At 37.2% G+C, this 53,411-nt stretch carries 52 protein-coding genes and 1 pseudogene; 32 read left to right on the top strand and 21 right to left on the bottom strand.

Annotation, left to right across the window (positions count from 1 at the left end):
- Positions 1 to 125: 125 nt before the first annotated feature.
- Together rpe and trpS are read left to right on the top strand one after the other, a co-directional pair.
- Complete coding sequence (gene rpe, locus H4J50_RS07055) at positions 126 to 797, top strand: ribulose-phosphate 3-epimerase (RefSeq protein ID WP_108454756.1); 672 nt, start codon at positions 126 to 128, stop codon at positions 795 to 797.
- Positions 798 to 837: 40 nt separating this feature from the next.
- Entirely contained in the window at positions 838 to 1,842 is a 1,005-nt protein-coding gene (gene trpS, locus H4J50_RS07050) for a tryptophan--tRNA ligase (RefSeq protein ID WP_108454757.1), read from the top strand.
- Between the two features lie 96 nt (positions 1,843 to 1,938).
- On the opposite strand, the gene H4J50_RS07045 is transcribed toward trpS, so the two are convergent.
- Both H4J50_RS07045 and H4J50_RS07040 read right to left on the bottom strand, forming a co-directional pair.
- Positions 1,939 to 2,907 (bottom strand): FHA domain-containing protein, encoded by a 969-nt coding sequence (locus H4J50_RS07045; protein WP_108454758.1) that lies wholly within the window; start codon positions 2,905 to 2,907, stop codon positions 1,939 to 1,941.
- Positions 2,898 to 4,151, bottom strand: coding sequence for a serine protease (locus H4J50_RS07040; RefSeq protein ID WP_182255329.1), 1,254 nt, complete (start codon positions 4,149 to 4,151; stop codon positions 2,898 to 2,900). Before H4J50_RS07040 ends, H4J50_RS07045 begins: the two co-directional genes overlap by 10 nt.
- 429 nt (positions 4,152 to 4,580) lie before the next feature.
- On the opposite strand from H4J50_RS07040, the gene H4J50_RS07035 reads away from it, so the two are divergent.
- Complete coding sequence (locus H4J50_RS07035; RefSeq protein ID WP_182255327.1) at positions 4,581 to 6,659, top strand: EAL domain-containing protein; 2,079 nt, start codon at positions 4,581 to 4,583, stop codon at positions 6,657 to 6,659.
- A gap of 336 nt (positions 6,660 to 6,995) precedes the next feature.
- A complete protein-coding gene (locus tag H4J50_RS07030; RefSeq protein ID WP_108454761.1) occupies positions 6,996 to 7,388 on the top strand; it encodes an MmcQ/YjbR family DNA-binding protein in 393 nt (130 codons plus the stop codon).
- A gap of 121 nt (positions 7,389 to 7,509) precedes the next feature.
- Here the strand turns inward: H4J50_RS07030 and H4J50_RS07025 are convergent, their stop codons facing one another.
- Entirely contained in the window at positions 7,510 to 8,313 is an 804-nt protein-coding gene (locus H4J50_RS07025; protein WP_108454762.1) for a hypothetical protein, read from the bottom strand.
- Positions 8,314 to 8,360: 47 nt separating this feature from the next.
- A complete protein-coding gene (locus H4J50_RS07020; protein WP_182255325.1) occupies positions 8,361 to 9,242 on the bottom strand; it encodes a PHB depolymerase family esterase in 882 nt (293 codons plus the stop codon).
- 128 nt (positions 9,243 to 9,370) lie between these two features.
- Here H4J50_RS07020 and H4J50_RS07015 point away from each other — a divergent pair, with 128 nt between their 5' ends.
- From H4J50_RS07015 to H4J50_RS07005, 3 genes are all read left to right on the top strand, one after another.
- A complete protein-coding gene (locus H4J50_RS07015) occupies positions 9,371 to 11,461 on the top strand; it encodes a transcriptional regulator (protein WP_182255323.1) in 2,091 nt (696 codons plus the stop codon).
- Between the two features lie 145 nt (positions 11,462 to 11,606).
- Positions 11,607 to 12,224: an HAD family hydrolase gene (locus H4J50_RS07010; protein ID WP_182255321.1), complete on the top strand. Its 618-nt coding sequence runs from the start codon at positions 11,607 to 11,609 to the stop codon at positions 12,222 to 12,224.
- A 180-nt stretch (positions 12,225 to 12,404) separates the two neighbouring features.
- Positions 12,405 to 12,914, top strand: a complete 510-nt coding sequence (locus tag H4J50_RS07005) for a CIA30 family protein (protein WP_108457700.1) — start codon at positions 12,405 to 12,407, stop codon at positions 12,912 to 12,914.
- 86 nt (positions 12,915 to 13,000) lie between these two features.
- Here H4J50_RS07005 and H4J50_RS07000 read toward each other — a convergent pair whose 3' ends face one another.
- The 4 genes from H4J50_RS07000 to H4J50_RS06985 form a co-directional block, all read right to left on the bottom strand.
- Positions 13,001 to 13,747 carry an SDR family NAD(P)-dependent oxidoreductase gene (locus H4J50_RS07000; RefSeq protein WP_182255319.1) on the bottom strand — a complete coding sequence of 249 codons (747 nt, stop codon included), beginning with the start codon at positions 13,745 to 13,747 and terminating at the stop codon, positions 13,001 to 13,003.
- A complete protein-coding gene (locus H4J50_RS06995) occupies positions 13,710 to 14,135 on the bottom strand; it encodes a thiol-disulfide oxidoreductase DCC family protein (RefSeq protein WP_108454767.1) in 426 nt (141 codons plus the stop codon). Before H4J50_RS06995 ends, H4J50_RS07000 begins: the two co-directional genes overlap by 38 nt.
- 42 nt (positions 14,136 to 14,177) lie before the next feature.
- The gene (locus H4J50_RS06990) at positions 14,178 to 14,825 is read right to left on the bottom strand and encodes a flavin reductase family protein (RefSeq protein WP_108454768.1); all 648 of its coding nucleotides are present in this window, start codon (positions 14,823 to 14,825) and stop codon (positions 14,178 to 14,180) included.
- Between the two features lie 122 nt (positions 14,826 to 14,947).
- Positions 14,948 to 15,496 carry a hypothetical protein gene (locus tag H4J50_RS06985; RefSeq protein ID WP_182255318.1) on the bottom strand — a complete coding sequence of 183 codons (549 nt, stop codon included), beginning with the start codon at positions 15,494 to 15,496 and terminating at the stop codon, positions 14,948 to 14,950.
- Positions 15,497 to 16,059: 563 nt separating this feature from the next.
- Between H4J50_RS06985 and H4J50_RS06980 the strand changes: the two genes are divergently transcribed.
- Both H4J50_RS06980 and H4J50_RS06975 read left to right on the top strand, forming a co-directional pair.
- On the top strand, positions 16,060 to 17,061 hold the full coding sequence (locus H4J50_RS06980; protein WP_108454770.1) for an ABC transporter substrate-binding protein: 1,002 nt from the start codon (positions 16,060 to 16,062) through the stop codon (positions 17,059 to 17,061).
- Between the two features lie 13 nt (positions 17,062 to 17,074).
- Positions 17,075 to 18,373, top strand: a complete 1,299-nt coding sequence (locus H4J50_RS06975) for a GGDEF domain-containing protein (protein ID WP_108454771.1) — start codon at positions 17,075 to 17,077, stop codon at positions 18,371 to 18,373.
- Between the two features lie 69 nt (positions 18,374 to 18,442).
- On the opposite strand, the gene H4J50_RS06970 is transcribed toward H4J50_RS06975, so the two are convergent.
- The 5 genes from H4J50_RS06970 to H4J50_RS06950 all read right to left on the bottom strand — a co-directional run bounded on the left by H4J50_RS06970 (position 18,443) and on the right by H4J50_RS06950 (position 24,360).
- A complete protein-coding gene (locus H4J50_RS06970; protein WP_182255317.1) occupies positions 18,443 to 20,188 on the bottom strand; it encodes a sugar phosphorylase in 1,746 nt (581 codons plus the stop codon).
- A gap of 15 nt (positions 20,189 to 20,203) precedes the next feature.
- Entirely contained in the window at positions 20,204 to 21,430 is a 1,227-nt protein-coding gene (locus H4J50_RS06965) for a glycosyl transferase (protein ID WP_108454773.1), read from the bottom strand.
- A gap of 50 nt (positions 21,431 to 21,480) precedes the next feature.
- Positions 21,481 to 22,317 carry a mannosyl-3-phosphoglycerate phosphatase gene (locus H4J50_RS06960; RefSeq protein WP_182255316.1) on the bottom strand — a complete coding sequence of 279 codons (837 nt, stop codon included), beginning with the start codon at positions 22,315 to 22,317 and terminating at the stop codon, positions 21,481 to 21,483.
- A complete protein-coding gene (locus H4J50_RS06955; protein WP_108454774.1) occupies positions 22,314 to 23,195 on the bottom strand; it encodes a kinase in 882 nt (293 codons plus the stop codon). The genes H4J50_RS06960 and H4J50_RS06955 overlap by 4 nt, the downstream gene beginning before the upstream one ends.
- Before the next feature lie 286 nt (positions 23,196 to 23,481).
- Complete coding sequence (locus tag H4J50_RS06950) at positions 23,482 to 24,360, bottom strand: LysR family transcriptional regulator (RefSeq protein WP_182255315.1); 879 nt, start codon at positions 24,358 to 24,360, stop codon at positions 23,482 to 23,484.
- 94 nt (positions 24,361 to 24,454) lie between these two features.
- Here H4J50_RS06950 and H4J50_RS06945 point away from each other — a divergent pair, with 94 nt between their 5' ends.
- The 4 genes from H4J50_RS06945 to H4J50_RS06930 all read left to right on the top strand — a co-directional run bounded on the left by H4J50_RS06945 (position 24,455) and on the right by H4J50_RS06930 (position 26,016).
- Positions 24,455 to 24,958, top strand: coding sequence for a lactoylglutathione lyase family protein (locus H4J50_RS06945; RefSeq protein WP_108454776.1), 504 nt, complete (start codon positions 24,455 to 24,457; stop codon positions 24,956 to 24,958).
- Positions 24,959 to 25,265: 307 nt separating this feature from the next.
- Complete coding sequence (locus H4J50_RS06940) at positions 25,266 to 25,538, top strand: DUF6482 family protein (RefSeq protein WP_108454777.1); 273 nt, start codon at positions 25,266 to 25,268, stop codon at positions 25,536 to 25,538.
- Positions 25,538 to 25,804 (top strand): DUF3081 family protein, encoded by a 267-nt coding sequence (locus H4J50_RS06935; protein ID WP_239059068.1) that lies wholly within the window; start codon positions 25,538 to 25,540, stop codon positions 25,802 to 25,804. Before H4J50_RS06940 ends, H4J50_RS06935 begins: the two co-directional genes overlap by 1 nt.
- Positions 25,801 to 26,016 carry a TIGR02450 family Trp-rich protein gene (locus tag H4J50_RS06930; RefSeq protein WP_108454778.1) on the top strand — a complete coding sequence of 72 codons (216 nt, stop codon included), beginning with the start codon at positions 25,801 to 25,803 and terminating at the stop codon, positions 26,014 to 26,016. The genes H4J50_RS06935 and H4J50_RS06930 overlap by 4 nt, the downstream gene beginning before the upstream one ends.
- Before the next feature lie 153 nt (positions 26,017 to 26,169).
- Here H4J50_RS06930 and H4J50_RS06925 read toward each other — a convergent pair whose 3' ends face one another.
- The gene (locus H4J50_RS06925) at positions 26,170 to 26,586 is read right to left on the bottom strand and encodes a DUF3429 domain-containing protein (protein WP_108454779.1); all 417 of its coding nucleotides are present in this window, start codon (positions 26,584 to 26,586) and stop codon (positions 26,170 to 26,172) included.
- 147 nt (positions 26,587 to 26,733) lie between these two features.
- Between H4J50_RS06925 and H4J50_RS06920 the strand changes: the two genes are divergently transcribed.
- The 13 genes from H4J50_RS06920 (at position 26,734) to H4J50_RS06860 (ending at position 37,686) form a co-directional block, all read left to right on the top strand.
- Positions 26,734 to 27,249, top strand: coding sequence for a DUF2878 domain-containing protein (locus tag H4J50_RS06920; protein WP_182255314.1), 516 nt, complete (start codon positions 26,734 to 26,736; stop codon positions 27,247 to 27,249).
- A complete protein-coding gene (locus H4J50_RS06915) occupies positions 27,239 to 27,862 on the top strand; it encodes a chalcone isomerase family protein (RefSeq protein WP_182255313.1) in 624 nt (207 codons plus the stop codon). Before H4J50_RS06920 ends, H4J50_RS06915 begins: the two co-directional genes overlap by 11 nt.
- Positions 27,859 to 28,419, top strand: a complete 561-nt coding sequence (locus tag H4J50_RS06910; protein ID WP_182255312.1) for a DUF3833 domain-containing protein — start codon at positions 27,859 to 27,861, stop codon at positions 28,417 to 28,419. The genes H4J50_RS06915 and H4J50_RS06910 overlap by 4 nt, the downstream gene beginning before the upstream one ends.
- 248 nt (positions 28,420 to 28,667) lie before the next feature.
- Positions 28,668 to 29,243: an LON peptidase substrate-binding domain-containing protein gene (locus H4J50_RS06905; protein ID WP_182255310.1), complete on the top strand. Its 576-nt coding sequence runs from the start codon at positions 28,668 to 28,670 to the stop codon at positions 29,241 to 29,243.
- A 69-nt stretch (positions 29,244 to 29,312) separates the two neighbouring features.
- Entirely contained in the window at positions 29,313 to 29,939 is a 627-nt protein-coding gene (locus H4J50_RS06900; RefSeq protein WP_108454784.1) for a sigma-70 family RNA polymerase sigma factor, read from the top strand.
- On the top strand, positions 29,932 to 30,621 hold the full coding sequence (locus tag H4J50_RS06895) for a ChrR family anti-sigma-E factor (RefSeq protein ID WP_182255309.1): 690 nt from the start codon (positions 29,932 to 29,934) through the stop codon (positions 30,619 to 30,621). Before H4J50_RS06900 ends, H4J50_RS06895 begins: the two co-directional genes overlap by 8 nt.
- Positions 30,622 to 30,632: 11 nt before the next feature.
- Positions 30,633 to 31,592, top strand: coding sequence for a DUF523 and DUF1722 domain-containing protein (locus H4J50_RS06890; protein ID WP_108454786.1), 960 nt, complete (start codon positions 30,633 to 30,635; stop codon positions 31,590 to 31,592).
- A gap of 20 nt (positions 31,593 to 31,612) precedes the next feature.
- Positions 31,613 to 33,016 (top strand): deoxyribodipyrimidine photo-lyase, encoded by a 1,404-nt coding sequence (gene phrB, locus H4J50_RS06885; RefSeq protein WP_182255308.1) that lies wholly within the window; start codon positions 31,613 to 31,615, stop codon positions 33,014 to 33,016.
- 85 nt (positions 33,017 to 33,101) lie between these two features.
- Positions 33,102 to 33,578: a nuclear transport factor 2 family protein gene (locus H4J50_RS06880; protein ID WP_239059069.1), complete on the top strand. Its 477-nt coding sequence runs from the start codon at positions 33,102 to 33,104 to the stop codon at positions 33,576 to 33,578.
- Positions 33,578 to 34,336 carry an SDR family NAD(P)-dependent oxidoreductase gene (locus H4J50_RS06875; RefSeq protein WP_182255307.1) on the top strand — a complete coding sequence of 253 codons (759 nt, stop codon included), beginning with the start codon at positions 33,578 to 33,580 and terminating at the stop codon, positions 34,334 to 34,336. Before H4J50_RS06880 ends, H4J50_RS06875 begins: the two co-directional genes overlap by 1 nt.
- Positions 34,336 to 35,619 (top strand): NAD(P)/FAD-dependent oxidoreductase, encoded by a 1,284-nt coding sequence (locus H4J50_RS06870; protein ID WP_182255306.1) that lies wholly within the window; start codon positions 34,336 to 34,338, stop codon positions 35,617 to 35,619. Before H4J50_RS06875 ends, H4J50_RS06870 begins: the two co-directional genes overlap by 1 nt.
- Complete coding sequence (locus tag H4J50_RS06865) at positions 35,612 to 36,457, top strand: DUF1365 domain-containing protein (RefSeq protein ID WP_182255305.1); 846 nt, start codon at positions 35,612 to 35,614, stop codon at positions 36,455 to 36,457. The genes H4J50_RS06870 and H4J50_RS06865 overlap by 8 nt, the downstream gene beginning before the upstream one ends.
- Before the next feature lie 2 nt (positions 36,458 to 36,459).
- Positions 36,460 to 37,686 carry a cyclopropane-fatty-acyl-phospholipid synthase family protein gene (locus H4J50_RS06860; protein WP_182255304.1) on the top strand — a complete coding sequence of 409 codons (1,227 nt, stop codon included), beginning with the start codon at positions 36,460 to 36,462 and terminating at the stop codon, positions 37,684 to 37,686.
- A 97-nt stretch (positions 37,687 to 37,783) separates the two neighbouring features.
- Here H4J50_RS06860 and H4J50_RS06855 read toward each other — a convergent pair whose 3' ends face one another.
- The 6 genes and pseudogenes from H4J50_RS06855 to H4J50_RS06830 all read right to left on the bottom strand — a co-directional run bounded on the left by H4J50_RS06855 (position 37,784) and on the right by H4J50_RS06830 (position 45,356).
- On the bottom strand, positions 37,784 to 39,916 hold the full coding sequence (locus H4J50_RS06855) for a bifunctional diguanylate cyclase/phosphodiesterase (RefSeq protein WP_182255302.1): 2,133 nt from the start codon (positions 39,914 to 39,916) through the stop codon (positions 37,784 to 37,786).
- Positions 39,917 to 39,922: 6 nt separating this feature from the next.
- Positions 39,923 to 40,423, bottom strand: a pseudogene (locus tag H4J50_RS06850) (Rab family GTPase); the annotation flags it as partial.
- Positions 40,424 to 40,548: 125 nt separating this feature from the next.
- Complete coding sequence (locus H4J50_RS06845) at positions 40,549 to 42,306, bottom strand: OmpA family protein (protein ID WP_182255300.1); 1,758 nt, start codon at positions 42,304 to 42,306, stop codon at positions 40,549 to 40,551.
- Positions 42,306 to 42,842, bottom strand: coding sequence for a hypothetical protein (locus H4J50_RS06840; protein WP_108454795.1), 537 nt, complete (start codon positions 42,840 to 42,842; stop codon positions 42,306 to 42,308). Before H4J50_RS06840 ends, H4J50_RS06845 begins: the two co-directional genes overlap by 1 nt.
- 998 nt (positions 42,843 to 43,840) lie before the next feature.
- On the bottom strand, positions 43,841 to 44,806 hold the full coding sequence (locus H4J50_RS06835) for a siroheme synthase (RefSeq protein WP_182255298.1): 966 nt from the start codon (positions 44,804 to 44,806) through the stop codon (positions 43,841 to 43,843).
- 67 nt (positions 44,807 to 44,873) lie between these two features.
- Positions 44,874 to 45,356 carry a putative 4-hydroxy-4-methyl-2-oxoglutarate aldolase gene (locus H4J50_RS06830; RefSeq protein WP_182255296.1) on the bottom strand — a complete coding sequence of 161 codons (483 nt, stop codon included), beginning with the start codon at positions 45,354 to 45,356 and terminating at the stop codon, positions 44,874 to 44,876.
- 187 nt (positions 45,357 to 45,543) lie between these two features.
- On the opposite strand from H4J50_RS06830, the gene prmA reads away from it, so the two are divergent.
- The 6 genes from prmA (at position 45,544) to purD (ending at position 52,129) form a co-directional block, all read left to right on the top strand.
- Positions 45,544 to 46,425, top strand: coding sequence for a 50S ribosomal protein L11 methyltransferase (prmA, locus tag H4J50_RS06825; RefSeq protein WP_108454801.1), 882 nt, complete (start codon positions 45,544 to 45,546; stop codon positions 46,423 to 46,425).
- 197 nt (positions 46,426 to 46,622) lie between these two features.
- A complete protein-coding gene (gene dusB, locus H4J50_RS06820) occupies positions 46,623 to 47,600 on the top strand; it encodes a tRNA dihydrouridine synthase DusB (RefSeq protein ID WP_108454802.1) in 978 nt (325 codons plus the stop codon).
- Between the two features lie 5 nt (positions 47,601 to 47,605).
- Positions 47,606 to 47,893 carry a DNA-binding transcriptional regulator Fis gene (gene fis / locus H4J50_RS06815; RefSeq protein ID WP_044832893.1) on the top strand — a complete coding sequence of 96 codons (288 nt, stop codon included), beginning with the start codon at positions 47,606 to 47,608 and terminating at the stop codon, positions 47,891 to 47,893.
- Between the two features lie 220 nt (positions 47,894 to 48,113).
- Complete coding sequence (gene purH / locus H4J50_RS06810; RefSeq protein WP_182255294.1) at positions 48,114 to 49,709, top strand: bifunctional phosphoribosylaminoimidazolecarboxamide formyltransferase/IMP cyclohydrolase; 1,596 nt, start codon at positions 48,114 to 48,116, stop codon at positions 49,707 to 49,709.
- 240 nt (positions 49,710 to 49,949) lie between these two features.
- Complete coding sequence (locus H4J50_RS06805) at positions 49,950 to 50,777, top strand: class I SAM-dependent methyltransferase (protein WP_108454804.1); 828 nt, start codon at positions 49,950 to 49,952, stop codon at positions 50,775 to 50,777.
- 65 nt (positions 50,778 to 50,842) lie between these two features.
- On the top strand, positions 50,843 to 52,129 hold the full coding sequence (gene purD / locus H4J50_RS06800) for a phosphoribosylamine--glycine ligase (protein ID WP_182255292.1): 1,287 nt from the start codon (positions 50,843 to 50,845) through the stop codon (positions 52,127 to 52,129).
- 83 nt (positions 52,130 to 52,212) lie between these two features.
- Here purD and H4J50_RS06795 read toward each other — a convergent pair whose 3' ends face one another.
- On the bottom strand, positions 52,213 to 52,956 hold the full coding sequence (locus H4J50_RS06795) for a hypothetical protein (protein ID WP_182255290.1): 744 nt from the start codon (positions 52,954 to 52,956) through the stop codon (positions 52,213 to 52,215).
- Positions 52,957 to 53,411: the final 455 nt, after the last annotated feature.

Here is a 53,411-nt window from a genome sequence, read left to right as displayed (position 1 = left end):
GTGTTGAAATCTACATATGAACTTGATTACGATATAAGATGTTATATACATTTTTGTGACTGATCTAAGTCGCAAAATTTGCACAATTAAGTTAAAGTATCGCAAATTTTGTCAAGGTAATTACTATGTCTGATTTTCTTATTGCTCCATCAATTTTATCTGCTGACTTTGCTCGCTTGGGCGAAGATGTTACAAAGGTGCTTAATGCTGGCGCTGATGTTATTCATTTTGATGTGATGGATAATCACTTTGTACCAAACTTAACGTTTGGCTCAATGATCTGTAAATCATTACGAGACTACGGTATTACCGCACCTATTGATGTGCATTTAATGGTGAAACCTGTTGATAGCCTGATCCCTGATTTTGCTAAAGCCGGTGCTGATATTATTACCTTCCACCCTGAAGCTAGCGATCATATTGATAGAACCTTGCAGCTCATTAAAGATCATGGCTGTAAAGCGGGCTTAGTATTAAACCCTGCAACACCTTTACATGTTTTAGATTTCGTTATGGATAAACTCGATGTTATTTTGTTAATGTCAGTTAACCCAGGCTTTGGTGGTCAATCGTTTATTCCTACTACTTTAGATAAACTTCGCTTAGTGCGTGAAAAAATCGATGCCAGTGGTTTCGATATTCGTTTACAAGTAGACGGTGGCGTTAAAGCCGATAATATTGCAGATATAGCTAAAGCTGGCGCTGATATGTTTGTGGCTGGTTCGGCTATATTTTCAAAGCCAGATTACAAAGTTGCTATTGATGAAATGCGCGCAGCATTAGCCACCGTTAAATAATTAACAGATTAAATAATTTAGAAAACTTCAAGGATAAAAAATGAGTAAACCTATTGTACTAAGCGGCTGTCAGCCATCAGGCGAGTTAACCATTGGCAATTATCTTGGTGCATTAAAGCAATGGGTAAGCATGCAAGATAGTCACGAATGTTATTACATGCTGGTTGATCAGCATGCCATAACTGTTCGCCCTGAGCCTGAAGCGTTGCGCAAAGCAACTTTAGATGGTTTAGCATTATATTTAGCTTGTGGCGTTGACCCAGAAAAAAGCACTATTTTTATTCAATCACATGTGCCTGAGCATGCGCAATTGAGCTGGGTATTAAATTGCTACACTCAAATGGGTGAGCTTAATCGCATGACGCAATATAAAGATAAGTCGTCTAAATCTGAAGCGAATATGAACTCAGGTTTATTTACTTATCCGGTTTTAATGGCCGCTGATATTTTATTATACGGCGCCAATAAAGTGCCCGTTGGCGATGATCAAAAACAGCATTTAGAATTAGCACGTGACATTGCTACGCGTTTTAATAACTTGCATGGTGAAACTTTTAAAGTGCCTGAACCTTTTATTCCTGAGTTTGGCGCTCGTGTCATGAGCTTATTAGAGCCGACTAAAAAAATGTCAAAATCTGATACGAATCCAGGTAACTTTATTGGCTTACTAGAAGATACTAAGAAAATAACCAAAAAAATTAAACGTGCTGTGACTGATTCAGACGAGCAAGCGAATATCTATTTTGATATTGCAGAAAAGCCTGGCGTATCAAACTTGTTATCGCTTTTATCATGTACAACAGGTAAAACAGTTGCTGAATTGGTGCCTGAATATGAAGATAAAATGTATGGTCATTTAAAAGGTGATGTTGCTGAAGCTGTTGTTGCTTTACTTGCGCCGATTCAAGAACGTTATCATCAATTTCGTAATGACCAAGCCTACTTAGATGAAGTGATGCGAAAAGGTGCAGATAAAGCGTCAGCGCGTGCGAGTAAATTGCTAGCTGAGGTTTATCAAGCTATTGGTTTTATCGCCAAACCTTAATTACACCTTATTGCACTTTTGTAATATCTAAAAAGCCGTCGTAACCACGACGGCTTTTTTATGCTTAAACCTCAGTAATACTAAGCTTTTATCTAATTAATCTTTACTGTCTTTTTCTACACTTTTTGTCGCTTTATCAAAGAGCTTACTTGCGTCATTAACAAAGGTTTCAACATTAGTACTTGGCGCAAATATAAAGGCTGGCGACATAATGGTGGTGTCAAATTGCGGGCGCGGATTAAAGTCAGGTTGTTTACTCATTTGAATGACAAAGCTGCCGCCAAAGAGCAAGAGTATTAAACATGAGGCGACAACATTTCTACGACGTAAAGTCATGTGAAAGCCGACATAACAGTTAAGCCAAAATAAGCCAAAAGCCAACAGCAATGGAATAATAGATAACAACCAGAGCATTGAAAAATTACTGGAAGTATTAAAGTGCACAATGTTTTCAAAAATATCACTGAGCCACATTAAATTAAAAAAGATAAAGCTAATGCCCATTTGGGTCCAAAAACGCGCATCATGTTTGGTTAAGTGTGACACTAATGCAATGCCAGCAGGCCATAAGGCAAAGCCTAAGGTTAAGCCAATGGTAGGCACGAGTATTTGTGTTAAAGAAACTTCGTTGGCATTGTTTAAATTAATAATCCAACCACCAATTAAAGCAAATAAAGTCATACTAAGTGCAAGTACAACAGGATGACGCGCTAAGTTTATTAAACTCTCGAATGGACTAATGGCAATACTTTCAGATACGGGATGACTAGGGAAAACAAGGCGCACTTGGCTTTTACCAATGGAGATAATATCGCCAGAACTGACTTTATGTTGGATAACATTTTCTTTACTGCCTTCAAGAAAACTGCCATTAATTGACCCCTGATCATCAACCAACCAATGCTCACCGTTAAAATGCAACTGCAAGTGTTCAGGACAAACATGAGGGTCACTAATGATAATGTCGTTATCGTAGCCCCGACCAATAGTAATGTTGTTTGGAGCAAATTTTTGGCGACTTAAGAGTTTGTGACCATGACTGATTTCTTCAATAATTATTTCCATGAAACCGACTCCATAAATTTAGCTAAAAAGGCAAGTGAGGTTTCTTGTGCAACGCCAGAAATGGTGAAATGGCTGAGTAATGCGTATTGCTCATGGTCGACAGAAATAGCGATATAAAGCACATCGTACAGCGCCGGGAAATCTTTATAAGCACGAGTACAAAATACGGCTTTATTATTAATATTGCTGCTTGGTGGCATAACAAGGTCATGGTGACATTGATATTCAGTTACATCATCCTTACCTGCTAGATTACCTGGTGCTACTTGGTTTAGCTGACGCTCAAAAATATGATAAAACTTAGTACTGCCAATTTTATCTGATTCCATATAGCGGTATTCCATTTCCAAAGAGCCAGTAAAAAAGTCAGAAGAAATATAGGTATTTTCATCTAAATCGCAATTTGCAACGGCCGCCATTATTTGAGCATCGACTTTATCTGAGTTGGACTCACCCCAGCAACGTACAAAAGGCACATCAATAGTAGGTATTAAGCCTCGACCTAATTGCTTTAATTGCCAATCACTTTTCAAAATTGTAGTAATTAACTTTTCTTGATTCTGCATAAGCTGAGCTGCCATTTGTTGCTCAATGCTTTTTGGAGGGTTTTGCTGATATTGCTGATAAAGCGCAAGTAACTTGTCGTGTGGAACTAAAAATCCGATTTGATTACCCGAGGTGGCAACATTAATGCCGACGACTTCAGTATTCTTATTAACAACGGGGCCACCACTCATGCCTGAGTTAACTGAACCCGTAAAATGAATGCGGTCGTTAAAAGACTCATTTTTTAAACCATTATATGTACCCGGTACGACTATCATGCCTAAGTCATGCGGGTTACCTAACGAAAATAGCTCCTCACCTTTTGTCGGCGCTTGCTTCGCGATATGAAAATATGGCATTTCAGTGCTAACTTCACGTTGAACAATGGCAAGGTCATTAATGACATCTACGCTTTTTAAGGTAAGCGCTGATTTGTTACCTTTATTATCTAAATACTCTATGGTGTATTTATGAGGGTGTCGGGCAAAACCTGAAATAACGTGATAATTAGTCGCAATAAGACCATCGCTACTAATTTGAAAACCCGAACCAATAGAAGACTTTTCACCACTGGCTTTGTCGATTAAGCGTATTTGATAAAGTGAAGGGGCTAATTGTTTAAAAATTTCTTCGGCCTGCTCAACAGCAAAACTTAACGTGCTAAAGCACATAAGTAGCAGAGCAAAAATAGCTTTCATTGAATATCCTTTTTTATTATTACTTTAGGAACTGTTTGACCTTTAGGCAAAGCAGAACTTATCTGGTTACCATTGTGCCAGTGTAATAAATTTTGTCATCTTTTATCCGATTAAATACCGTTTTTCTCTGTTACATAGCATGGTTGATGGAATGGTAATGTGAGCATTTGATTATTAATAGCCGATAAAACTGTCGTTTTTAATTAAAGCAGCTTGAGCAGCACAGAGCACATTAGAGGCTTTGTATAATCAGTAGCTTAGTAACCTCATTTCCCCGAAGGGCTAATATAAGCGGAAACATATGTATAACTAGCGAATAGCCATCATTTACTCTGATGCATATTACTCAGCTTTATTTTGTTTACATAAGCGAAATTACCTATTTAAGTCTATTATTAATATATTGAAGTTACTGGGCCTCTCCACGTTATGAATTCGAAAAAAGCTGTTAGCGCGTTAAGCCACAAATATATTATTAACGACCCATTGCATCAGATATTTGATGCAGTCAGTGCTATTTCTGTACAGGGATATGATGAAAATCGACGGGTAATTTATTGGAACGAGGGCAGCGAGTTACTTTATGGCTTCACCAAAGAAGAGGCTACGGGGCAACAAATAGAAGACCTTATCATTCCCAAACCCATGTGTGAGTTTGTTATTGCTGCGCACACTAACTGGATAAAAAATGGTGTAGAAATACCCGCAGCAGAACTTACTTTACTTGATAAACAGGGTAATGATGTATGTGTTTACTCAAGTCATGTGCTCTTTACTAACCAATACAACAATAAACAAATGTACTGTATTGATATTGATTTAACCGATGTAATACATGCACAAGCACAAGCTACTTTTAAAGATCAGATGCTTGAGACTATATTTAAAGCGATACCCGATTTATTTTTCTTGATGGAAAGTGATGGAACGATTGTAGATTATCACGCCAGTAACATAAGTGACCTTTATGTATCGCCTGAAAAATTTATTGGCAAAAATATGACTGATGTACTACCCGAAGACGTTGCCCGCAAGTTTCATAACCATATAGCCAAAGCATTAAAACAAACCGAAATGATAAGTTTTGAATATGATTTAATCCTGCCGCGTGGTTTATCCTTTTTTGAAGCTAGAATTAATTATTTGTCAAAATACCAGCAGCTCGTTGTTATTATTCGTGATATTACTGAGCAACATAAAAATGCAGAGTTGATCCGTCATCAAGCTTATTTTGATTGTTTAACGCTATTACCAAATCGATTTTTGGCACTAGATCGCTTAACGCAAATATTAATTGAAGCAGATAGGAACACTGAGCAGGCGGCGGTACTTTTTCTTGATTTAGATGACTTTAAAAAAGTGAACGATTCTTTAGGACATGAAATCGGCGACAAGTTGTTGATCGAGTCCGCGAAGCGACTGCAAAATGTTTTACGAAAAGAAGATACGGTCGGTCGTTTAGGTGGTGATGAGTTTATTATTCTTTTACGGGGCCTAACCGAACATTACAATGCGCTTGCCGTTGCTGAGGTTTTACTGAAAACCTTTAGAGAGCCATTCAATATTGATGGCAGGGAGCTAATATTAACATTGAGTATCGGAATTGCCCTTTATCCTGAAAATGGCCTTGGCGCCTCAGACTTATTACGTAATGCTGATACAGCAATGTACCAAGCTAAAGCTTTAGGGCGTAATACTCATTCCTTTTTTACCAAAGAAATGAACACGGTTATGCAGCGTCGTTTTGCGATTGAAGAGCAAATGCACGGAGCATTAGAGCGTCAAGAGTTTGAATTATACTATCAAGCCCAATTTGATCTTAGTAATGACAAAATGGTCGGTGCGGAAGCTTTATTGCGCTGGCATAATCCTGTATTAGGTAACGTTACACCTGATGAATTTATACCTATTGCTGAGCACACAGGACTGATAGTACCCATTGGGCAGTTTGTCATTAGGCAAGCCTTAACGTTTTTAAGTGTTTGGCAAGGTAAAGGGAATAAAAAATACACCATGGCCGTTAATTTATCTCCTCGCCAGTTCAGAGATGAAGGGCTATTGAGTTTGATTCAAAATACGGTGAATGAAGCTGGTATTGATTTTGAGGATTTTGAGTTAGAAATTACTGAAGGCGTATTGATGGGAGGACAGTCTTATATTAAAGATGCTTTACATGAAATCAATAAGTTAGGTATAAAACTATCAATGGATGACTTTGGCACAGGTTATTCATCGTTAAGTTATTTAAGGCAGTATCATTTTGATATATTAAAAATTGATCGTAGTTTTATTCATGGTATAACGTTAAATAAATCGGATTGTGATTTAGTTAAAGCAACTATCGCCATGTCACATAGTTTAGGGCTTTTGGTTGTAGCTGAAGGAGTAGAAACCAAAGAGCAACATACTTTGTTGAGAGAGTTAGGTTGTGATTTTGTACAAGGCTTTTATTTAAGTAAGCCGGTGCCTGCAAAGCAAATAATGAATTTGTCTTCTTATTTTAACTAGGTCCTTTAGTGTTTTTTTGTTACTTTTTTACAACTGTTTTATGAAGGCAACGAGATGTTTTTAAGCTGTTCGTTTCCTTAAGTTTGCGGTTTTATTTGTTGTCGTATCGCGTTTGTTGGAGTATGATTTAATGATAATAGTTATCATTTAAAACGCAGGCTTATATCTTTATTTTTGAGTGATATAAGTATGATTTCGGCCATTCTTTTAGGCTGTTTTTAGTCATTGTCCTTGTGGATTTACTTAATGAATGGCAATTTTTTTGCCATTGTAGTCAATTAGTTTTTTTATCGGAATAGAGTGTTAATCACTCATTTAAGGTGCAGTAACAATATTATGGATAACATACAAGCTAGGCGTTATTTACTAGATAAAGCTGAAACAATCGAATATTTTCCTTTTGGTGAGGATGTCAGTGTATTTAAAGTAAAGCATAAAATGTTTGCAACCTTAGCCCTAGGCAAAGGTAATGAAAAAGGCACTCAAGGGAAAATGGCGGGGCATTATTGTATTAACTTAAAATGTGAACCCGATGAGGCTGTTATGTTACGTGATGTATTCAGCGCGGTTATACCTGGCTATCATATGAATAAAGTACAATGGAATACGGTGATTTTGGATGGTTCAATTCCTCAGGGAGAAATTGAACGCATGATGGATAACTCATATAGGTTAGTGGTGAGTAAAATGCCTAAAAAAGAACAAACCTCACTACTAATACACCTATAGCACAGTATTTATCAATAGGTTGCTCTTGGGGCAGGTAGGTCAACATACTGATTAGTTGATTCAAAAAACAGCGGCTCCTTTAATGGAACCGCTGTTATAAATAGAAGCTTCCACCGAAAATTTATTTTTCAAATATGCAAGGCGGATGAGTTTTAATAGTTTCAGAAGCCATTTGCCTTAAAATTTGCTGAGTTGCTTCATCTACATCGATGTTACTATCAAAGGGCAACAAATCTGCTGCCTCACCAGTAATAACTTCATAAAAAATGAAAGCGCTGAGTAATTGCCCAGTTAAAGATGCGTGATTACCGTCATCTGTATGTAAGACGATTTGTGGATACGTCATGATGACTCTATCCCAAGCTAAGCCAACAGGTGCAACACACGCCTTTTGTAATTCAGCAATACCAGTATGTATAAGATGCACTCTACTCCCTTCTTGAGTTTTCCCTTTTTGTGGGTGCTCAGGGAAAAGTATCGGGGTTGTGTTATGACTCTTAGCTTTATCTATCCAAGCTAGTGCTGCATTAATTGGGTAGGTTTTCGCACCTGATTGAGAATATTTTTGGCCTTGTAAGATAACATGCGTCCAAAGCTCACTTTCAAGTAACTCAATTCTTCTTTGTTTACTGGAACTATCATCTAAAAATCCACCTCCAGCATTTTTTATGGTAATTGTGGCAAAAGGGTTGCCTGCACTAATAAGTCTTTTAAGTAAGCCACTTAACCCTATAACATGGCTATTACCAAAGAGTAACACTTGATAGTTATTAGCATAACGATTATCAGGGATCGCGATATTATTAATCGGTATGCTGGTGTTACCTGAAGTATTATCTGTTTGTGGTATTTCTGCGTTATTGCCACCGTCAGAGCAAGCCGATATAAAAACTACTATAAGTAAAAAACTGAAAATTTTCTGCATAATGTATCCTTTATTAGATTTGATAATCTTTTGCCACACGACCTACTTTAATTAAAAATAGGCTGGTAGATTTGTTTCAATACTTCTGCGCTATAACTGGCTTCATGCGGTACATTATTTAATGCTGAAAAGCTGACTTCTTTGACACAACCTTCCCAGGTTTGAGTCTCAGTGCCATTACTGGTACTACTTACTTTCGGGTGTTTCACTGTGTTGAAGGTTTCACTACAGCCATTAATAAGCAACCAGTGTGCGAGTGTTTCGGCAACCGATTTTATCTCACCCACCTCTCTACCCTTGATAGGGACTTCTCTATCTTGTGGACTATGAAAGTGATGCACAGTCACCGGTGTAGATGTTGAACAGGCGCTAAAGTCACCCCTATATTGTCCTGCAAGAGATACAATTGCGGTTATATGTCCTGGTATTTGACAGGCAAGTTTATAAGCCATAAATCCACCTGCAGAGTAGCCAAAAATATAAACTTTATCGGTGGTAATGTTGTTGTCAGTTCTGATCTTAGTCAGAAGGTTAACAATAAAATCTACATCGGCTTGCTTAGCATTCGCGGAGTCATTAACACTTTCCCAGCCCCATTTTTCATTTATACCCTGAGGCGAAACGGATATTAATTTTTCACTATCACTGATTGATTTAGCATTAAATATTTTACTGACTTTTTTAGGAGATCCAGGAGCGCCATGTAAAAACACTGCGATCCCTTCAATAGTATTGCTAGGTTTATAAACAATGGCCTCTCTATTCTCTAATGTTATACAGCTTGTTCCCGACTCAAGCGATTGTCCTGCACATGTCGTTATTATCGGTGTGGGAGATGGTTGCTCTGTTTTTTTACTGCCGCTTCCTCCACAGCCTAAAAGTAAACTACACGAGATTATAGTAAGGTTAATCATGGCTTTTTTATTCATTATATTGCTCTTGTTATGCTTTACTCATTTAAAACTGGAGTGTGTCAGTTTCTTGATTTCATTCAATAAAGAGGTAACAATGGTTTTATAATGAAATGATAATGATTAATTAAATGATGGAATACTAAATGCGTTTTTTATTTGGCGATATAGTCGTTGACGTTGAACAGATAGCGTTAATTAAAGACGATAAATGTATTGAGTTTGAGCCTCGAATTTTTGAATTACTGGTCTATTTTTGTCAGCACCCTCAAGAGGCTATTTCCAGAGAAGAGTTAATTGCACAAGTTTGGCGGGGAAGAATTGTTAGTGATGCAGCGATTAATCGAGCCGTTGGAGAATTACGTAAATTAATCGAAGATAACCCGTCCTCACCACAATGGATAAAAACGGTAAGTAAAGTAGGATATAGATTAACGGCAGCACCTGTTATAGAAAACATTCCAAGTGAAAATAACAAGTCAGAATCGGTCTTAGCTGAATTAGATCTCCAGCACACTAGCCCCGTTAAAAATGATGAGGTTGTAACGCCAACACTTTATCGTCATAAATTTCAGCTATTAGGCGGTAAACGAGGATGGATTTTTGCGGCATTAGCGTTAAGTTTATTTTTTATTTATAAATTATATGGGTCTACAAGTTCAGCCGACAACTTGCGGGTTGTTGGGTGGCAACCTGTTACATCAACATTAGGGAACGCTTTTAACGCGAGTTATGATGCAAAAACAGGTTCACTGGTTTACCTACACCGGACTGGCACTGATGCGAGTGCACAACTTTTCATTAAACAGGCTGACGCACCTGCTCAAGCGATTACAGATGATAATTATTACTACACCGATGTTTTATTTGCCGGCGATGGTTTTATTTATGCATCGAGATTAAACAACTTACAACAAAGGCAGTGTGAAATAGTTAAAGTTAATTTAGCTGCCATGGCGTTTGAACCGATAATTGATTGTGGCGAAAGGGTGGTTACACAACTCGTTTTTGATGAGAAAAAGAGACGATTAATTTATCGATCTAGATCAAGTATATCTGAGCCATATGCTATTTATTCTTATCAACTTGATACCGGAAGAAAGCAACAACTTACTCATCCGATACAAACAGGTAATACGGTAGGGGATTATATGTTTGCAATATCGCCTAACTTTAAAACCTTAGCTGTTATTGAGTACAACGGTGATGAAACCGATAAAGTTAAACTTATTTCGCTAAATGATAATTCTATTATATTGACTGCCGATTTTGTTGATGAAGTTTACGGCATGGTTTGGCATTCAGCAGATATAATTTTAGTGGCAAACAGTACTGGATTATTCAGTTTTGATGTTAATCATCATACGCTAACGGTTATTGAACATGGCGACCAGTTCAGCCGGCTTGCAAAAGGCGACACTAATCAAACGGTGATAACTGAACGTAGTCAATCGACGGTTAATATTTTTAGTTACGCTAATCAGGGCAATAAGTTAATACCATTAACAAAAAGTAGTGGTATTAATCTCAATCCGATACTTGGAAATAAATCTAACGTACTGGCATTTACATCTAACCGTACGGGTAAAGAACAAATATATATTCAAGCTGAACAAGGTGGCATTAGTATTGCCGCGTTTGATGAAAAAATCACTTATATTGCCGCTATGGCCTTCTCATCTGAAGATAATCAACTCGTTGCGAGCATTAATAATGCTTTATATCGCTATTCTTTGAAAAATAAAAAATGGCAGAAAATCGCAGTAGGATTTACAAAAGTGCATCACGTTGCTTATGTTGAAAAGCGCATCATGTTTAGTGCTGAAGTTGATGGACAATGGAACATCTGGCAGATGTCACCAGATAATACCGTTACTCAGGTAACGACTAACGGTGGCTATAGTGTTCAAGGAAGCAATAATCAAATTTATTACACTAAGTTTAATCACGAAGGCTTATATCAATTAGATTTAATGACCGGTGTTGAGTCGACCATAATTGAAAGTTTTCCTATTTCTGGTTGGCGACATTGGCAATTGCGCGATAATACGATTTATTACTTAATGGGTAAATCATATAAGTCATTAAATTTAACAACGCTTGAACAGAAAATTATTTACAACTTTAAAGGCAGAACGCCTAATAGTTGTAATACGGCTTTTTCACACGACTTTTTTGCTTGTGAAAAAATTGAGTCAGACACAAGCAATGTCTGGAAGTTTCAGTTGTCGAATTAATCGAGTTTAGTTGCAGGGCAAAGGATAGTTTCACGCTTTAGATGATCTTTATTTACGCATAGCGCGTACTGTTAGTTAGATTAAGTATTGATTTCAATAAATACTCAAACGGCTACTTGAACATTCTTATAAGGAGATAAATGGCGTGTTACCACATAAATTGTTAGGCGTAATATTTGACTTAGATAATACCTTGGTTTCTTCAAACTTAAACTTCGACGATATTCGCACAGCGTTAAGGTGCCCGAAAAATATCGACGTACTCGATTTTGTAGATACCTTACCAAAAAAGCAGCAAATATTAGCCAATAATTTATTAGTTGAATTTGAACTTAATGACGCGCTAAATACAAAAAAGTTACTCGGTACTGGTGAACTTATTGAGCTATTGTCTCGGTTAGGTATTCCTTGTGCTATTGTCACGCGTAATTGTCGAGAAGCCGCATTAATAAAAATTCAGCGTAACAATATTGACATTGAATTGCTTTTTACAAGAGCGGACCACAAAGCCAAACCCGCACCAGACGCCTTATTACACCTAGCTAAACTATGGGCACTGCCCGTTGAAAACTTATTATATGTTGGCGATTACTTATATGACCTACAAGCGGCTGAAAATGCTCAGACTATGTCATGCTTAGTCACACATGGTGAAGTGGTTGAATATGCCAGTATGGCGACAATTGTGGTGAATGAGCTTACCGAGTTAAGCCATAGTATTGAGTTAACCTTTGCCCGTGAAACTACTTGTGACTCAGCCTAAAACTCATCACGCGGCGAAAATTAATCCCGCTTTAATATCTAAGTAAGCAAGATGCGCTTTATTGCTTTAATTATATTTTTTACTTTGTGTACCTTTTTTGGTTTAGTAAAAATTTATAGCAATAAGCCATTTACGCTGAATAGCTCGGAACTGATAGCGAGCAAAAAAGAGCATATACTTATGATTGACTTTACTAAGCAAAATTTATCACAGCTAGGCCTTTTGGAACCACAAGACATTGAAAGCTGGCGTATTACAAATGATGGCGTTATGGGAGGTCAATCTCAAGGGAGCTTTTCATTGCAAGCAAGTCATGCTCTTTTTGCAGGTCATATTTCGCTAGAAAATAATGGCGGGTTTAGTTCAGTCTTTCGTTCGATTAAATCGTTAAACAAAGGCTTTGAAAAGGTGTCTATTAATATTAAAGGTGATGGGCTGACTTATCAATTAAGAATGAGCGTAAAGCTTGATGGTTATCGTTTAGCGTATAAACACAATTTTACTACAGTTGCTGGCCAACAAAAGCAGTTAACGTTTTTGTTAGCAGACTTTCAAGCCTCATTTCGGGGGCGCAACATTCCTAATGCACCAGTACTGTTATCAGAAAACATTATAGAAGTGGGATTTTTAGTGAGTAGTAAAGTTGCTGGTGCTTTTTCATTAGCCATTTCAAGTGTAAACTTTAAATAGCGAGTGCTGTTTGGTAAAGCTTCGTAATGGTTGTGATAATTAAGTCGCTAACCTAGCTACTTAATTATCAAATAGTAAGCCTTTGACTACCAGTTAATCGTTTCACCTTGCCAATCAAGATAACTTGGGCTCTGGTCTATTGGGGTGTTTTCAACAATATCTAATAGCTGCTTAGCGACAAACTCTGCACTAAAAAGCTTATTTTCCGGAACATTTTTTTGAAACGGTTTCGATAATGGCGTATCAGTAGTACCTGGATGAAAAGCAATAAGTTTTATATTTTTAGCTCTGCGAGCTAGCTCTATCGCTGCGGTTTTTATCATCATGTTTAAAGCCGCTTTTGATGCGCGATAACTATACCAACCACCTAAGCGGTTGTCGCTTATACTACCTACTCTAGCGCTAAATAGCACGAATGTGCAGGGTGACTTCCCTGTCAATAATGGAGTTAACTTTTGTATCCATAACATCGGCGTTAAAGTGTTTGATGTCATTACTTGAATGAAAGATTGAGCATCAAAGTCTTCTAAGCGTTTTTCCGGTTTAATGGTGTCGTTGTGGAGTATACCGTTACAAACAAATACGCGGGTTATTGGTGCTTGGTTATGTTGTGCTAATTGCGTTATAGCGTGATCAATTGACTGTGGTTGATAATCTTTAACCCTAATTTTAGTCACCTGTGGTGAATTGGTTACACTCGTTTGCATATCAGCATGTTTGAAATTACGGCTTATCAGCAGTAAACCTGTATTTTTATCAGTTTGTACTTGCTTAGCGATAGCCATACCAATATCGCTACTTGCGCCGATGATCAGTGTTTGTTGGGTTGTCATAGCATGTTCCTGATGTGCAGTGAGTGGTTTTAATGTTAAATATTTTTGCGAGCAGCGCTGAAATTGGATGACGATATTTCGCTAAACCCAAATATATCCAGTGGCTGATGGTTTTAATTATTGGCCAATTTAATGGCGCTACCCAAAAGCCTTTACCCACTAAAGTCCAAGCTCTATGGGTTACTTCAAGTCCCAGTAGCAACTGTGACTTATAATGCCCATGCAATATTTTCATGGCATCATCAAAGCAAACACTCGGGTAGCGTGCAGAAAAATCATCTTGATGTATATCGACCAAGCTAATTCTGTTGTCTGTATCATGCTTTTTAAGGTGTGCCATTTCTGTCGCGCACATTGGGCAATTACCATCATAAAAAATTGTTAACATCAACATGCCTCACAGAGGTTTAAGTGTATTTGAGTTTGCCTTTTATTCACCGTTAAGAGGAATGCTTTTGGGCAATACCCCAGGTTTAGCGTAACTCAAACGTGAAAGTCTTTTACTGGTGTGGTAACTGTCAAGGCCTGAAACCATAACGGTATTCAATGACTCAATATCAATGTAACCATCATCTTTAATCGCTGATTTTTGGCATAAAATATCGGTAATTTCACCAATAACTAATACCGTATTATTAAGCGTGATAGGGACTATTGATTTTAATGCCAGGGCATACTTTAGCTGACTCTCTTTAACAAAAGGTGCATCTATACCTGCGATTAACTCTGCGGTTAGGCCGGTTTGTTTAAATTCGCATTCTTCATCATCATAACGGGCTGATGTTTGATGGGCTGCTTGCCAAAAGCTCTCACTCACTTGATTGATGGTATATTGTTGAGTCAGTTTAATATTTTTTAACGTATGTCGATCAACACTGTCTGGACGTGAAATAAAACCCACTAAAGCAGGTGAAGCACCTAAATGAAATACAGAGCTAAACATCGCTAAGTTGTGTGTGCTGCTCTGGCTACTCGTCCCAATAAGGTTGGCACTTTTAAAACCAGACAAGCTATTAATAATTTGCGCTCTATAACGAGGAGCCATTGAAGTCATTTCGTCTTTATTTATATATTTCATTTGAGTTATGTTTGGTAAGCCATATCTATTATTCAATACGACAAGCATCGGGTTTACGATCACCTTATTTTAAATGAACCTGCAATAATGAAGATTGCTAGGTTAGCTAATCGTTTTGCTATTTAGTTGAAAAAAGCCTTTTTTATTTGTGCAATAACAAAGTGCATAAAGAAGTAAATCACAACCGAGGCTAAGGCTATTACAGCAGCAAAAACAGATGACAATACCGCGCCAAAAGTAATGCTCATACTAAGAATAAAGCCTAATACGTATTGCGCTTGATAAACTTTAAAAAATAGCGCAAAAACGAGTATCGCTGGAAATAAAACCGCAGAAATATCGCTATACCCTTTAATAAACATTAATGACAATATTACGCCATAACCAAAGGCTATAAAAAAACTGAATACCACCTGTTTACAAATTAATGAGTTTTGCTCAGCAGGTGCTTTTAGTATTCTATTTTCAATTCGGATCATAGCTAACCAAGTAAAAAATGGTAACAAAATTCCGCCCCAGCCATTTGATATTTCTGGCATGTCAGCACGCTGAAGAAAATAATGACTTGGCACGCCCAAGTGAAAATATTGCCAAATTAGCATTGTCCAAATAGTGAATGTTATAAAGCCAACCAAGTACCATTTAATTACACGGAGTTGTTTCTCGTTCATGCATAGATCTTATTTCATTGATGTTATTGTTAAATAATAGCAATGATTACGGTAAAGTTTTTCTCTGTCAGCACAACGTTGAATTTAACAATGTTGAGCTGAAGTAAATAAGTCAACGATTACATTTATCATGGCGTGGTGAGACTACTTTCTTAATTAAGCGGATTAATAAAAGCAGATTGATAAATGTGGATTAATAACGTGAGTGCGACCTCATAGCCACAAAATTTAATGTATTCGACTTTAAAGATGTTAATTCACTCTAGTGGTGAGTCTAGAAAATACAGAGATTGCGTAAATCTTGGGGATACTTTTTGCAGTGAAAATTTTAGTTTTTTAATGATTTATTAAAGATATTTTTTTAACGTTAAAGTTTAACAGAAACTTTAACAGAAACTTTAACGTAAATTAAAAAGCAGATTAAAAGATAACTGCTAATATTATTGTTTAATGACTGCCGTAATTCAATTAATTAAGATTTGATGCTGAATTAATAGGATATATCATTAAACGTGCATATAATATCTACTGATAATGCATGGGTAAAAAAGGAGATTTAAGCTTTGCATGAAAAAAAACCACTAGCACCTGCTGTTTTAGTGCTTGCCATTACTGGTATTGTAATTTGCTACTTTATTGTAGAAGGTTTTACAAACCAAGAAAAATACCCCATCACTATTGCTGTTTCTAAAACGCCGCTTTCTACGCCTTTTTATGTTGCCAATGCTATAAATGCGTTTGAAAATACTTGTGTTGATGTGACGTTTGATCAGGTGATGGGAGGACAAGTATCTTTTGAAAAAGTTATGAATGGTGAGGTTGATTTTGGCACAAGTTCAGATTCTGTCATTGCTTTTCAAAGCTTAACGTCGCAGCAATTTGTCACCCACGCTATGTTCGTACAGTCGGATAATGATGTGAAATTAATTACTCATGCTGTTGATGAAATTGAGTCCATGTCAGCGTTAAAAGGGAAGCGAATAGGAGTTACTAGAGGCACATCTAGCGAATATATCTTAAGCACTTTACTGGCAATTGAAGGGCTAACGATGAATGATGTCAAGTTGCATCATTATAAACCTGAAGAATTGCTCTATGGCTTTAATCAGGGGGAAGTTGACGCTATTCTTCCATGGGAACCCTTTGCCTTTGAAGCGATGCAATTATTGAATGAAAAAGTAAAAATTCACGATACTAAAAGTTTAAGCACCTTGAGCTTTAACCTGATCTCTAAAACCGCAGACAGCGAGCTTTTAGAAAAAGCGCAATGTGTTATTGAAGGCTTAAACATTGCCATTGATTATATTGCTTCAAACCCCGAAACAGCTAAAAAAATAGTCATTGCAGAGTTGGATGTAGATCCTGAATTTATTGCTTGGGTTTGGTCAGATTACATTTTTAAGCTTGGCTTAAATCATTCCTTGATGCTAAATATTAACTCTCAAGCTATTTGGGCTATGGAGGCGCAATTAGGAGGGTTTGACCATATTCACAACACAGATCGTATTGTTGATAGTAGGGCACTTACCAAGGTCAGTCCTGGGTCAGTGAACCTTTCAATGTGAAAAGGGATATTCTATGAAGTTAAGCTTACAACAGAACATTTACGCATTTACGCTCAGTAGTTGTGTGTTTTTTCTTGCACTTGCGATCAGTATATTGTGGTCAATTCAGGTGGTCAATGTTGCATTGGAAAGAGAAAGGTATGCTCATAAAGTTGAAAATCATGCCAACATTTTAAAACAATTTATTAGTATTGAAAATATTTACGCGAACGACTTTAATACCGATAATTGGTTGGCATTAGATCGTGATTTTAGTGAGCTACTAAGATCAACCCCTAACTTGACCTCGCAACAGCAAACTATTCAAAATAGTATTGAAAGCCAAAATAAAAATGTTTTACGGTTATTTAACGCGATTACAAAAAATAAATTGTTAAATGCAGGTGAGAACATTAAACAGCATTTAAAAATTAGGTTGATAACACAATTGGAAGCAATAAGAGCCGACTCTATTCAGCTTTTTAATATTGTGCAGGTTGATATAAATAGCGTTATTCGTCAGCAAGTTATTATCATTTTGTCGATATTATTGCTGAGCCTTTTTATTATGGTTTTTGGTGCATTTAAGGTCGTTAGAATCTTTAGAACTTCACTCAAAGAAGTTAAATCAGCTTTTGTAAATACCCGTTGTGGCAATTTTCAAAAAATAGAACTGTCTAATAAATCTGAAGAGTTTGACAGTATTGCTAACGCATTTAATGAAATGAATACGGAGTTAAGTGAAACAACCATTTCTTTAGAGTCGATGACCCAAATTGTAGCTGAGAGAACCGAGGTGTTAGAAAAACTGTCTAATACCGACCCATTAACCGGTGTTGCTAATAGACGTGCTTTATTTGAAAGAGGTAATGCAGAGTTTTCTAGAATTCAAAGGAGTCATAATAAATTTACCATTATATTGTTAGATTGTGATTTATTTAAAGATGTGAATGATCAATTTGGTCATTCATTTGGTGATGAAGTATTAAAACATATATGTAAAATATGCTCTGAAGAAATTAGAAATATTGATTTTTTTGCACGCTATGGCGGTGAAGAATTTATTATACTTTTACCTGAAAGCGAGTTATCTGGCGCCGTTAAAACGGCTGAACGTATTCAAAAGTCTTTAGCAAATAATGCTATTACCTTTGAAGGTAACGAAATATGTGTGACTTTAAGTCTGGGTATTTGTGTCGTTAATGACAATCACGCTAATTTTGAATCGGTAATAAAAGATGCTGATATCGCTATGTATCGAGCCAAGGAAAATGGACGTAATAGGATCGAGGTGATAGACAGTACAACAGCTTGTGATGCTATCACAAGCTAACAGTAACCGATGACTGCATTATTACTACAATGCATACTGCAATGTAGTAATAATGCTATTTTAGCTTTGCTATTTATTAGATATCCATACTGTTTGATAAGGCGATAACATTATTTCTTCCGTTAACACGGTTATTTTATCACCGCTTATTAATTCGACCCAAGCTTCGGTCACAATTAAATTAAGCTCGCTTAAGGGCAAAGCGACAGGCTTATCTGAAATGTTACTGACACAGAACATGCTTTGTTTTCTGTTTTGGCTTTGTCGCCAAAAACCAAATAACTGTAACCCCAAATGAAGTGTAAATTGCGTCGCATTAGGATGAAATGCAGGCTGTTTAATACGAGTACTTAATAACGATTTTAAGGTTGAAAGTACTTTACCATGATGTAAATCAGTATTTGCTAAAGTGCTTTCTAGCTCATCATCATCCCAACGATGACGATTAATCGAGCGGTTATTATGCGTATTGGCAAGTTTGTTGTAATCATTTTTCGTACCCAACATACTGTGGATATAAATCCCAGGCACACCTTCAAGCGCAAACATAATGGCATGTGCACAAATAAAACGTTCAAAATTCCATTCATCTTTACCTTTCACTGTACCTTGTAGTGCATCATAAAGGGCAATATTCATTTCATAAGCTTTTTGTTCGCCCTGGTCTGATGTTCGCCATGAAATTTTACCGCCAAAACTTTCGATGGTTTGAACGAGGTTATCAAGCTCAGAGTCATTTAATAAACCCTCGGCAGGACGTAGACCAATTCCGTCATGTGATGCAATGAAGTTGAAATACATTGTGCCGTCTTGCGAGGGTGGCATACTCATAAGCCATCGTTTTAAATGTGTGCAATTGCCGGTAAGTAAGGTGTTGATAAGTAACGGAGGTAGGGAGAAATTATAAATCCCATGCGCTTCATTAGCATTACCAAAGTAAGTCAGGTTTTGAGTGTTAGGGATATTAGTTTCAGTAATAATAATAGCTTTAGGGTCAGCAGACTCAATGAGTGTACGTAATAATCTTACCACCTCGTGAGTTTGGGGTAAGTTGATACAATCACGCCCAACAATCTTCCATAAAAAAGCAATAGCATCAAATCTGAATATTTTTACTCCGCTATCAAGGTATTGCCGAATAATCGACGTAAAGGCTTTTAATACTTCAGGGTTACGAAAGTCAAAGTCAACTTGATCATGACTGAAGGTACACCAAACAAACTTTTGTCCTTGGCCAGTTACCACTTCTTTTAATAAAGGTGAGGTTCGTGGACGCACCACATTTGATAGGTCATCATCTAACTGCGCGGTAAAGAAAAAGTCATGCCCTTGTCCTTCACCTTTTATAAAGTTATCGAACCATGCACTGCGACTTGAGCAATGATTAATCACCAAATCCGACATTAACTGATAATTTTGACTTATCTCACTGATGTCTTGCCAAGAACCCAAAGACTCATTAACAGAAGAATAGTCAATAACCGAAAAACCATCATCAGAGCTATATGGAAAAAATGGTAAAATATGCACACTATTAATGGTGTCTTTAATATTTTTATCTAAAAAGTTTTTCAGCGTCTGTAATGGTGCTTGACCTGTTTTTATAACGCTATCACCATAAGTGATCAATATAATGTCAGTTTCCGACCAATGATTTGTAAAAGGTGTTGGCGGCTCTATCTCGCTTGTTAATTGCATAATGTCAATCAAGGCATCTGCAATATCATCGATAGGCTGTTTAAGCGTAATATCTTGATAAATAGTTGAGAGCTGTTGAATTAATTTGTTTTTTAACGGTTTAAGCTGCGCTGACATAATCGACACTTTCCTTTATGTTTGACTAAATTCTTTATTATCTAACTCTACGGCTTCTTTTAACTGCGATAAAATATCAGGAATAGCACTCACAACACGGTTCCAAGAAGGTATGAAAGGTGTTTCCATTGGATTTTCTAAAAAAGTGTTTCCGGCGGTTAAAATATTTTCTGCGAACATTTCTACCGCTTTTTCTTCACTGTGAATATCAAGCTCAAGGCCGTTCATCATTGCATCATTTCTATAAGTTTCAACATAATCTAACGCGATACGATAATACGTTGCTTTTAAGGTTCTAAACTTTTCAGCACTAAAGGTTTCGCCTTGCGTGGCAAGTTTACGAATAAAGGCTTTGCTAATATCTATCGACATTTTTGATAAGCCGCCGGCGGTGCTATCTAAAGATAAGTCCTGATGTTTATGGTCGTAGGTGGCTGCTATATCGACTTGGCAAAGGCGATTTGGCGAGTAGTTACGATACATTTCAGATAAAACGCCTATCTCTAATCCCCAATCACTTGGAATGCGTATGTCACTTAAGACATCTCGGCGAAATGAAAACTCGCCAGCAAGTGGATATAAAAAGCTGTCCATGTATTCGAGGTAGTCACAATGACCGACGGTTTTTTTCAATGCTTTTATCAGTGGTGTCACCAGTAGGCGAGACACTCTACCATTGATTTTTCCACCAGCTACTCGAGCATAAAACCCTTTGGAAAACTCATAATTAAATAACGGATTAGCAACCGGATAAAGCAGTCGGTCGAGTAATTCTTTTTCGTAAGTTAAAATATCACAGTCGTGCAGCGCAATTGATTCAGCCTTACCTGACGCTAAAATATATCCCATGCAATACCAAACATTACGTCCTTTACCGAGCTCTTTCGGCGCTAAACCCAGCTTTTGTAGTTTTGCATCTATTGCTTGTAGTCTTGGTCCATCATTCCATAATACTCGATGGTGTTGAGGCAATTGCCCAAAAAACGACAAGGCGTGTTTGTATTGCGCTAAATCTGCACGGTCTAAACCAATAACGATTTCAGACAGGTATTTTACGTCTTTAATTTTACTGATAATGTCTGGTAATGCTTTCCCTTCTAACTCGGAAAATAAAGAGGGAAGAATAAGCCCCAAAGAACGTTTTTTTGAGAATTCTAATAACTCAGCTGCCATGTTTTCTGGGTCGCGTTGAGCTAAATTATGTAATGTGGTTACCGTTCCATTTTGATAAAAGTCAGCCATGATATACCTCTAATTTAATTGCTTGGTGAACTTGGTTTTGCTGCTAGGCGTTAGGTCGCTAATATTTGCTCAGCGAGCAACTGCTGTATCGATTCTGCCCAACCTTCTGGGCCATATAATTGTGTCTGACTAGTTTTATATTCCCGATACAAGGGGGGGAAGTCATGAACCGGGGAGCGTATCTGTACCGCAATATCTGCAGCGTCTAACATGGGGGTGTCATTTTCACCGTCACCTAAAGCAATGGTGTATACCGAACAGTTGCTATAATGTTCTCGGTATTGCTCGGTCAACCAAATGAGTGCTTGGCCTTTGTCACAAAAGTCTCCCACATGAATAAACCTTCCGCCATGAACAACATTGGCACCTAATTCAACTAAATGTACGATAAAGGCTTTTTTGGTTACCTCGTCTCCTAGCCATTGAATAGGTTCTCCATACTGACGCTCTTTTGCCCGTTCAGCTTGTGTTAAGTCTAAGCCCGTTATTTGGCTCAACTCTGCCACTGATAACATTGAAAATCCGCGATAATATTGACTAAATCCACCACAATGTTCATTGAGTAAATCTAACCAATGCTTTCTGGGTAAACAGAATGATTTCACCCAATAATTACCCTCTACTTTAGTGTCTTCGGGTTGTGTGGCGAAGGTGCTTTTTGGAATGTATACAGCAGCACCATTTTCGATAATAAATGGCGTATTAAGTTTAAGTTCAACCTTGATAACTTCAAGTTCAGCCAGTGTTTTACTGGTATTGAGAATTACGGGTATATTTGCTCGCTGCAATTTTTGCAGTGTTGGATCAGCAGCGGTTGATTTATAGCTATAGTGGTCAAGTAGCGTGCCATCTAAATCACTAAATATAATTGGTTTTTTATTAATCATTCGTCGTCCGTAACGGGTACGCTTGTAATGTTTCTAGCGTAATCTAAATAAAAAATAGCGTCGGCTGATTGAGAAATAGTGTTACAAGCCTGCACGCTAAGGCGCTGAAAATATTGAGTGAAATTTAAAATGCCATCAGACTGCATTATTTTTGAATTAGACAAACCTTGATTGTTAGCTTTTAATTTTTCTTCCTGCTCTAAGCGCCACTTATAAACACAGTCAAATGAAGGAGCTTGCAAGGCTAACCAAAAATCCATCTGTGCATATAAAGGTTGATAGTACTGTTGAAGTTGTTGGTTAACATAATTACGCCAAGCGCCATTTTTATCGTGTTTAAGTTCAAGCTCATTAACCGGAGAAATTAATTGCTCGGCTGTTTGTGGTTTTACACCCCAGCACCAACCTTCTAATAATATAATGTCTATCGGTTTTTCAATAACTTGCCATTGTTCTTGAGGGTAGGGTTCATCAGTTGCTTTGTTAAACCTTGGGATAGTAAAACCGGTTTCTTTTGCTTTTAATTTGATGAGTGTGTTTTCGAGCATTGCCATGTCATGTGTGCCAGGAACACCTCGTGTGGCTAGTAAGGGATGAATATCACGGGAAAGTTCTTGACGTTTTTCACCCGTAAAATAAAAATCATCTAATGACATTACAACGATATTTAACTTGTGCGTTTTTGTAAGGTACTCACCAATGTAATCGGTAAGTGTTGATTTACCGCTACCTTGGCAACCATTAATGCCTACAAAGTATGGTCGACTACTTTTTGAAAACTGGCTGAAAATTCGCTCGGCGAGAGGTTGGAAATAGTCTTTCGCTGTCAGTCTAAATTTTTCAGGTAATTTGTGTTGTTTAATAAAAGTAGTAAGCATAATTTTCACTGTGGCTAAATATTAATAACATGATACCTTCAACTCTTATGCCACTATCTCTAGTGGGTGTGTATTTGAATTAATGCCTTGTAATTTAAGGTTTATTTTTAATGTTGTAGTTTTGATGTAAAAAAATTAAAGGTATAAAAATGCACCAATCAAATTAATTGATCCATATTGGTGCAACTGATTTTTGTACTTAATTAAGAATAGTATGGTTTAAGAGGTCACGCGGGAGGTTTTTTATTCTGACTGTAAAATATGGTATTAATACTTATACCAAAACTTATATTAAGCCAATAAAATCAATAATTTTTCTTTTAATAAACTTACTGCGATTATTTTCCAGCGTGTGGCGGTTTTGACATAAATACAGAGTTTCATTCACCGAGTGCTCTAATTTATGCACTTTTAGTGCTTTTTGATTACTAAAAGCATTTACAGCATGTAAAGGTAATACGGTAAAACCAATCCCTCGACTCACTGGCTCTAAAATTAAGCTTATTTGGTTAGAAAAACCGCGATGTTCAAGTTGATTTATATGTTCAAATTGTGAGTGGTTTTTACTCAGTAAAAGTTGTGCATGATGTTGACCGTCGGGATGATTTATAAAGCCAATTTTGGTTAGCTTCCTCCACTCGATGTTGCTGACATTATGTGCAGTCACTAACACTAAAGGCTCCACGGTAACTTCTTGGCTAACAATATTCTCAGCCTTGCACAGTTCCGTAACCAAGCCAATATCAATCTTACGTTCAACTAAATCTTGCGCTATATTTTTATTTGGCGCAAATTTGTAATCTATCGCTAATTTGGGGTGCTGTTGTTGAATATCGAGCATATAAGGGTAAAGCTTTAAACCAATACTACCGGGTGAAGCAATCGTGACAGTGCCAGTATATTGGTCATCATATTTTATTGATTTTTCTAGTTCAGCTGAGCGCTGTAATAAATTTTGACCTTGTTGATTTAATTTAGTGCCCGCGTCTGTGAGTGAGAAAGATTTACCTTCGCGGATCAGTAAAGGTGTACTGAGTTGCTGTTCTAATTTTTTTACTTGTTGGCTTACTCCAGACTGGGTCATAAAAAGCATGTCAGCGGTTTTAGTGAAGTGGCCTACTTCAACTAATGTGCAAAAAGTTTTTAACCAAACAAGATTTATCATAACGAAATGTACTTATAATCATAATTAATGATAATTTCTTATAATTTATAATGTTCACTATACTTTGTCTATCAAATTAAAAGAGGTTATTCACATGAGCAAAGCATATCCAAGAACATTTTCACACATAGGAATTTCAGTGCCGAGTGTAGAAAAGGCGGTTAAGTTTTATACTGAGGTTTTAGGTTGGTATTTAATTATGGAACCAACAGAAGTTGTTGAAGACGACAGTGCCATAGGTGTTATGTGTACCGATGTATTTGGCGCCAATTGGGATAAATTTAAAATTGCCCATATGTCGACAGGTGATCGTATCGGTGTTGAGTTATTTGAGTTTAAAAACCAGCAAAATCCAGATAACAATTTTGAATACTGGAAAACAGGTGTATTTCACTTTTGTGTACAAGATCCAAATCTTGAAGAGTTAGTAGAAAAAATTGTTGCTGCTGGTGGTAAAAAGCGTATGGCCGCGCCGCGTTATTATTACCCAGGTGAAAAGCCTTACCGTATGATATACATGGAAGACCCGTTTGGTAATATTCTTGAAATTTATAGTCACAGCTATGAATTAACTTATTCACAAGGTGCTTACCAGTAACTGTGATGGTTATTGCTAGCCAAACAGCTTATAAATTTAAGCTGTTTGGTTTTGAATGCTTACCTAATCATTATAAGGTAGGCATTCAAAGCTACCCGCTTTAGGGGATACTTGTTTATGAATACACTGTCCTATATAAATTACTTCAGTAGATAAAACCTTCCACTTCATTAAATCTGCATACTTCTTTATTCAAAATAAAATACGCTATTAATGCCGCTAATATTGAACTTAATTGTTAATAGAAACGTATAACATTACTAACTAAAAGAGATAATTAATGCGGACATAAATCAGGAGGTTTAGCGTGCAATCAAGTTCAACATCAACTACTTTTTTACAACCCTTGATTATCGCTGTGGGCGATACTAATCATTACCTCGTCGGTGTTGTCGACTCAAACAATAACTTTTCAGGGCTTAAACAAAAATCAGTACAAGTTGTTGCTACAATAGTTGAAGCTAAAGCCTATTTAAGACGTAATGATATTTTTTCTGCGATGCTTGAATTAAACTGTGCTTACGATGAAATGTGTGGGCTACCTAGCAGTGCCCGCTATAGACAAAGGATATTATGCTAATGATGAAAAATAATAATGTTGCCTTGAGCGATTTATTACAGGTGTTCAATATAGTAACGACTCAAGGAAGTAAAGTTGAGGGTAACTATGAATTTGAAGGCATTAAAGCATGGCATGATTTTGATGGTTACACCTGCTTTTTAGGTTATAAAGATTTGACATTGACCCTATTATTTCACGGTCGTTATACTTTTGACTTTCAAGAACAAGAAACCATGGACGCTTTTTTAACTAAAGTTAACAAATTATTGGTATCAGCAGTATGAACAGAGTTAATCCTAAAGTACTGATAAATAGTAAGTGGACTAAGCTCAGTGTTGAAAACCGAGAAAAGCATTTTGTGATTACGCAGGTCGAGTTTGATGAACACAAGAATGTTGTTGAATGCATAATAACGGCGGTGATTAACCATAATGAATACGCGATTAATTGGCGTGATTTAAAAGAACCTAAACTTTGGCGCTTTGGTTGGCAATAATACCTATTTTGAATGGAGATTAAGATTATTTAAATCTGATTTTAATCCCAACCTTACTCTTTAAGCCATTAGATTTTAACTACTTATTTTTAGACCTAGTTAGCTAAATACTCATTGTTAAATTCAACTTACCTGTGTAGTAAAATCTAGTCATTAAATACACCAAATTACAAAAGCTATAATGTGCATAGTAACGACTAAGGCCGTAAGGTGCATGCGCATTTGTAAATAGTTATAATTTTCTGGGGCGGCATGATCAAAATGGTATTCGCAAAGTAAAGACAATAGATAAATTTTTGATAAGGCCACCAGTGCGATATAACTGGGTAAAAATAGTGTCAGAAAAGCGAGTAAACTAAAGAGATTGCTTAAAACCTGCAGTTGAATACTGACCTTGTCAGTGTCTTTACGCCATAGGGTACCAGCAATAAAACTCAGTATAATTGCACTGTAAAATATAAAAACCTTTTCCGCAGGTATGCTTAAAAATTTTTCAATATAATTGCCGAAAGCGAATGTGAGTATAAAAGGTATTAGCCCTAAATATCCTAAGTATTGTTTTATATACATTATAAGTTGTACCGCATTTTAATGACTTACTCCTCTTACATACGACGATTTCTTGCACTTAGATCATAAATTAGTGCTTAAACTAATCCGATTTTCATTTTATTACGTATGAACCAATACAATCGTAAAAGAATGCTAGGTACTATAATGAGAATAAAATCTCCCTTGTGGAATTTGGTCGGGTTCAATATTGCTTGGTTTGGCCTAGTTTTTATTGGCGATTTATTTATTCCTGTTGCCGCGGTTTTGTTCATCGTGCAACTTTGGGCTTTTCAAAGTACTAAAAATGAACTGCTGTTAATCTGTTTGGTAGCCACCACAGGTATTTGGTTAGATTATGCTTTAGTTTATTTGGGTGTTTTTATTTTTCCAGAGACTAACGGTATTCCATTATGGCTAATCACACTTTGGATTGTTTTCGCGGGTACCATTCGACATAGCTTGGCGTTTCTTGAAAAATCGAAGTTATTACAATTTTTCACCGGCGCAATATTTGCGCCACTAAGTTACCTTGCCGGTGCTAAATTGTCTGTGGTTTATTTGGTGCCATCGTTAGGGGGTAGTTATGTATTACTCGCTTGTATATGGGCACCATTAATGTTGATGTTTTTTGCACTAAGTCGTTGGATACTTGTATTAAATGAAGAAACCCATGCTGTTTAGCACTAAAATTTTACCGGTGCTGGTAGCACTTATTTACTTATGTTCATTTCACGTTGCTGCTGATTACACTACAGAGTTAGTGGCAAAAACAAAGCCTAGTCTCACAGATAAAAACTGCGAAGCGGTTGAACGGCAATGGGTTAAGCCTAATAGCTTAACAGAGGATATTACCGAACAACGTTTTACCTTATTGGGCAGGGCTAAATTTTCGGTGCTATTTTGGGATATTTACGAAAGCTCGCTATCAACTGCTGATGGCCAACGACCTTTTAGTCATTTATGTCAGCAGTTATTGTTTGAAATTCATTACTTACGCGATATTAGTAAAAAAGATTTATTAGATAATACCGTTTCTCAGTGGCAACATTTATCGCTTAAAGAAAGTGAGTATTCAGCTTTTTTGCCTTTACTTGAAAGTATCTGGCAAGACATTAAGAAAGGCGATCGATTATCAATGCTAACTCAGCAAAACAAAACTGTATTTTATTTGAATCGCGAACATATTGGTGAAATTGAAAGTTCAACTTTTGCTAAAACATTCTTGGGTATTTGGATAGATGAAAACACCAGCGAGCCTAAATTAAGATTAAAACTTCTCGGAGATAATGTATGAAGCAATATGTAAATTTTATGGCGGTTTTTGGCTTAGTACTCGCCCTTAGCAGCTGTACAGCACAATTAGAAGATTACCAGACAACATCTCCTAAGCTAGATATACAAGAATACTTCAATGGTAAGTCGATTGCATGGGGAATGGTGCAAGATTACAGCAGTAAAGTTACGCGTCGTTTTTGTGTTGAGCTTGACGGCGAATGGCAGGGCAACGAAGGTATATTAAAAGAAGTATTTTATTTTACTGATGGAGAGGTTAGCTACCGAAACTGGCAGTTAACAAAATTAGAACAGGGTAAATATCGGGGCCGAGCTGAAGATGTAGTTGGCGAAGCTAATGGTCAGCAAAAGGGGTTTGCTTTTCAGTGGCAGTACAATTTAATGGTGCCTATCGATGGCGATGTTATTGAACTCTCACTTGATGATTGGATGTATCAAATCGATGAATATCGAGTTTTTAATCGAACTAATATGAAAAAGCTGGGTGTCACAGTTGCCGAAATAACCTTGTTTTTTGATAAACAGTTACCGATTAAAAATTGTCAGCTAAGTGTTTGATGCTTTTATATCGCTTTTGTTATTAATAAGTTTGTTATCAATAAAGTAAAATACAATCTTGCTAAAGGCTTATTAAAAATATCTATTTATTTATGATCTTATTTTAAATGTTTTACGTATAACCAATATATACATTCTACTCCCGCTGTGTAACACCTTGCCTCTTTATGAGGCTTTTTTTTTGATCGTTTTTTGGTTTATCTACGTATAACCACTATCTAATAACATATATGAGTTACTAAAAGCCGATGCCTACTCTTAACTTACCTATTTTTCCGTTGCCGATATTTATATTGCCTCAAGGAATTACACGACTACGCATATTTGAAGCTCGTTATTTAAAAATGGTATCGCTAGCAATGAAAAACCAAGGCTTTGTTATTTTTAGTCATGATAACAGTGAGAAAGTTAATACCATGAAAGTAGGCAGCTGGGTTGAAGTAATAAACTTTGATCAAGGTGAAGATGGTATTTTATTAATTGATGTTCGTTGCAAGTGCCTTGTGGACATTCAAGCGATTACCCAAGATAAAGTTAACCTTCATCATGGTGATGTAACGCCTAAAAATCATTGGCCAGATACCAGTCTAGATAAAACTACAGGTGAACTATCAGCCTCTTTAAATAAACTTTTTAGTGAAAATACAGAGTTAGATGAATTATATCAGAAGCCGTGCTTTTCATTGGGTAACTGGGTAGTTGCTCGTTGGATGGAGCTTATCCCCTTAAAGCTCGCTGAAAAAACGTTATTCACGAATCAAAATTCGTATAACCAAGCGAAGCAACTTTTACAGCGCATAATTTTAACCGATGAAGGTATTTAAATATTAATGTGATCTAATCATGTTTTGTCTGCGTATTAGTCAATATAAGTAAAATAATAGGTAAGAAACATGCAGTTATTGCATTCAGAGTTGCCAAGTCATAAAGCAAATGCTACATCTAGTCTTATGACTAATAAAATCGATCATCCCCAACTTTGTCAATGGCTTAAATCGATAGCTGATGACAGAGATAAACAAGCATTTACTGAAGTGTTTAGTTTTTTCGCACCCAAAATAAAACGCATAGCGCAAGGCAAAATAAATAGTGAGGCACTTGCAGCAGAAGTTGTGCAAGACACCATGACGAATGTCTGGAGAAAAGCACACCTATTTGATGAAAGCAAAGGTGCGGCAACCACTTGGGTTTATACCATCATGCGTAATGTTACTTTTGATTTGTTACGTAAAATGAAAGCGAATAAAGAAGACAACCTCAGTGATGATATATGGCCATTGGCAGAATCTGAAAATACAGAGGAAGAAGTATTCAGTGACCATATTCAAAGTCGTAATTTAAAAGGCATTATTGATACGCTGCCCGAAAACCAGCAACAGGTGGTTAAAGGATTTTACTTTTTGGAAATGTCACAAGAGCAGCTTGCTGTTCACTTAAATCTACCACTAGGCACAATAAAGTCTCGACTTCGGTTAGCACTTGGCAAGCTGAAGTTGAAATTAGGAGAAGACCATGATTAAGCATCACCCTAAATTTGCGTTGTTAAAAAGTTTTGTGGATGGTGACTTACCCGCTTCACTTGCGGCAGGTATCGCAATACATGCTGACATGTGTCCAATCTGCCAACAAAAGGTTGCTCACCTAACAGAACAAGTTGCTGAAGCCAGTTTTGAGCAAGACCTATTCCACAGTGCTCCAATTTTGGGTAATGAAAGTTTGTCTGAAACTTCAGAAATGAATTTTGATGACATTATTAGTCAAATTACAGCCACTGATGATATAGCACCTGCAAAAATTATTGCGGACGAACGTTTAATTACGTTTAAAGGAATGCAGTATTCGCTGCCACACACGCTGCACAATATGGATTTGGGAAGAACAGCACAAATTGGTAAATTATCACGCACCCGCATAAATTTAGGTGAAGGAGAAATTCACACTAATTTATTGCATATTGGTCCTGGTGGTTCAATTCCCGAGCATACGCATAAAGGTTTCGAGCTAACACTATTGCTAGCCGGCACTTTTGCTGATGAACAAGGAGAGTATGTGGCAGGTGACTTTATCATGCTAGATAAACGCCATCAGCACCAACCCGCAACAGAACATGGTTGTCTTTGCTATACAGTAGCCAATGATGCACTACACTTTACCCAAGGGATTAATAAATTACTAAACCCTATTGGTGCATTTATTTACTAGTAGAGATTGTTATGTATAAAGAATTTGACAAAGAAGATGTTATTGTCGGCATTAGTGCATGTTTAATTGGTGAAAAAGTTAGGTTTGATGCCAGCAACAAACCGTCTAACTTTTGCAATAAAGAGCTGGGTCAGCATGTAACGTATAAAGCATATTGCCCAGAAGTTGCTATTGGTATGCCGATACCTCGACCTACTATTCGTTTGATCAAAGATGAACAAGTGATCAAAGTTTCTAGACCTGACGGTTCTGGTGATGTTACTGAGGCAATAAAAGCCTACGGAAAAAAAATAGCATCACTTTCTAAAAACCTCAGTGGGTATGTTTTTTGTGCCAAAAGCCCGAGTTGTGGCATGGAACGTGTAAAAGTTTACTCGCCAAGTGGTGACCCGTTACAAGGACAAGGTATTGGTGTGTTTTCTCGAGAAATCATGAAAGCTAACCCCATATTACCTTGTGAAGAAAACGGACGTTTGAACGACCCTATTCTCAGAGAAAACTTCGTCGCTCGTGTGTTCACTTACCGACACTGGTTAGCATTAAAGGAGTCAGGCGTAAGTAAGCATAAACTTACAAGTTTTCATGCCCAGTATAAATACACACTAATGAGTCATGATCTTGTTGCTTACAAGCAGTTAGGGCGTTTGCTAGCGAGTGCTGATATTGCAGTAGAGACAATGGCCGAGCAATATATAACTGGGTTAATGACGGCATTAAAGCGTGTTGCTACACGTAAAAATCATGCGAATACGTTATCTCATATCCAAGGCTATTTTTCTAAGCACCTTAATAAAGATCAACGTAAAGAACTGTCACAACAAATTGATGCTTACCGCGAGGGCTTAATGCCGTTAATGGTGCCATTGACCCTGATTAATCATTATTTACTGGGGCACCCTAATGCTTATTTAGCTCAACAAGCTTATCTAAACCCATACCCTGAGTCGTTAAAACTTAGATACGGTTATTAAACCCAATTAATTATTAAGGAATGTCCTTGTTACTTTGGTTTCGCAACGATATTAGAATTCACGATAATCCAGCCTTAGATTATTTTCTCAAGCAACATCATGATGCAGAAATGGCTAAGGCGATTTTTTTTGTCAGTGAAAAACAATGGTTGGCTCATGATTGGTCAGCAATCAAAATTGACTTTATCAAGCGGCATGTTAATGCACTTGCTGAGCAGCTATTGTCGTTAAATATTGCTTTAGAGGTTGTGCATTGTGATGATTTTTCAGCGCAAATTACCTACTTAAAGCAATACTGTACTCAGCATAATGTTAGTGAGGTGGTTGCTAACCAAGAGATCGAGTTTAATGAAAAGCAACGTGATGAAACTTGTGTTGAGCAAGGTATTCCATTACACATGTTTGAAAGCGACGTTATTGTAAAAAAAGGCCAAGTGCTAAATAAAACAAATGAAATGTATAAGGTGTTTACCCCTTATAAACGTGCTTGGCTAACTTATGTAAAGCAACATGGTTTTTCTTATTTAGGCAAACCTAGCCCCAATATTTCAGCTAAGCAGGCTGAAGAAGCTAAACTAAACTTCAAACCACCATTAGATTGTGCAGGCACCTCAGATTTATGGCCTTTAGCTGATCAAGTTGAACAACAGGTTATTCCAGAATTTTTTGAATATAAAGTAGCTAATTACGGTAAAAAACGTGATTTCCCTGCGATTAAAGCGACGTCTGGCTTATCACCATATTTAGCCATAGGTGCTATTAGTCCACGCTATTTACTCTTATTATTTACTCAGCGATTTCCTGATATTTTAGTTGCCTCAGACAGTGAAGAATTTACTTGGTTAAATGAATTAATTTGGCGAGAGTTCTATCGAAATTTAATTTTTCATCGACAAGATCTGTCCAAACATGAGTGCTTTAACCCTAAATATCGCGCTGTAGTTTGGCCTAATAATCAAACGTTATTTACACAATGGTGCGAAGGGAAAACTGGTTATCCGTTAGTCGATGCGGCGATGAGGCAGCTGAATCAAACGGGTTGGATGCATAATCGATTACGTATGGTAGTGGCAAGCTTCTTAACTAAACACTTGTTAATTGATTGGCGCTGGGGAGAAAAATACTTTATGCAGCAGCTAATTGACGGTGATCTTGCGGCAAATAATGGCGGTTGGCAATGGGCAGCAAGTACTGGCTGCGATGCTCAACCTTACTTTCGTGTCTTTAATCCGATCAGACAAAGCGAAAGATTTGATCCAAAAGGTGAGTTTATACGTAAATTTATACCAGAGCTGGCGCAATTACCGGATAAAGAAATTCATTTTCCTCATCTATATATTGCTAAACAAAAGTTATCACTCTATTGGCCAGCTATCGTTGAACACAAGCAAGCGAGATTATCGGCACTTGAATTTTATCGGTAGTTAGTTATGGCGGGTATTTAGTCTCGGTAAAAACTTTATATTTTTGTTTTTAAGAGTTTGAATATTATGAAAAATAAGAGTATTTATGTTAAATAAAAAGGTTATGGATGTTGATGAGTTAAGTGAACATGTTCAAAATTCATTGTGGTTAGTTAAATTTATTAACATTTACCAAAAGTTATCTACCGATAACTTGTCTTTGTTAGCAGACGTCTATCATCGCGATATCGTGTTCAAAGATCCCATGCACCATCTAAAGGGCTTTGAGCAATTAAACGATTACTTTAATCAACTTTATACAAAACTGAGTTATTGTGATTTTGTAATTGAACAAGTCATAGCGCAAGATTCTGAGGCGGCTATTTATTGGCAAATGCGCTTTCAACATCCAAAATTAAACTCAGGCAACATGGTAAGCGTGCAAGGCAGTTCTCACCTAAAAGGCCTTGATGACAAAGTTATTTATCATCGAGATTACTTAGATTTAGGCGCTATGTTATATGAGCAATTACCTTTTTTTGGACGCATTATTCGCTGGTTTAAAAAGAGGGCAGTATCTTAATGGCTAACCAAAAAACAATTCTTATTACAGGTGCAACGTCGGGCATAGGCGAGTCATTATTACAGCGCTATTTAGCCAATGGTTATCAAGTTATTGCTTGTGGGCGAAATGAAGAAAAACTGAAACAATTGTCAGATCAAAATAGCGATGTTATTCCACTAGCTTTTGATATTACTAATATCGAGCAAATTTGTAATGCGGCGAATAAGCTTACTGAAATAAAACATATTGATATTTTAATGCTGAATGCTGGTGACTGTCGTTATATAGACAACGCTAAGTCATTTGACGGCGCTCTATTTGCTAGCGTAATTGCCACAAACTTACAGTTTTTAGGTTATATGCTAGAGAACTTCCTACCTAAAGTAGCCGTGGGTGGACAAGTGGTTTTTGTCAGCTCTAGTGCCACTATATTACCTTTTCCTCGGGCCGAAGCTTATGGTGCATCTAAAGCTGGAATAGACTATCTAGCAAAGAGCTTACGTTTAGATTTAAAAGCAGAAAATATAGCGGTTACTTTAGTGCATCCAGGGTTTATTAAAACCCCATTAACCGATAAAAATGACTTTCCTATGCCGTTTTTACTGACCAGTGAGCAAGCAGCTAACAGAATTTACCAAGGGGTTAATGCGCGTAAATCTTATTTGCAATTTCCTAAAAGACTGACATTTATAATGAGATTATTTGCACTGCTGCCTGATTTTATTTGGCAGAGTATTGCTTTAAAAAATGAAAATAATAAAAGGAATGATAAATAATGAAGCGTATTGCCATTATCGGAACAGGTGTTTCGGGCTTAACCGCAGCTTATTTGCTTTCGAAAAAGCATCAAGTCAGTATTTTTGAAAAGTCTTCTATCATTGGTGGGCATACGGCAACCGTTGATGTTGAGTTGGCTGAGCAGCACTACGCAATTGATACCGGTTTTATTGTTTTTAACGATAAAACCTATCCTAACTATTTAGCACTACTGGACGAAATAGGGGTTGGTAAACAAGAAACCGAAATGAGTTTTTCTGTGCATAACTCTGATTCAGGTATGGAATACAATGGTCATAACCTAGATACGTTATTTGCTCAACGTCGCAATATATTTAATCCTAAGTTTTGGTGGCTAGTAAAAGAAATTCTTAGGTTTAATAAGCTGTGTAAGAAAAGTTATCAAGCTAAAAACTATGATAAAAGTTCAACATTAGGCGAGTTTTTACAAAAAAACGACTTCGGTTATTATTTTGCTGAGCATTATATTTTGCCAATGGGAGCGGCTATTTGGTCTAGCTCTTTGGTACAAATGCAAGATTTTCAATTTCATTTTTTTGTGAAATTTTTTCATAATCATGGTTTATTAAATATAGCTGACCGTCCTCAGTGGTATGTTGTGCCGGGTGGCTCTAGAAGTTACTTAGCTCCGCTGTGTGAGCCCTTTGTTGATAATATTCATCTTAATGCTGATATCAAAAAGATCACAAGAGAAAATAACCAAGTCCAATTATGTTTTGCTAATGGTGAAGTACAAACCTTTGATGAAGTCGTTATAGCGTGTCATTCAGACCAAGCATTAGCATTGCTGGGTGATGCCAGTCAGCATGAGCAAGAAATACTGGGTGCTATTCCCTACAGTGAAAACTCAGTCGTTTTGCATACCGATATTAATTTATTACCAAAAAGAAAAAAAGCGTGGGCAAGTTGGAATTACCAGCTAAGTGCCAACAGAGCTAAACCTGCCAGCGTTACTTATAATATGAATATATTACAAGGACTGAACTCGTCACATACTTTTTGTGTAACCTTGAATCAACGTGAAGATATAGAACCAAGCAAAATTTTACGTGAGTTTATTTATCATCATCCGGTATTTTCAACGGACTCAATAAATGCTCAACAACAGCGTCTAGCTATTTGTGGGCAACAGCATACTCACTTTGCGGGCGCATATTGGTATAGCGGTTTTCATGAAGACGGTGTTAGAAGTGCAGTAGATGTTGCACAACGTTTTGACTGCTATTTACAACAAAGTGGGCCATCACAAAATAATGGTTGAACCTTCAACACATAGCCGCATTTATCGTGGCCAAATTCGACATAGACGATTTACACCTAAGTCGCATAGTTTCAGTTATAAACTCTATATGCTGGCGTTAGATGTTGATGAAATGCAAGCTCAGCAAGCCCCGCCAGGAATTTTTGGCTTTTCCTGGTACAACTTGTTGAGGTTTAACCAAAAGGATTACCTAAGAGGTGAACCTAAAAGTCTTAAGCTCCGTATAAAGAATAAAGTAGCGATGTTATCCGGTTTTGAAGATATAAGTCGCATTAGTATGCTCGTTCAGGTTAGGTGCTTGGGGATTTATTTTAGTCCTGCCAATTTTTACTTTTGTTATGACGTTAATAATACTTGCACACAAGTATTGGTTGAAGTGAGTAATACACCCTGGAACGAAAGACATTATTATTTAGTACCGTTAGTTAACAGCGATATTAATAATGAAGAGGCAATGTCGCATTCTACGGATAAAGATTTTCAGGTATCGCCTTTTATGGATTTAAACATGTGCTACAAATGGCGCTTTAAAGCGCCAAGCGAAAATAGTTCAACACTATTAGTACATATAGAAAACCATGTAAATGCTGATAGTAATGCAGTTGCCATAGTAGATAGCAAACTAAAGCAAGAACGCAAAATATTTGATGTAACAATGAATTTAATTAAAGCGCCATTTACACGCACTTCGTTATGGCAACTTTGGCTGAATATACCGGTAATGACGTTGAAAATTGTATTAGGTATTTACTGGCAAGCCCTGAAGTTATTCTTGAAACGTATACCATTTATTGGTTATCAGAAAAGTAAACAAACAAATTCTAAAACAGGGGGTTAGTGGTGGAACAAGTGTCAGGTTTAAAAATAAAAAAACAAGCAAATTGGCTAGACAAACGTTGTCGCAGTTTGGTTTTTTCAGCATTCGCAAAGATTAACTATGGTCAAATAGAGTTAGTTGATAATACTGAGCGTTTTCTTTTTCCTGAGTTTGCTGAAAACAAATCGTTACTTGGTCGCATTAATATTCATGACAGCAGCGTATATAAAGATTTTGTTAAAGGTGGCTCTATTGGTGTGGCAGAAGCCTTTATTGCAGGAAAATGGAGTAGCCCAAATTTAACGACGGTTATCCGTATATTTGCTCGCGCTCAGCAGGAGGTTGATAGCCTTGAAAAGAAAAACCCTTGGCTAACGAAGCTCAAGTATGCATTGCTTCACCGACGTAATCGTAATAGTCAGGCGGGTTCAAAAAAGAATATTCTTGCGCATTATGATTTAGGTAATGAACTTTACAGTCGGTTTCTTGATCCTGAAATGATGTACTCATCAGCTATTTATCCTAATGAAGAAGCAAGCTTAGCAGAGGCACAAGTTCACAAAATGTCGACTATTTGCCAGCGTTTAGAATTAACTGCAGATGACCACTTATTAGAAATAGGTACTGGCTGGGGCGGCTTAGCAATTTATGCCGCACAACATTATGGCTGTAAAGTAACGACAACCACTATTTCTGATGCACAGTATGAGTATGCTAAAAACCGTATTGAACAGCTTGGGCTTGATGACAAGATAACCTTGTTAAAAAAAGATTACAGAGACTTAACTGGTGAATACGACAAATTAGTTTCAATAGAAATGATAGAAGCCGTTGGTTTTGAATACTTACCGAGTTTCTTTAAACAATGTAATGAAAGATTAAAACCTGGCGGTAAACTGTTAATACAGTCGATCACTATTGCGGATCAGCGTTTTGAACATTACAAACAAAATGTCGACTTTATTCAGCGTTATATTTTTCCTGGCGGTTTTTTACCCTCGGTTACCGTACTGACACAAAACTTAACGCAATATACCGATTTAGTGACTGAGTCGATTAACGATATGGGTTTAGACTATGCAAGAACGCTCGCAGATTGGCGAGAAGCTTTTTTACAGTCTTGGCCTGAGCTTAAACCTTTTGGTTATGATGAGAAGTTTAAACGTCTTTGGCTTTATTATTTTGCTTATTGTGAAGGGGCTTTTCTAGAGCGCTCAACCAGTACAGTTCATTTAGTCGCTAGAAAGTAATATTTACAATATATATCTAATCAAGTTTATATAAAACATGAAAATCCCAAACTTAGTTCGTTAATCTAAGTTTGGGATTTTGTTTTCAGTGAACATTTTATTGTTGTTCATTAAGTAGTTTTATAAAATGAACTATACTAATTGGTCGACTAAACATATAGCCTTGCACCGAGTTACAGGCATTATCAACGAGAAAACTTAATTGCTCTTGTGTTTCTACACCTTCAGCAGTAACACATAAATTTAAGTTATGTGCCATCGCAATAACAGCACGTACTATGGCTTTGTCGTTATCATCGGCAACAATTTCTTTAATAAATGAACGGTCGATTTTTAAATAGTCTAATGGTAATTTTTTCAAGTACGAAAGTGAACTGTAACCCGTACCAAAATCATCTACCGACACACTCATTCCCATCTGTCTCGCTTTACTTAAGAGCTTTTCTGCAACAGAGTAATCATCAACCAATACATCTTCAGTCACTTCTAACTCTAATAAACAAGGGTCAACTTGGTTGTCTTCAATACTGGCTTTCAAATAGGTAAACAGATTACTATCGGCAACTTGAGAAGGGGATAGGTTCATTGATATTTTAATATCGAACCCTAGGTTGCTAAGTTCTTTTGAAATTTCACAAGTGCGATTAATTACCCATTCTCCAATCGCAATGATCAAGCCGCTTCTTTCGGCGATTGGAATAAAATCATCAGGACTAACCAAGCCGTTTTTAGGGTGATTCCAACGGATTAATGCTTCAGCTTTATTGATGCAATTGGTTTTAATGTCAATAATAGGTTGTAAATATAATTCAAACTCATTGTTTTTAATGGCTCGTCTTAGCTCTTGCTCAATTATAATAAGGTGCTGTGAAGCATCTTTCATCGATTGAGAGTAAAACTGGATTGTATTCTTTTTATTTTTCTTTCCATTGTATGCACTCAAGTCGACAAACTTCATCAATTCATCAACATTGCGAGCATCATTAGGATAATTAGCCGCACCAACGCTAATACTGATATGAAAGCTATTGGGCTTTTTAGTGTGAAATGGTTTATTTACACTGTCAATAATACGCGAAATGGCTGATTCGCAACTCGATTGATTATCAATATTTGCAAGGATTATCGCAAACTCGTCTCCACCTACACGGGCAACAAAATCTGATGACTTTACGGCGGCATTAATACGCTTACTTAATTCAGCAAGTAGTTTGTCGCCTTCTTCGTGACCATAAAACTCGTTGTGGCGTCTAAATTCATTAATATCGATATAAAGTAAATAAAATGGACTATCACTAATAATGTGTTTTTCTAGTGTTTGCAAAAAAGCATAGCGGTTAGGCAACTCTGTTAGCATATCTTGCATAGCAAGCTTTTCGTTACGCTGTACCAAGTGCTTAATAGTACTGATATCGTTGGCGAATATTATCCAGTTTTCAACTTCGTGAAGCTTATTTATAACGGGGTAAAATGCAACTTTTAACCATTTGAGCGTTGATGGTGGTGAAATCCAACATAATTCACCATCCCAACTCGAGTGGGTTGCCAATATTCGTTCATATTCTGGTAATTGATTCTGCATCAAATTAAGAATTATGTTTATTGGCCTTGTCGGCTCTGAACTGAGTAAGTTCTGTTCTTCAAAAAGGCTTAAGGCCGCGGAATTTTCTATATTGGTATTAAAGTCACTGCTGGCGATAAATACCGCAAACTCAGCGTTTTCAATAACCTTCGCAAGGGTTTTTAAAATATGACTTTGTTCTGTAGGCTGATTTAAAATAGACAGTAATCGAGTATGCAAATACTCGTTTTTTAGAAAAAGGCGATCATATGAAAGTAAAACTTCACGTGCTACTTGTTTGGTTTTTTGTTGAAAATCAAAATCTTCTCGTTGGTTTGTTATAATAAGCAGATTATGTTGGTCTTGCCTTATAGCGGTAGCTTCTAAGTGTAACTCTTTATTATTTAACGTCGTTTCGGTCCACAAGCCTGAGCGTAATCTGCCATTTTCTGGTACTTGCCATAGTAATGTGGCGTCATAGAGAAAATCGAGTAAGAAAGGTGTTTCTTCATTGATGGTGAATTCTTGCTTGTTACCCGATTTTGGAAATAAGTCATGCGCCCATTCGCCATCACCTTCAACCCATTTTACAGTGCCTGTGGTGGTATCGGTTACTTCTAAAACAATTTGTTCTAAAGCATTAATTACTTTATTCAGTAGCGACGTCATATTTACTCAATCCTTTAATAATAACTTAGCTAAGGCTAAAAACATGTCTTCGACATTCTCTCCTGTTTTAGCGCTAGTTGAAAACTGCATTTCAAATAAGTCTTTGTAAACCTTATTTTCTTCGGCTTCTATATTCCAAGTGGCAGGTAAGTCTTTTTTATTAATAGTTAATATAGCGGGGCAGTCAGTCACTTGTCGCGCGAGCGTATGGATATCTAACCCTTCATGAAAAGAAGTTGTACGGGTTTGGTCAACAACGATGATATAGCCTGCAGCACCACGTAAATACCTTTCTTGGAAAACGTTATAAGTGTCATTACCTTCCATGTCCCATAACATGAACTGAACTTGTTCATTTTCGAAAGTTATAGTTTTTTTATCTATTTTCACACCAATAGTGGTGAGATACTTCTCACTAAAAATACCTTCAACAAATTGTTTAACCAAACTTGTTTTACCAACACTGGAAGCCCCTAAAAGGCATATTTTCTTTTGAATCAAAGTGTCCTCTCCATGTTCGACAGTTTGTTGGTTTTATTAAGCTTTTAATTCTCGCTTTGCATAAACTATACGCGTTATTAGTCTGATTAAAATACTACTCTTTTTTGTATAATAGTCACTTAATTATTTAGCTAATTGTTATTTATATGAATAATATTAAACATAACGGTTCTTGCCTTAGTGCTTATCTCTTTAATATCTATTTTTCCTAGACCAGTAACAAACATTTGTGCTTTATCAATACCATGCTCTTGTAGCACATCAGCAGCATTGTTTGCTCTTTGCAGACTAATAATACGATTAGTCGAAGAGCTGCCAGTGTTATCGCTACTGCCTAATATGAGTAAACCAAAATTAATGTTAAGTGATTCTGCTAATGGCGTTAACTGCTCTATGTATTGATAAATTTTTTGCAGAGTCAGTCGCATTTCAGGTGTGACGGTTTGAGCGGCAACAGGGAAATTTAACTGAAGCGATGCTATTCGACCGATTATGTCGTTAAATACCTGCTGTTTAATTTGCTTACTTTGAGCTACAGCGTTAGATGACGTTAATTGCAGTTGTGCTGTGTCTAAATTATTACCGACTGTAAATCCTGCAAGTCCTAAAGCATTAAGTAATTGTTCAGTTTTGCTGATACTTAAGGTGCCAGCGAGTACAAGCATATTGTTTTGCCATGTAAAGTTAATATTAGGATAGTTGGCATTAATCCGGTCAACACGTTGGTGCAATATAGGCGCATCTAAAGAATAATAATTGCGTTCGATAAGTTTAACGTTAGCAGAGTTTATTGCATTAGCATTGAGCCAGTCAGAAATTTTTATGGCGTCAGGGTCGCGTAAAACGTCAAGTGTTATGGTATTAATATCGTCTATGTTAAGTTGCTTAATAATAACGCCAGGCTGTGCATCTAGCTGCATTATTTTTTCATGTAATTGCGAAGTTTTTAACCAATTTAAACCTTGGTAACCAGCGTATAGCATAATAAAACATACAATAGCCCAAGCAAACCAAGGTGTTTTTTTCTTACTGGAGGGTGCTGTTTTTTGCTCTGATAATAAGCAGTCGCGCAGTAAACTATCGGTTTTGTTGAATTGCTGATTGTCACCATCAAAATTATTGAGTTCTTCAAGATACAAACTATGAATGTTTTCAACAGTTATCTGTAATTGGTTACTGATACTTTGGGGAGGATTCCCGCTAACTGCTGCAACCACTAATGCACTTGGTCCAGGCTTGATCAATAAGGTGAAGTTTTCGGTAGTCACTGATTGTAATTGTTCTTTGAGCCGATCATCGTTGGTTAAAAACGAGTCACCCACAAAATCATTAATTGCTGTTAACATTGCCGATACAATGTCAGCATCACTTTTGCTTTCGTTATCCAATGCGACAGTATTGAGCAGTAGACCAGTCTCTCTGTGAATAAGAAAAACATGCTCAACCCGATAGATAAAAGTTTGCGAGGCAGCATATTGCGAGTAACTCACACCGCCTTGTCGGGCTTTAAATCGCCACGTTAGACCTTTTATTGTTAAACTATTCTCTATTAACTGATTGGTTCTTTCCATAAAGTCGCTGAGGAAAGCCGCAACTGATTTCCTCACTAAACTACCGACAATAGGATATAAAGAGATAACCATTTGTTCGCTATTGTGCGCGACAGAGATTTGCACCGAGTCTTCTACAAAAGGTTGTAATACTTTATCTACTGAATTGTCTTTTTGTTGCCTATCGTGCAGCGCTTCAGTGATAACTTCAGCTACTATTTTGCGCGCATCTTTTTTTAAACTGTCGGTAATTCTACTGTTGTCTTTACCTAACAGTAGCGTACGAACTTGTTCTAATTGTTGCGCTGACTCAGCTTCTTTTGCTGCATCGGTGGGCATTATAATTCATCATCTTCTAAATTTGTTGCCATAGTTGCTAGTAATTTAGCGAGTGTTTTTCTATCGGTTTTTGACGAGCTAAGTTCTTTTGATACGGATTCGAGGTGGGTTTTCAATTGCTCTAGCTGATCGTTGAAATTACGAGTAAGCGACTGACTTTCATTATCAAGTGCTTGTTCTATATTTTTAAAATCTTGTAGAGTGGTACTAGCAAACATTTCATGTTCTGATGATAAACTAGCAAGGTTTTTCTCAATTGAAGCTTCGTTATCGTCGTGACTTTTATCTGCAAGTTGTAATTGTTGCTCTAAATTAGAAAATCGTTGGTTAATACTTTCCTGCATTTGCGTTAGACGATCGTTAAAGCTGGAATTTTGTTTACTCAACGCGTGTTCAAGATCACTGCGTGTAGAGGCAATTTGTTGTTTTAGTTGTTGCTCAGCTGCACCAAACACAATTTGCCGAAGCTGATCAAGTTCATTTACTTGAGCTACATCTTGCTGTTGCTCTTTTTTGATATCTTTATTATTTGGCATCTATTACATTCCATTTATTAGACTTTTCTCTTTAATTCAGTGTAACTCAAAATTATAAAATAACCTGTTTTTACACATTTAGTTATTATAAACCAAGCTCTTGTCAGATTATTACACTTGTTTAGGGTTGTCTATCATTTGAGCGTAATGTGGTGATTTATTATCAATAAGATAGATTTCACTTCATAAAAAGCCATTAAAATTTTTACTTTGGTGATTCAAGTGATGAGACAGTGTGAATGGAGAGGTTGTTAATAAAAGGCCTATATTGAAGGAAATTAAGCCGAATACAGTTTGGGTATGTAAAACATTTCTTGTTGGTTAGCTGGTTTTTATAATGTTTACCATTCTGGGTTTGCCAAACGCAACCGTAGCCGTTTAAAAACAATATATCGCTGATACGGTAGCCTAGCAACAGTGACTTTACAGGCTGAAAATTGAGTTTTCCCTATTACACAGTCAATTAATACACGGAGATCTTTAGCGTTATCGGTGATCATATTAAGATACCCTTCGCAGCCGCATTCATCGGTGTAAGTTATTAGTTGGCGAATTTAAGGTGATATATTAATTAAATGATGACTACATAATGATAACTACATATATAAGTAGCATAAAACAATATAAATGTAAGGAAGCGTAAAGCTTGGAACTTAATCGACTATTGACGGTTCTATAGTATTACTTAGTTAATATGTTTACCGGTGAGTTACTTATGCAAGATGTTAATCAATTCCCCACTGCAAGCCCTATCATTGATCAAGTACATATTACTGCGGTATTTATGCTACTGGTGGCAATTTCACTTTTAGCATAAGCAAGCCTTAACTAGGCTGATTAAGTCATAATCAGCTTATTTTTGGTGCGTTATATGTCGATATTAGCCAAGCGATACCGTTTTAATGATGGGGGCTTCGTCCCTTATTACATTGCACGTGCACAATAGCATTATTTTTTAATGCGTTTATTTCATCTTACTCACTATCGAACTCAAATTATTAGCTGCCGCTATAAATATGTTTTTTTGCAATAACACTTTCAGTTAAGGTTTTATTGCTAGGTAGCTCTAATGTACCGTGCAGTAAATATATAACTTTTTCACCCTTTTCGGCTAAATCTAGCGCGTGCTGAACATTAATTAAAATACTTGATGATATATCTTGAGGAAATTTACTGGCGTCACGCCTGATGTATTCAATGATATCGGTATTAACTTCTTGATCGTAAAAAACGGCATCAGCAAATTGCATTTCTCTGTGCGCATTTAGTGTCAGGTTGTCAGGATTACCATCACCTGTATATATAAAGACTATTTCGCCATTTGGAGGGGGAACTTGAACTTTTAAACTGGCAATTAATTGTTGCTCAGCCGAGGTTGTTTCGCCAGCTAATATAGCTTCACCTATGCTACCTCGTAATGTGCGTTCCCAAAAAGTACGACGGTCACGTATGCTTTTCACCCGTGCTTTAACATGATCTCTGAATTTAAATGAAAATTCGGCTAACTTGCCATAACCGTTAGGTAACGTTTTTTCGATCTGCTCTCGTAACATACGTAAGAGAATAGGCGCACTACCAGAGCTAGACATAGCTATTATCATGGGAGTTCTATCAATAATGGCTGGCGTGATGTAGTTACAAAGCTCAGGTTGATCGACTACATTAGTGAGTAACTTTAGTTGTGTGCTCTCAGCTGCAACGGCGCTATTAACTTCGATACTGTCAGTAGCGGCAATAACAATATTGGCGTTGCTAAGGTGGCCTGGTTGATAATTATGCTTAAGCCAGGTCAATTGATGTAAATTGACTAGTCGTTCTACACTGCTATTCAATGTTTCCGACATAATAGTAATATCAGTGGTCGACTTTAATAATAAATCTATTTTGCGAGCCGCGACTTCACCGCCTCCTATTATCATAGCGTTAATGTATTTGGCGTCTAAAAATATAGGGAAGTACTTCATTGTTAATCTCTAACCTTCGGGGTCAATGTTAATTTTATCTGTGTTTAATGAATTAAGATGCTAGGCGTTAAAAAGATATTAATGTTGTACTGGTGGCTAAGCCATTAAGATCACCATAAATGTATTGACCAGGTGAAAAGCTTAACTCCGCAAAGTTAATTTGTTGGTTTATTTCGCCTTTACCTAACTTTTCAGTTTTTATAGGGCTACAACCTAATGCTTTTACTGCTATAGGTAAGGTGGCTATTGTGCCTGCATCACGAATACAGCCATTAATAACAATTCCTTGCCAACCATTTTTTACAGCCAACTCGGCTAACATGTCGCCAAGCAAAGCGTTTGTCATACTGGCTTTGCCATCAACAACCATCACTTTATTGGTACCGTCAGTGGCGACTAGCTCTTTAACTTTGGAATTATCGTTGTAACAACTCACTGTGACTATTTCGCCATGAAATATAGTGTTACCACCATAGTCTTTAAAAATAGGGGCGGCCAAAGAAAGCTTATCAGCGTGGTCGTCGAATAAATCGGGTAGTAAATCTAACATTTTTTATCCTTAAGGTTTGTTTAATTCAAGCAAGTAATTGTATTTAAATAAGGGGTGATTACTAAGCTTGTGATTTTTATGAACGCACTAAGTTACCGAAGGTTATTAGCTTAGTATATGGCTAAAGAAGCTATTTTGTCGCGGTAGAGAATGATAAACTAGCAAAAAAATTTTAATGAGAAGAAACATGCCCTGGATCCAGCTTAGATTAAGTGCTGATGAAGACACTGCCGAAAAATATAGTGATTGGCTTAGCGCGTGTGGTGCACAAGCCGTTACTTTTATCGACGCTAAAGACACACCTATATATGAACCTTTACCCGGTGACGAAGTTATCTATTGGAACAATACAGTCGTAATGGGCTTATATGATGCAAGTCATGATATGGATAAAGTACTTAATTACTTAAAAGGTATTCATCCAGATAAAGCCAATATGGCATACAAACTTGAGCAATTGGAAGACAAAGACTGGGAACGCGAATGGATGGACAATTTTCATCCGATGAAGTTTGGTCAACGTTTATGGGTTTGCCCAAGTTGGCGTGAAGTGCCTGACCCGAGTGCGGTAAATGTTATGCTTGATCCCGGCTTAGCGTTTGGTACTGGTACTCACCCAACAACGGCTTTATGTTTAACATGGCTTGATGGTTTAGACCTGGTAGGCAAAACCGTGGTCGATTTCGGTTGTGGCTCAGGAATTTTGTCATTAGCTGCGCTTAAATTAGGGGCGAAAAAAGTCATTGGTATTGATATTGACCCTCAAGCACTACAAGCCAGTTTAGAAAATGCAAAACGCAATCAATGTGAAGACCGCTTAGAATTATTTCTCCCAAAAGATCAACCCAAATTTAAAGCCGACGTTGTGGTGGCAAATATATTAGCAGGACCATTACGCGAGCTTGCTCCTGTGATAATTGAATATGTTGCCAGTAACGGCGTACTCGCTTTATCAGGCGTTTTAGAAGAGCAGGCTCAGCAATTACAAACTATTTATGGTGAGTTTTGTCAGATGGATCCGATAAAGGTTCAAGAAGAGTGGGTTCGCTTGTCAGGTGTTCGCAAATAGTTTTTTATAAATGTCTTAAAAAGTGAGCAGGTTTTGTTATCAAATTGTACAAAATCTGCTCGCATTAACACTTTATAAAATGTCAATATAAAAAACGTAAAAAAAAGCGCTTTTTGTTCAATTTATATCCTTTTCAATCCTAAAAAAAACGCGTAAACTTAGCGCCCTTTTGACTAGTAGCTCAAAAAAACAACAGCGTGAAGATAGGTCCATACACTTTAGCAAGCAATACTATGCTTGCACCCATGGCGGGAATTACAGATCAACCATTCAGACAATTATGTTGTCAGATGGGGGCAGGGTTAGCAGTATCAGAAATGATGTCGTCTAATCCAAAAGTGTGGAATACCGGTAAATCTCAACGTCGTATGTTGCATAGCGAAGAAGCAGGTATACGTTCCGTGCAAATTGCCGGCTCAGATCCTGAAGAATTAGCTTTTGCTGCTAGGTTCAATGCTGATAATGGCGCTCAAATTATTGATATCAATATGGGGTGTCCAGCAAAAAAAGTAAATAAAAAATTAGCAGGTTCAGCGTTACTGAAAGAACCCGCGTTAGTCGAGCAAATTGTTAAAGCTGTGGTTAATGCGGTAGATATTCCCGTAACGTTGAAAATTCGAACTGGCTGGTGTGAAAACACTCGCAACGGTATTGAAATAGCCAATATTGCTGAACATAACGGAATTCAATCACTAGCTGTGCATGGCCGTACTCGTAATGACTTTTATAAAGGTAATGCAGAGTACGACACCATAAAAGCAATTAAGCAAAGTGTGACTATTCCTGTTGTTGCTAACGGTGATATTACTTGTGCGGAAAAAGCGGAACAAGTGCTGAATTACACTGGGGCTGATGCCATTATGGTTGGTCGTGGTGCCCAAGGGAGACCTTGGATTTTTCGAGAAATTAATTATTTTTTGAAAACGGGTAGGCATTTGCCTGCTCCTTCAACGGATGAAGTACGTTCAATTTTAATTGGACACGTAATGGAATTACACAAATTTTACGGTGAATTTATGGGTGTACGTTTTGCCCGTAAACATGTTTCTTGGTACATGCAAACGCATGAACAAGGAAAATCGTTTCGTTCTATTTTTAATGCACTTGAGTCGGTTTCACAACAACTTGACGCATTAACTATGTATTTTGATAATTTAACTTTAGAAAGAGTCTGAACTTTATGTTTGAACAAAATATTTCCTCTCCATTTATTACCGGTGATCTACAAACTCAGACAAAGGCCTCGCCTTTACGCACACAAGCGAAAGTAGCTATTAAAAACTACTTGTCACAGTTAAACGGTAATGACGTTGATGATATGTACGACCTTGTACTTTCAGAAATTGAAGCGCCAATGCTTGAAGAAGTAATGCAATACACGCGTGGTAACCAAACCCGCGCAGCTAACTTATTAGGCATCAACCGCGGTACTTTACGTAAGAAGTTAAAAAAATACGGCATGAACTAAAAAGTACGACAGGTTAGCCTGTCAATTAAAAGCACCCTCGGGTGCTTTTTTGTTTTTAGAGATGTAAAAGTTATCCAGTTAGTCAACTTTAGCATCTAGGTCAGAGTAATAAAGCATAACAATGATAATGGATGTGTATTAGCGGACTACACCGCACTGCAGGCATCTGTTATAGGTAAGACAACCATTTTATTTTAATTTATAGGTAATTAGAAAAACCATGGATACACCACGCCCAATCAAACGTGCACTATTAAGTGTTTCAGACAAAACCGGTATTGTTGAATTTGCTCGCTCACTATCACAAAAAGGCGTCGACCTTTTATCTACAGGTGGTACCGCGAAGTTATTGGCTGAAAATGGCATTAAAGTAACAGAAGTATCTGAATACACAGGTCACCCAGAAATTATGGACGGCCGTGTTAAAACTTTGCATCCAAAAGTTCATGGCGGCATTTTAGCGCGTCGTGGTATTGACGAAGCAGTAATGACTGAAAATGACATTAATGCGATTGACCTTGTTGTCGTCAATCTTTATCCATTTGCTAATGCTGTTGCCGATGAGAATTGCTCTTTAGAAAACGCGATTGAAAATATCGATATTGGTGGACCAACGATGGTTCGTGCTGCTGCTAAAAACCATAAAGATGTCACTATTGTCGTTAATGCTCATGATTACGACCGAGTTTTAGCTGAAATGAATGCTAACAATGGTTCATTGGTTTATCAAACACGCTTTGATTTAGCCATTGCTGCCTATGAACACACTGCAGCATACGACGGTATGATCGCTAACTACTTTGGTAAAATGTTACCAGCACATGGTAGCAATGAAACCGTTGATTTAGAGAGTCAAAAATTCCCACGCACTTTTAATAGCCAGTTTATTAAAAAGCAAGATTTACGCTACGGTGAAAACTCACATCAAGATGCTGCATTCTATGTAGAAGCGTCTCCTGAAGAAGCATCGGTTTCAACCGCGAAGCAACTTCAAGGTAAAGCATTATCCTATAATAATATTGCTGATACAGATGCTGCTTTAGAATGTGTTAAAGAATTTGATGAGCCAGCATGCGTTATTGTTAAACATGCAAACCCATGTGGTGTTGCCATTGGTGATGATATTTTAGCGGCTTATGAAGGTGCTTATAAAACAGACCCAACGTCTGCTTTTGGTGGCATTATCGCTTTTAACCGTGAATTAGATGAAGAAACGGCACAAGCTATTGTTTCTCGTCAATTTGTGGAAGTTATTATTGCCCCTAGTATTTCTGATGCAGCGGCAAAAATTGTAGCCACTAAACCTAATTTACGTTTACTCGCTTGTGGCCAGTGGTCTTCGAAAACCACTGGTTTTGATTTTAAGCGTGTTAATGGTGGTTTATTAGTGCAAGACACAGACCAAGGTAGTGTAACAAGTGATGAACTAACCGTTGTTACTAAACGTCAGCCTACCACTGAAGAAATGCGCGATTTACAATTTTGTTGGAAAGTAGCGAAATATGTTAAATCTAATGCCATTGTTTACGTTAAAAACAGCTCGACTATCGGTGTAGGCGCTGGTCAAATGAGTCGTGTATATTCGGCGAAAGTTGCCGGTATCAAAGCTGCGGACGAAAACTTAGAAGTGGCAGGCTCGGTAATGGCATCTGATGCATTCTTCCCATTTCGTGATGGTTTAGATGCTGCAGCTGAAGCCGGTATTACGGCAGTAATTCAGCCAGGCGGTTCTATGCGTGACAATGAAGTTATTGCTGCAGCAGATGAACATAATATCGCAATGGTATTTACCGGCATGCGTCATTTTCGTCATTAATAAGTCTGAATGAGTAAACTATGCTCAGGTAATCCTTTTATCTGGGTGTAGTTATTCGGCTATCATTTTTACTAAATCGGTTGAAATTTGCCTGTTTGAAGTAAAATTAATATTTTGTGACATGTAATTAAGTTTAAATGCTGCTTTTTGTCGATAAGATAAAACTTTCGGCACTGAACATCTGGTAGAAATCTGCTATAACTAGCTTCTATAAAAATTTACTCGTTAATGGAAGATAAAATGCATACAACAGCTCAAACGTTCAAAAAAGTTTTTACCGCGTCAATCGTGTCTGCAACTTTATTATGTTCAGGTTTCGTTGCCGCTCATCAAGATGCTCATCATCAAGGCCAACTTGAAAAAGCTATTGCGGGCGATCACCGTTCAGCAAAAAACAAAGCACGTGATGAATACCGTCATCCAAAACAAACCTTAGAGTTTTTTGGTTTTAACCCAATGATGACTGTTGTTGAGATTACACCAGGCGGTGGTTGGTATACCGAAATTTTAGCGCCAGCCCTTAAAGGCAAAGGTAAGCTTTACGGAGCACATTACCCAGATACTGGCGAAGATAACTATTACAGTAATTCACGTAAACAATTAGTTAAAATGCTTGCGAGCAATGACGTTTTTAGTGAAGTTGAGTTAACAAACTTTATACCACGCCAAACAAGTGAACTTGCTCCTGCAGGTACTGCTGATATGGTATTAACATTTCGTAACCTACACAACTGGCGCGATGAAGGTGTCGAACAAGCGTTTAAAGATGCATACAAAGCGTTGAAAAAAGGTGGCATATTAGGTGTAGTAGAGCATCGTTTACCTGAAGGCGTTGACCCTAAAAAAGCAATCGGCTATGTTTCGCAAAGTAAAACGATTGAACAAGCAAAAGCGGCTGGCTTTACCCTTGCAGCAAGCAGTGAAATAAATGCTAACCCAAAAGATATGGCTGTTTATCCAAAAGGTGTTTGGACCTTACCGCCGGTATTACGTTTAGGCGATGAAGATAAAGCTAAATATATGGCGATTGGCGAAAGTGATCGCATGACATTAAAATTTGTAAAATAATATTGAACCGCTATGGTCTGTTTTTAATAGGCTATAGCGATTTAACAAACTAGGAATGTAATTGAATGAATGTTTTGGTCATTGGTAGTGGCGGTCGTGAGCATGCGTTAGCATGGAAAGCTGCACAATCATCTTCAGTAACAAAAGTGTTTGTTGCACCAGGTAATGCAGGTACGGCTACAGAAGCTAAATTAGAAAATATTGCGATCTCTGCTGGCGACATTCCAGCTTTAGTCAATTTTGCTAAAGATAATAAAGTTGCTTTAACGATTGTTGGTCCTGAACAACCGCTAGTCGATGGCGTGGTTGATGCTTTTCAAGCTGAGGATTTAATGATTTTTGGACCTAGTGCAAAAGCAGCGCAACTTGAAGGCTCGAAATCATTCACCAAAGATTTTTTAGCTAGAAACAATATTCCTACTGGAAGTTATCAAAACTTCACTGAAATTGAACCTGCTCTGGCCTATGTTCGTGAACAAGGTGCTCCCATTGTTGTTAAAGCCGACGGTCTTGCTGCGGGTAAAGGTGTAATTGTAGCAATGACACTGGCAGAAGCAGAAGATGCGATTCAAGATATGCTTGCCGGAAATGCCTTTGGTGATGCAGGACATCGCGTAGTAATTGAAGAGTTTTTAGAAGGTGAAGAAGCTAGTTTTATAGTGATGGTTGACGGAAAGAATGTTTTAGCATTTGCGACCAGCCAAGATCATAAGCGTGCATACAATGGTGATCAAGGTCCAAATACTGGTGGCATGGGCGCATATTCTCCTGCACCCGTTGTTACTGCAGAAATTCATCAACGTGCAATGAATGAAGTAATTATGCCAACGGTCGAAGGTATGGCTAGAGAAGGTGCGCCATATACCGGATTCTTATATGCAGGACTAATGATTGATACTGATGGCATACCAAAAGTGATTGAATACAATTGCCGATTTGGTGATCCAGAAACTCAACCTATTATGATGCGTTTAAAATCTGATCTTGTTGAATTATGTATGATGGCTTGCCGTGGTGAATTAGACAAAGCAACGATTGATTTTGATCCACGTCCGGCAGTGGGCGTTGTAATGGCGGCAGCTAAATATCCAGCAAGTTATCCAAAAGGCGATATTATTTCGGGACTAGATACTAATAAAGCATCTGATCGAAAAATATTTCATGCCGGTACAGCTGAAAAAGATGGTGCCATAGTTACCGCAGGTGGTCGTGTGTTATGTGCAACTGCATTAGGTGCTAATGTTACTAAAGCGCAACAGGCAGCTTATGAATTATTACAGCAAATTTCATGGCAGGGTGTTGAATATCGAACTGATATTGCATACAGAGCGATTGAGCGAGAACAAAGCTAATATAATCACTTAATAGCAGACAATAAAAAGCCCAGTAATTACTGGGCTTTTTCGTATTACAAACTTATTGTAAAGATATCAGCTTAATGCTTTAAATTAGCCAAGGTATCTTTATTGGCACCGCCAGCAATTGCAGCTGCAATGGCTGAGTCTTTATCAAAGCCAGAATCTATAGCTGCATTTACTATACCTTCGTATTGGTTATCTTTACTTTGAATAATCGCTGTTTTAACTACCGTGTCAGCCTGATTAGGGAATATAGCTAAAATATCCTTTACTATATTACTGGCTTGTTCAGGTATCGCAGTAATAGCTGCGGTGAGTATATTCAACATTTTACTAGGATAACTAGATGCGGTGTTATTGACGATGTTACTCGTATCGTAAGGCTCGGTTCGTATAGCGATTCGAACAATGTTTTCAATTTCACTAGGATTAAATTTTACAGCAGTATTAACTATCTCTTGAGCATATGCCGGTTCAGCTTTTATCGCTATTTCAACTAGTTCACTGCTTGGAGCAACTTTAGCTTTAATTGAATTAGCAATTACATCACAAGCCAAAACGGGTTGGGCTGATAACGCTCCTAACATAATTTGACGATACTCTTCAGGGTAGCGCTTAAAAGCAACTGCCATAACGGTATCTACTTTTTCAGGGTAACGTGAAAGTATAGAATGTACACTGCTTTGAATTGTTCTATGTTTCTTTACTTGTTGGTTTAATATCTTAGCTATTAAACGTTCCTGTTTATACTCAGCAATATCCTTTGCCATAACTGTACTACTAATGCCAGCAAGCATTAACAAGATGATTAATTTTTTCATTTGTTATGCTCTCTGAACAAACACTAAGGAAAGTTCCTGTATGTTTGTATTATTATTCTTATGTTTAAAACAATATAGAGTATAAATTACTATATATCTCCTGTTTATTTGTACATAAGAACAAATACTTTAAATAAACTGCTAGCCAAACTTGGCCAACTTCATACTATTTAGTCTGTAAACTAGGCAATTAGTTCAATAAAAAAGCAAACAAACACATTTTCGAAATTAAATGCATTTAGCGGTTGACGTGAGGTCAAAAATCTCTAAAATGCGCTCCAGTTCCAAGGGGTCACCCCAACGAACTGTTTTAATAAGTTATCTAGCACGGTTTAGGCTGAATTGGTTAACTTAACGTTTTAAAGATAGGTTTTGAAAGTTTTAAAAACTTTTAAAATAAATTCAAATAAAACGTTGACATTAAAACTGAGTTGCGTAGAATGCGCATCTCGCTT

Origin of the sequence: Colwellia sp. 6M3, from assembly GCF_014077595.1 — a bacterium.
Taxonomy (GTDB): Bacteria; Pseudomonadota; Gammaproteobacteria; order Enterobacterales; family Alteromonadaceae; genus Cognaticolwellia.
Note: the sequence above shows the minus strand (reverse complement) of the source record. Positions and strands in the feature narration are given on the sequence as shown.

Bases quoted from the DNA above. Each gene is read 5' to 3' on its own strand.
- rpe (WP_108454756.1), top strand. From the start codon at position 126: ATGTCTGATTTTCTTATTGCTCCATCAATTTTATCTGCTGACTTTGCT.
- trpS (WP_108454757.1), top strand. From the start codon at position 838: ATGAGTAAACCTATTGTACTAAGCGGCTGTCAGCCATCAGGCGAGTTA.
- H4J50_RS07045 (WP_108454758.1), bottom strand. From the start codon at position 2,907: ATGGAAATAATTATTGAAGAAATCAGTCATGGTCACAAACTCTTAAGT.
- H4J50_RS07040 (WP_182255329.1), bottom strand. From the start codon at position 4,151: ATGAAAGCTATTTTTGCTCTGCTACTTATGTGCTTTAGCACGTTAAGT.
- H4J50_RS07035 (WP_182255327.1), top strand. From the start codon at position 4,581: ATGAATTCGAAAAAAGCTGTTAGCGCGTTAAGCCACAAATATATTATT.
- H4J50_RS07030 (WP_108454761.1), top strand. From the start codon at position 6,996: ATGGATAACATACAAGCTAGGCGTTATTTACTAGATAAAGCTGAAACA.
- H4J50_RS07025 (WP_108454762.1), bottom strand. From the start codon at position 8,313: ATGCAGAAAATTTTCAGTTTTTTACTTATAGTAGTTTTTATATCGGCT.
- H4J50_RS07020 (WP_182255325.1), bottom strand. From the start codon at position 9,242: ATGAATAAAAAAGCCATGATTAACCTTACTATAATCTCGTGTAGTTTA.
- H4J50_RS07015 (WP_182255323.1), top strand. From the start codon at position 9,371: ATGCGTTTTTTATTTGGCGATATAGTCGTTGACGTTGAACAGATAGCG.
- H4J50_RS07005 (WP_108457700.1), top strand. From the start codon at position 12,405: ATGATTGACTTTACTAAGCAAAATTTATCACAGCTAGGCCTTTTGGAA.
- H4J50_RS07000 (WP_182255319.1), bottom strand. From the start codon at position 13,747: ATGACAACCCAACAAACACTGATCATCGGCGCAAGTAGCGATATTGGT.
- H4J50_RS06995 (WP_108454767.1), bottom strand. From the start codon at position 14,135: ATGTTAACAATTTTTTATGATGGTAATTGCCCAATGTGCGCGACAGAA.
- H4J50_RS06990 (WP_108454768.1), bottom strand. From the start codon at position 14,825: ATGAAATATATAAATAAAGACGAAATGACTTCAATGGCTCCTCGTTAT.
- H4J50_RS06985 (WP_182255318.1), bottom strand. From the start codon at position 15,496: ATGAACGAGAAACAACTCCGTGTAATTAAATGGTACTTGGTTGGCTTT.
- H4J50_RS06975 (WP_108454771.1), top strand. From the start codon at position 17,075: ATGAAGTTAAGCTTACAACAGAACATTTACGCATTTACGCTCAGTAGT.
- H4J50_RS06970 (WP_182255317.1), bottom strand. From the start codon at position 20,188: ATGTCAGCGCAGCTTAAACCGTTAAAAAACAAATTAATTCAACAGCTC.
- H4J50_RS06965 (WP_108454773.1), bottom strand. From the start codon at position 21,430: ATGGCTGACTTTTATCAAAATGGAACGGTAACCACATTACATAATTTA.
- H4J50_RS06960 (WP_182255316.1), bottom strand. From the start codon at position 22,317: ATGATTAATAAAAAACCAATTATATTTAGTGATTTAGATGGCACGCTA.
- H4J50_RS06955 (WP_108454774.1), bottom strand. From the start codon at position 23,195: ATGCTTACTACTTTTATTAAACAACACAAATTACCTGAAAAATTTAGA.
- H4J50_RS06950 (WP_182255315.1), bottom strand. From the start codon at position 24,360: ATGATAAATCTTGTTTGGTTAAAAACTTTTTGCACATTAGTTGAAGTA.
- H4J50_RS06945 (WP_108454776.1), top strand. From the start codon at position 24,455: ATGAGCAAAGCATATCCAAGAACATTTTCACACATAGGAATTTCAGTG.
- H4J50_RS06935 (WP_239059068.1), top strand. From the start codon at position 25,538: ATGATGAAAAATAATAATGTTGCCTTGAGCGATTTATTACAGGTGTTC.
- H4J50_RS06930 (WP_108454778.1), top strand. From the start codon at position 25,801: ATGAACAGAGTTAATCCTAAAGTACTGATAAATAGTAAGTGGACTAAG.
- H4J50_RS06925 (WP_108454779.1), bottom strand. From the start codon at position 26,586: ATGTATATAAAACAATACTTAGGATATTTAGGGCTAATACCTTTTATA.
- H4J50_RS06920 (WP_182255314.1), top strand. From the start codon at position 26,734: ATGAGAATAAAATCTCCCTTGTGGAATTTGGTCGGGTTCAATATTGCT.
- H4J50_RS06915 (WP_182255313.1), top strand. From the start codon at position 27,239: ATGCTGTTTAGCACTAAAATTTTACCGGTGCTGGTAGCACTTATTTAC.
- H4J50_RS06910 (WP_182255312.1), top strand. From the start codon at position 27,859: ATGAAGCAATATGTAAATTTTATGGCGGTTTTTGGCTTAGTACTCGCC.
- H4J50_RS06905 (WP_182255310.1), top strand. From the start codon at position 28,668: ATGCCTACTCTTAACTTACCTATTTTTCCGTTGCCGATATTTATATTG.
- H4J50_RS06900 (WP_108454784.1), top strand. From the start codon at position 29,313: ATGCAGTTATTGCATTCAGAGTTGCCAAGTCATAAAGCAAATGCTACA.
- H4J50_RS06895 (WP_182255309.1), top strand. From the start codon at position 29,932: ATGATTAAGCATCACCCTAAATTTGCGTTGTTAAAAAGTTTTGTGGAT.
- H4J50_RS06890 (WP_108454786.1), top strand. From the start codon at position 30,633: ATGTATAAAGAATTTGACAAAGAAGATGTTATTGTCGGCATTAGTGCA.
- phrB (WP_182255308.1), top strand. From the start codon at position 31,613: ATGTCCTTGTTACTTTGGTTTCGCAACGATATTAGAATTCACGATAAT.
- H4J50_RS06880 (WP_239059069.1), top strand. From the start codon at position 33,102: ATGTTAAATAAAAAGGTTATGGATGTTGATGAGTTAAGTGAACATGTT.
- H4J50_RS06875 (WP_182255307.1), top strand. From the start codon at position 33,578: ATGGCTAACCAAAAAACAATTCTTATTACAGGTGCAACGTCGGGCATA.
- H4J50_RS06870 (WP_182255306.1), top strand. From the start codon at position 34,336: ATGAAGCGTATTGCCATTATCGGAACAGGTGTTTCGGGCTTAACCGCA.
- H4J50_RS06865 (WP_182255305.1), top strand. From the start codon at position 35,612: ATGGTTGAACCTTCAACACATAGCCGCATTTATCGTGGCCAAATTCGA.
- H4J50_RS06855 (WP_182255302.1), bottom strand. From the start codon at position 39,916: ATGACGTCGCTACTGAATAAAGTAATTAATGCTTTAGAACAAATTGTT.
- H4J50_RS06845 (WP_182255300.1), bottom strand. From the start codon at position 42,306: ATGCCCACCGATGCAGCAAAAGAAGCTGAGTCAGCGCAACAATTAGAA.
- H4J50_RS06840 (WP_108454795.1), bottom strand. From the start codon at position 42,842: ATGCCAAATAATAAAGATATCAAAAAAGAGCAACAGCAAGATGTAGCT.
- H4J50_RS06835 (WP_182255298.1), bottom strand. From the start codon at position 44,806: ATGAAGTACTTCCCTATATTTTTAGACGCCAAATACATTAACGCTATG.
- H4J50_RS06830 (WP_182255296.1), bottom strand. From the start codon at position 45,356: ATGTTAGATTTACTACCCGATTTATTCGACGACCACGCTGATAAGCTT.
- prmA (WP_108454801.1), top strand. From the start codon at position 45,544: ATGCCCTGGATCCAGCTTAGATTAAGTGCTGATGAAGACACTGCCGAA.
- fis (WP_044832893.1), top strand. From the start codon at position 47,606: ATGTTTGAACAAAATATTTCCTCTCCATTTATTACCGGTGATCTACAA.
- purH (WP_182255294.1), top strand. From the start codon at position 48,114: ATGGATACACCACGCCCAATCAAACGTGCACTATTAAGTGTTTCAGAC.
- H4J50_RS06805 (WP_108454804.1), top strand. From the start codon at position 49,950: ATGCATACAACAGCTCAAACGTTCAAAAAAGTTTTTACCGCGTCAATC.
- purD (WP_182255292.1), top strand. From the start codon at position 50,843: ATGAATGTTTTGGTCATTGGTAGTGGCGGTCGTGAGCATGCGTTAGCA.
- H4J50_RS06795 (WP_182255290.1), bottom strand. From the start codon at position 52,956: ATGAAAAAATTAATCATCTTGTTAATGCTTGCTGGCATTAGTAGTACA.